Origin of the sequence: Rhodococcus sp. WB1 (genome assembly GCF_001700945.1) — a bacterium.
Lineage (GTDB): Bacteria > Actinomycetota > Actinomycetes > Mycobacteriales > Mycobacteriaceae > Rhodococcus > Rhodococcus aetherivorans.
This window is the reverse complement of record NZ_CP015529.1, coordinates 3,669,652-3,725,891: the sequence shown is the minus strand read 5'-3', so window position 1 is coordinate 3,725,891 and position 56,240 is coordinate 3,669,652. Positions and strand designations below refer to the sequence as shown.

Sequence of the window (56,240 nt, the reverse complement as noted above, 5' to 3'; positions counted from 1 at the left end):
CCGGTCTGCGGAGCGAATCCGATTCTCCGGCCGTTTCAGCCGCGCAATCGGAGGGTGACCGCGCGGGGTTCGGTGAAGAATTCGCGCGAGTACTGGCCGCCTTCGCGGCCGAGGCCGCTGGCGCCTTCGCCGCCGAACGGCAGGCGCAGGTCGCGTTCGAAGAACGTGTTGATCCACACGGTGCCGGCCTTCCAGCGGGCGGCCATCCGGTGGGCCCGGTCCAGGTTCTGGGTGAACAGCATCCCGGCCAGGCCGTAGGGGGAGTCGTTGGCGATGCGCAGGGCCTCCTGTTCGGTGTCGAAGCCGAGGACGGTCTCGACCGGACCGAAGATCTCCTCGCGTGCGGTGCGGGAGTCGTTGCTCAGCCCGGTGATCACGGTGGGCGGGTAGTAGAAGCCGCCGGCGCGGGCCTGGTCGGTGAGGCGGGCGCCGCCGGTGACGACCTTGCCGCCTTCCTCCTGGGCGAGTTCGACGTAGCCGTGCACCTTGTCGAGGTGGCGTTGCTCGATGAGCGGGCCCAGGAAGTTCGACGGGTCCTTCGGGTCGCCGACGGTGAGCGTGTTCGCCTGCTCGGTGAACCGGGCCAGGAACTCGTCCATGATGCTGTTGTGCACCAGCAGCCGGGACCCGGCCAGGCACACCTGTCCGTTGCCGCCGAAGATCGCGCGGATCGCCATCGGCACGGCGACGTCGAGGTCGGCGTCGGCGAAGACGATGTTCGCGGACTTGCCGCCCATCTCCGCCGAGACCGGGGTGTGGTTGACTGCCGCGGCCTGCAGGATCTTCACGCCCGTCGCGCTCGAGCCGGTGAAGGTGATCCGATCCACCCGCGGATCCGAGGTCAGCGGCCCGGCGACGGCCTCACCGCCGAACCCGTGCACGACGTTGAGCACGCCCTCGGGCAGTCCGGCCTCGAGGGCGAGTTCGGCGAAGCGGTGCGCGGTCAGCGGGGTCTGCGGCGCCGGCTTGAGCACCGCGGTGTTACCGAAGGCCAACGCGGGGGCGATCTTCCAGGTGGCCAGCATCAGGGGTGCGTTCCACGGGCTGATCGCCGAGACCACACCGGCCGGCGGGTAGAGCACGTAGGACAGCAGGTCCCCGTCGGGGTAGGCCTCGTTGGCGGCCATCGCGACGTAGTCGGCGAAGAACCGCAGATTGTGGGCCACGCGGGGGATTTCGGCGTGCAGCGACTGGTTGATGCTCTTGCCGCCGTCGCGGGTCTCGAGCAGGGCGAGTTCCTCGCGGTGGGCGTCGACCGTGTCGGCGACCGCGTGCAGGATCTTCGCGCGCTCCTTCGGGGACAGCAGCGGCCAGGGGCCGTCGTCGAAGGCGGTGCGGGCGGCGGTGATCGCCGCGGCACCGTCCTCGGCGGTGCCCGCGGGCACGACCCCGAGCAGCGCCCCGTCGTGGGGGTCGCGGGACTCGAAGGTGGCCCCGTCCGACGCCGGCTTCCATTCGCCGCCGATCAGGTGCCGGACCTGCGTCACCGACGGCGTGTTCTGGGTCTGTGTCATGGCAGTCTCCCCGGGTCAGACGCCGGCTCGGGCCGGCAGTTCGTAGGTGCGGCCGGCCAGTTCGGAGGCGACATCGACGATCATGTCCTCCTGCCCGCCGATGACGCCGCGGCGGCCGAGCTCGAGCAGGATCTCGCGGGTGGAGAGGCCGAACTTCTTCGCAGCCCGCTTGGTCGGGTGGAAGAACGTCGAGTACACCCCGGCGTAGCCGAGGATCAGGGCGGTCTCGTCGACGATCTGCGGTTCGGTCATCAGCGGGGCGACGACGTGCTCGGCGGTGTCGATCAGCGGGAACAGCTCGACCCCGGTGTCCCAGCCGGCCCGCTCGAACGCGGCGGCGAGCACCTCGGTCTGGGCGTTGCCGGCGCTGGCGCCGAGCCCGCGCAGCGACCCGTCGATGAACGTCGCCCCGTGCTCGGCCGCGGTGAGCGCGTTGGCGATGCCGACCCCGAGATTGTTGTGAGCGTGGAAACCGATGTCGGCGGAGATCGCCTGCCGCAGGGCCGCGACGCGGTCGCCGGCGTGCCGGGGCACCATCGCGCCGGCGGAGTCGACGACGTAGACGACGTCGGCGCCGTAGGAGTCGAGCTTGGCGGCCTGCTCGGCGAGCGGTTCGGGCTCGAGCTTGTGGCTCATCATCAGGAACGTCATCACGTTCAGGCCCTTGTCCTTGGCCCACTCGACGGGCTGCTGGGCGCAGTCGGCCTCGGTGCAGTGCACCGCGACGCGCACGGTCTTGATGCCGGCGTCGATCGCGCCCTGCAGTTCGGCGAGGGTGGCGATGCCCGGGACGTACAGCACCGCGATGTCCGCATCGTCGACGGCGTCGACGGCGGCACGCACGTACTCGGGGTCGGTGGCGGCGGCGAAGCCGTACTGGATCGAGGAGGCACCGAGGCCGATGCCGTGGGCCACCTCGATGGTGGGGATCCCGGCCCGGTCGAGGCCGCGGGCGATGTCGGCGACGTTGCCGGGGGTGAACCGGTGCGAGACCGACGACATGCCGTCGCGCAGGGTGGTGTCGACGAGGGTGACCTTGCGGCGCCCGCCGGGAGTGCCGGGGGTGTGGGTGGTGTCGGTGGTGCTCACTGGGCTGCTCCCTGGACGAGGCTGCGCTGCGCCATGACGTCGGCGACCTGCACGGCGGCGGCGGTGATGATGTCGAGATTTCCGGCGTAGGTGGGCAGGAAGTCGCCGGCGCCGACGACCTCGAGCATGACCGTGACCAGGTCGCCGTCCACATCGACCAGACGCAACGTGTAGCCGGGGACGTACTGCTGCACCTTGGCGACCATCTCGACCACGGCGCGTTCGATCGCGTCCGGGTCGGGGTGGCGGACCTTGGCGTAGACGGTGTCGCGCATGTTCATCGGCGGCTCGGCCGGGTTGATCACCGAGATCGCCTTGGCGCGGTCCGCGCCGGCGACCTGCGCGAGTGCCCGGCCGGTCTTCTCGCTGAATTCGCTGAGGTTCTGGCGGGTGCCCGGGCCGGCGCTGTGCGAGGCGATCGCGGCGACGATCTCCCCGTAGTAGGCGTCCGCGGCCTGGTTGATCGCGTACAGGATCGGGATCGTGGCCTGACCGGCACAGCTGACCATGTTCACGTTCGGTGCGTCGAGGTGTTCGGTGAGATTGACCGCGGGCACGACGTACGGGCCCACCGAGGCGGGCGTCAGGTCGATCGCGGTGATGCCGGCCGCGGCGTACCGGGGTGCGGCCGCGGCGTGCACCCTCGCCGAGGTGGCCTCGAACACCACGTCCGGCAGCTCGGGCCGGGCCAGGAGCCACTCGAGCCCCTCCGCGGACGCCTCGAGGCCCTCCTGCCGGGCCCGCTCGAGTCCCTCGCTGGCCGGATCGATGCCGACCATGTACACCGGCTCGACATGCTCGGACCGCAACAGCTTGTACATCAGGTCCGTCCCGATGTTCCCGGATCCGACGATCGCGGCTTTCAATCGACTCATCTGTGGGCCTTCCCTCCAGTGTCGGGGTGATGCTGCCGACGCTAGGGGCGATCCCCTGGTAGACGGCGGGTGATCCGGCGGTACCGGACACGCCCGGCCGTGATCCGATCGGTGTTCGGCTATCCCGAACAGCGCTGACGGAAGCGCCGGCACCCCCGCAAGCTCGTGACATCCACCACAACCGGAGCAGCAAGCCCGGCCAGCGGAGATCAGGAGTAGCCATGACCGACCCCACTGCCCGTTTCGACATCGCGCACCTCGCCCGTGCCGAACTGTTCACCCCCAGGCCGCAGGAAACCCTCGACTTCTTCACGAAGTTCCTCGGCATGTACGTCACGCATCGGGAGGGGCAGTCCGTCTACCTGCGTGGGTACGAAGACCCGTACCAGTGGAGCCTGAAGGTCACCGAGGCGCCGGAAGCCGGCATGGGCCACGCCGCGCTGCGCGCCAGTTCGCCGGAGGCGCTCGAGCGCCGCGTGGCGTCGCTGAAGCAGGGCAACGTCGAGGGTACGTGGAGCGAGGACCAGTTCGGCTACGGCAAGACCTTCGAGTTCCAGTCCCCGGACGGTCACAACCTGCAGTTGCTGTGGGAGGTGGAGAAGTACGTCGCCCCGCAGGAACTGCAGAGCAAGATCCTCTCGCGGCCGTCGAAGAAGCCGCTGTCGGGGATTCCGGTCAAGCGGATCGACCACCTCAACCTGATGGCCTCGGATGTCACCCCGCTCAAGGACTCGTTCGAGCGGCACCTCGGATTCCGCACCACCGAACGCGTCGTGGACGGCAACGTCGAGATCGGCGCCTGGATGAGCTCGAACCTGCTCGGCCACGAGGTCGCCTGCATGCGGGACATGACCGGCGGCCGCGGCAAGCTCCACCACCTCGCGTTCTACTACGGCACCGGCCAGCACCTTGCCGATGCGGTCGAGATGTTCCGCGACTACGACATCCAGATCGAGGCCGGCCCCGACAAGCACGGGATCACCCAGGGGCAGTTCCTCTACGTGTTCGAGCCGGGCGGCAACCGCATCGAACTGTTCGGCGAGGCCGGTTACCTGCACCTGGATCCGGACGCCGAGACCAAGACCTGGCAGATGTCCGATATCGACACCGGTCTCGCGGTCGGCGGCGCGAAGCTGCCGTGGGAGACGTACTTCACCTACGGCACCCCGAATCCGCTCGCACTCGATCAGCACATCGAGAAGTTCTCGCACTTCGGTCCCGGTGCTCCCGTCGACGACCCGGAGGTGAGTGCCGCGGAACGCGCGGTTCCGGACGAAATCGACCATTCCCGAGCGGTTTCGGGATCCCCGGTCTGAGCCCTGGCCTTCTGCGGGTGCGCACCTCCCGCGCCGGTCTCCGGCGTGCCGCGACGAGAGGTGCGCACCCGCGTGTCAGCCGGCGTCCGGGAACGTCACCTCGAGCGCCGCGAGCTGCCCGGGATCCGACACCACCTCGATCTCGACGATCGCGTCGTCTTCGATCGTGAAGGCGAACACCGTGCGCGGACGGCCGCCCGGCGCCCATGCGGCACCGGGCATTCCGTCGACGAGCACCGTCCGGGCGGCCTGGGCGCGGCCGTCGAAAACCTTTGCGACGCTGTGGGGTCCGTGAAGCTCGTGCGCGAGCGCCGGTGCGCCGTGAGCCGCGCCGGCACGGGCCGTCGCCACGGCGACGTCGTCCGCGCGAAGGACCACGTCCGGATCGAGCAGGGCCAGCAGGTCGTCGAACCGTCCCTCCCGCGACGCGGCGAGGAACGCGTCGACGAGGCGACGGCGGCGCATCAGGTCGGCCCGTGGGGCGGTCGCGCCCTGGATGCGCCGCCGCGCGCGGCTCGCGAGCTGGCGGGTGGCGGCGGGGGAGCGCTCCACGATCGGGGCGATCTCGTCGAACGGGACGGCGAACAGGTCGTGCAGCACGAACGCGAGGCGTTCGGCCGGGGCGAGGGTGTCGAGCACGACGAGCATGGCCACACCGACCGAATCGGCCAGCAGTGCAGCGCTTTCCGGAACGTCGCGCGGGTCCGTCGACCCAGGTTCGGGACGGTCGGGCTGATCGAGGGGGACCTCCCGGCGCGAGCCCCGGGAGCGCAGCATGTCCAGGCACACCCGGCTCACCACCGTCGTCAGCCAGCCTCCCAGGTTGGCGACCTCGTCGGTGCCGGAGCGGTGCAGGCGCAGCCAGGCCTCCTGCACGGCGTCGTCGGCCTCGCTCGCCGAGCCGAGCATGCGGAAGGCCACCGCCCGGAGATGGTCCCGATGTGCCTCGAACTGTTCGGCGGGGAAGGCGCCGCCGGGGTGGGCCGAAAAGTATCCGTCGCTCATGTCGTCACATTCTGTCGTCGGGATCCGTCATGGCTGTGACGAACGCACGACCCCGGATGTGACAAGGAGACGATCATGAAGGCTCGAATGACGAATCCCGCGCTCGTTCTGCCCGACGCGGTGACGGCGTTGCAGGCACTGGGGAACGCCGCCGACGGTGGCGGGCTGCCGGCGCGCACCACCCACCTCGTGCATCTGCGGGCGAGCCAGATCAACGGATGCAGCGTCTGTGTGGACATGCACCCGCGGCTGGCGAAGAAGGACGGGGAGACCGACAAGCGGCTGTTCGCGGTGGCGGCGTGGCGCGAGGCGCCGTACTTCACCGATGCCGAGCGGGCGGCCCTGGCGCTGACGGAGGCGGTGACCCGGCTCGCGGACCGGCCCGACCCGGTGCCCGACGACGTCTGGGACGAGGCCGCCCGCCACTACGACGAGCCGCAACTGGCGGCGCTGATCTTGCAGATCTCGCTGATCAACGTGTGGAACCGGCTCAACGCGACGGTCAAGCAGGTGGCCGGCGCGCAGTGGTGACGACCGCGACGTTGCCCCCCGCCGTATTTTCTGGAATCATTCCAGATAATGCGTCGGAGGGTCGTCGCCCGCGTGGTGACGGCCCCGAACGAAAAGGAGTGCGCTCATGTTCGCCGCCGGCTCCGGTGCCGTCACGCTTCCGTCGATGGTCCTCGGAGGACTGCGGCCGCTCTACCGGCAGATGGCACGCGCCAACGTGCGCACCGTGGGCTTCGTGCACACCGTGGGCGCGAACCGGTTCGAGGTCCGGCTGACCGCGGCGGTGGGTGGACCGACGCTCGACATCCGTTCGCGGGACCGGACGATCGCGTTCACGGTGCCGCTCACGGCGCAGTTCCGGGCGCAGCCGGAACTCGATCCGGGCAGCTACCGGACGCTGTGCGCGATGCTGACGCCGGACGCCGCTCCGGCGGCCGGCACCGTCGTCCGCTTTCTGCAGGGCCTCGTCGCGCAGGCGCCCGCCGTGCTCTCCCGCACGGACACCCCCGCGGCCTGAGGGAGCCCGCCGCGACGGGGTTCGGCTGCCGAGACGGTGCCCGGGGGGCATGATCGGATCGGGACCGAACCGTGGTCCGGAGGAGGGTGACGATGGCGGAGGAAGGCGAGACCCGTCGATTCGGACTGCTCGGGTCCGCGATGGAGGAGTTGCTGGAGAGGACCCGCGCCGTGGCGGACGCGGTCGGGTCGATCGGGAGCGACGCCCTCGGCGCGATTCCCGAGCCCCTGTCCGCGCCCGCGAACCGGATGCTCGGCTCTCTTCGGCAGGTGATGGAGCTCGTGCCACCCGTCCTCACCGAGTTCGACGCACTCGTCGAGCAGCTGCACGCGCAGCGAAAATCGGTGCAGGCGCTGCAGGCACAACTGTCGGCGTTCGACCGTCAGTTGGAGGTGGTCGAAAAGTCGCTGGCGCCGTTGCAGGGTCTGGCCCATCAGTGGTCCCGTCTGCAGCAGTCGCTGCTCGACTACCCCGCCACCGGCGAACCGAAGAAGTCCGGCCCGTCGGAGGCCTGATCGACCGGATGCGTCGGCTCGTCCGGCGCCGCAGCATCCCGGTGCGTCCTTCGGGCTGCTGGGACAGCCCAAAGGACGCACCGGCGGCGCAGCCGCCTACAGGCCGGGGCGCTTGCCGATCGTCAGGGTGACCTCGCCGGTGCCGGCGAAGAAATCGTTGCCCTTGTCGTCCACGACGATGAACGCCGGGAAGTCCTCGACCTCGATCTTCCACACCGCTTCCATACCCAGTTCCGGGTATTCGAGAACCTCGACCTTCTTGATGCAGTCGAGTGCGAGGCGCGCGGCCGGCCCGCCGATGGAGCCGAGGTAGAAGCCGCCGTGGTTCTTGCAGGCGTCGGTGACCTGCTGCGAGCGGTTGCCCTTGGCGAGCATGACCATCGAGCCGCCCGCGGCCTGGAACTGCTCGACGTAGGAGTCCATCCGGCCGGCCGTGGTGGGGCCGAACGAACCGGAGGCCATGCCGTCCGGGGTCTTGGCCGGCCCGGCGTAGTACACCGGGTGGTCCTTCAGGTACTGCGGCATTCCCTCGCCGGCGTCGAGGCGTTCCTTGATCTTCGCGTGCGCGATGTCGCGGGCGACGACGAGCGGGCCCGTGAGGGACAGCCGGGTCTTGACGGGGTGCTTGGACAGTTCGGCGAGGATCTCCGGCATCGGCCGCGTCAGGTCGATCTTCACCGCGGCACCCTTGCCGGTGCCCGACACGCCCTCGGTCTCGGCGTCGAGCTGGGCGTCGGTGATCTCGGGCAGGAAGCGGCCCGGGTTGAACTCGAGCTGTTCGAGGAACACGCCCTCCGGGGTGATCTTCGCCTTCGCCTGCCGGTCGGCGGAGCAGGACACGGCCAGCGCCACCGGCAGCGACGCGCCGTGCCGGGGCAGGCGGATGACACGCACGTCGTGGCAGAAGTACTTGCCGCCGAACTGCGCGCCGATCCCGATCTTGCGGGTCAGCTCGAGCACCTGCTCCTCGAGCTTGAGGTCGCGGAAGCCGCGGCCGGTGATCGCGCCCTCGTTCGGCAGCTCGTCCAGGTAGTGCGCCGAGGCGTACTTGGCGGTCTTGAGGGCGAACTCGGCGGAGGTGCCGCCGACGACGATCGCGAGATGGTACGGCGGGCACGCGGCGGTGCCGAGCGAGCGGATCTTGGCCTCGAGGAATCGCATCATCGAGTCCGGGTTCAGGATCGCCTTCGTCTCCTGGTACAGGTACGACTTGTTGGCCGATCCGCCGCCCTTGGCCATGAACAGGAACTTGTAGGCGTTCTCGTGGCCGGCCGCCGTGTCGGCGTAGAGCTCGATCTGCGCCGGCAGGTTCGAGCCGGTGTTCTTCTCCTCCCACATGGTGAGGGGAGCGTTCTGCGAGTACCGCAGATTGAGTCGGGTGTACGCGTCGTACACGCCGCGGGCGATGGCTTCCTCGTCGTTGCCGGGACTGAGGACGTGCTGGCCGCGCTTGCCCATGACGATCGCGGTGCCGGTGTCCTGGCACATCGGCAGCACCCCGGCGGCGGCGATGTTGGCGTTCTTCAGGAGATCGAGCGCGACGAACTTGTCGTTGTCCGACGCCTCCGGGTCGTCGAGGATGCTTGCGAGCTGCTTCAGGTGATCCGCGCGCAGGTAGTGCTGGATGTCGTGCAGCGCGGTCTCGGTGAGCAGGCGCAGCGCCTCGGGCTCGACCTGCAGGAAGGTGCGGCCGCCCGGTCCTTCGACGGTGGACACCCCCTCGGTGGTCAGCAGCCGGTACTCGGTGGGGTCTTCCCCGATCGGCAGCAGGTCCTCGTAGAGGAAGTCGGCCATTTCTTCTCCTGAACTGTCCTGGACAGCGGGGCTGATGTTCGCGACAAGGCTAGTCCGGGCGACACGGCGCCCCGACGCCGGGGCGTGTGACGCAATCCGCTCCCGCACCCGTCGTGACCTGCGTCACTATCGAATTCGGCCGTCGCTGTGGCGCCGGTCACGGCCCCGGCGGCACGCGATCCGTACACTGGTATGGATGGTTCGTACGGCACAGGAACGGGTACTCGGAGAGCATCGGGTACCCGGAGGGCACCGCTTCCGACAGACCCGAGAGCGGGAGTTCGAGAACACATTGAGTACCGAGACCGTGCCGACGACGGCACTTGCGCACCGCGGATCGCTTCGCGGCGCCCACGCCTGGCTCGACGTCGCCGTCGTGGTGGTCGTCCTCGTCGCCACCAACCTGATCGCGCACTTCACCACCGTGTGGGCCAGCATCGCGACGGTGCCCATCGCGGCCGTGGTGCTCGTCGCGCTGATGCGCCGCCGGGGCATGCGCTGGTCCGAACTCGGGCTCTCGCCGCGCCACTGGCGGTCCGGTTCGCTCTACGCGCTGGGCGCCGCGGGGATCGTGCTGGCCGTGATCGCTGTCGGCGTGGCGCTGCCCCCGACCCGGCAGTTCTTCCTGTCCGACCGCTACGCCACGATCTCCGGCGCGCTCCTCGCGTCGATGATCGTCATCCCGCTGCAGACGGTCATCCCCGAGGAACTCGCGTTCCGCGGCGTGCTGCACGGCACGCTCGAACGTGTCTCGGGTGCGCGCGGCGTGTTCGCCGCCGGCTCGCTGCTGTTCGGCCTGTGGCACATCGCCTCGTCGCTCGGGCTCACGAACGGCAACCGCGGGCTCAGCGGCGTCCTCGGCGGCGGCCTGTGGGGACAGGTGCTGGGCATCGCCGGAGCGGTCGTGGCGACCGCGGCCGCCGGATTCGTCTTCACCTGGCTGCGCCGCCGCAGCGGGAGCCTGATCGCCCCGATCGCCCTGCACTGGTCGCTCAACGGCGCCGGTGCCCTGGCCGCGGCCCTGGTCTGGCACGCCACCCTGAACTGACCGCCGGCGAACCGCCACCGCGGTACCGTGCGCTGATGGCACTCGCGGTCTGCCTGCTCTTCGACGCCGCCGCCCGGCGCGCCCTGCAACAGCTGTGGGCCCGGCTCGAAGATCTCGGTGTGCCGACGCTGCTCACCCATACCCACGGCCGGCACGTGCCGCACCTGTCGTACGCGGTGCTGCGCAGCTACGACGTCGACGACGTGACGGCCGCGCTCGAGGCGCTGCCCGACGGCGGGCCGCTGACCCTCTACTCCGACGGCCTGGGCGCCTTCCGGCGCGGACGGATCTGGCTCGCGCCCGCCCCCACCGCCGACCTCCTGCGGCGCCAGCAGCGTGTGGTCGACACCGTCACCGCCACCGGCGCGGACCTGCACAAGCACTACCGGCCGGGCGTATGGACCCCGCACCTGACCCTCAGCCCCCGCGCACGGCTGGACGACCTGCCGCGGGTGGCCGCGGCCGTCTACGACGTGCTGCCCCTCGCAACGGCCGTGTCCGGCGCGGCACTGATCGACACCACGACGGGGGAGCGCCGTCCGTTGCGGCGGGTCCCGTGACCGACGTCGCTCACTCCTCGGGGTTCTCCACCCACTTGCCGTAGGGCGGGGGGCCCTCGCCCATGATCTGCACTCCGAAGTGCGGGGCGTGCTTCCACACGTAGCCGTGCAGGGTGTGTTCCTCCGACGTCTGCGTGTTGACGAGGACGAGGTCTCCCGTCGCGCGCTCCTCGAGCGAGAACCCGCTCTCCGGGCCCTCGAGTACCCACCACTTCTTCCTGCTCATGATCGATGCCCTCCGGTGCGGGACGGGACAGGTCTCGGGCCGGACGTTACTCCCGAGCGGGCCTTCGCGGCACCGGTTCGCCGATCCGGGTCATCGGCTCCCCAGCAGACGGCGGGTGGTCTCGTCGGCGGGGTAGAACGCCTCGATCGCCAGTTCCGCGACGGTGACGTCCAGCGGCGTGCCGAACAGCGTCGTCGTGCTCAACAGCGACAGCTCGCCGTCGTCGGTGCGCAGCCGCAGCGGCACCACCAGGGCGTGGGCGCCGGCCGGGTCGAGCTCGGCGTCGTGGCCGTCGTCGCACGGGTAGGCGGCCAGTTCGGCGTGCAGCCGTCGCAGCACCGGGTCGCCCGTCGCGGCGAGCTGGTGCCGCAGACGTGTCAGCAGGTGCGCCCGCCACTGGCCGTGGTTGGCGATGCGCGGCGCCATGCCCTCCGGGTGCAGCGTCACCCGCAGCACGTTCACCGGGGGCTCGAGCAGCCGCGGCGCGCAGCCGTCGAGCAGTCCCACCACGGCGTCGTTGGCGTCGACCATCGTCCAGTGCCGGTCCACCACCAGCGCCGGATACGGCCGGTGCGACGCCAGGATCCGCTCGATCGCGTCGGCCACCGCGGCCATCGGCACGTCCCCGAGTCGGTGCTCCGGATACGCGGGGGCCAGGCCGGCCGCGAGCAGCAGCGAGTTGCGCTCCCGCAGCGGGATGTCGAGCTGATCGGCCAGGCGCAGCAGCATGGTGCGGGTCGGCCGCGACCGGCCGGTTTCGAGGAAGCTCACGTGCCGCGCCGAGACCTCCGCCCGGTTGGCGAGCGCGAGCTGGCTCAGGCCGCGACGCTCGCGCCAGTGCCGCAGCAGCACTCCGACGGGTTCCTCGTGCACGGTGGTCATGCCCGTCACCGTAGGCGCGGAGTGGGAAGGGCGGCCATTACCTGCCGGGTAATCGATTCGGGCACCGGAGCGCGGCAGTCTCGTCGGTGTGCGGCACACCGCCGCCACCGACCGACCGGGAGGACCCCATGACCGCCTACGCGATCGCCCATCTGCGTTCCGTCGACTTCGGCCCCGAGATCGTCCGTTACCTCGAGGAGATCGACGACACCTTCACGCCGTACGGGGGCAGGTTCGTCGTCCACGGCGCCGAACCCGAGGTTCACGAGGGACCGTGGCCCGGCCACGTCGTGGTCGTCGAGTTCCCCGACCTCGAGCAGGCCCGCGCCTGGTACCGGTCGCCGGCCTACCAGGCGATTCTGCCGCTGCGCACCGAGCACTCCGACAGTTCGGCGATCCTCGTCGACGGCGTGCCGCCGGGATACCGGGCGAGGGACTACCTCGCCAAGGTGGGACGCGGCTGATCCGTCCGCGGTTCAGCGCAGGATCCCGGCCGCGCGGGCCGGCGCCGCATACGCCTCGGCGAGGGTGTCCACCGTCTCGTGGGCGTTGAGCCCGCTCGGATTCGGCACCACCCACACCGGCACCCCGCCGAGCGTCTCCGCCTGCAGCCCCGCGACGGCCTTCCGGTGCCCGAACGCCGACCGGTACGCGGTGATGCCGGCGACGGCCACCACCCGCGGCCGGTGCAGCGCCACCACCTCGGCCAGCCGCACCGCCCCGGCCCGCAGTTCCTCGGCCGTGAGCTCGTCCGCGCGGGCCGTGGCGCGCGGCGCGAGATTGGTGATCCCGACGCCCCGCTCGATCAGGTGGGCCCTGTCGTCCTCGCTCATCCCCGAGGTGGGGTCGATGGGCCGGAGCAGGATGCCGGCCCGCAGCAGCGCCGGGTAGAAGCGGTTGCCGGGCCGCGCGAAGTGCGCACCCGTCGCCGCCGTCCACAGGCCCGGGTTGATGCCCACGAACAGCAGCCGGCAGTCCGGCCCGATCAAATCGGGCACCACCGCGTCACGGAAGCGTTCGAGTTCGGCGCGCGTGAATCCCACCCGCCCCACGGTAGCGAGCGGCGCCGCCGGCCCCGGCAGTGCCGGGCCCGGGGAGTGTGGCCGCCATCGCGCCCGCGCCCATCGGCTAGGGTGAAATGCGCGTCGTGGCGGGACCGGACAGCCGCGGCGAGCAGGGCCGAAACGATAGGGGAAGGTGTGCAGCGCCGGAACGTGATCGGTAACCCCGTCGGAGACTCGTCCGGCCGCGAGGTGGCGCTACCGCCGTACACGGATCTGCTGTGGCCCACCCTGCAGGCGCTGATCGGGCTCGGAGGCTCGGCCTCGATCGAGGAGCTCGAGAAGGCCGTCATCGCGCGCGAAGGTCTGTCCGAGGCCGCGCGGTCCGTACTGCACGGCGACGGGCCGGTCACCGAGATCGAGTACCGGGTCGGCTGGGCGCGCACCTACCTCAAGGGCATGGGGCTGCTCGCCAACACCCGTCGCGGCGTGTGGAGCGTCACCGACCGCGGCCGCGCGGTGCAGGAATCCGAGATCAAGCCCCTGCAGGTGGCATACACCGCGGAGAAGCGGCGCAAGCGGCTCGTGCGCAACGCGTCGTCGCGCGCGCAGGTGGTGACCCTCGCGGCCGCCCCCGAGGATCCCGAGCTGTGGCGCGAGCCCGTGCTCGCCGCCGTCGCCGAGCTCCCCGACGAGGGCTTCGAACGGCTCGCCGTCGCGGTGCTCCGCGCCGCCGGCTTCACCACCATCTCGGTGCCCCCGCACGGCGGTCACCTCGACACCGGCTCCGACAACGACGTCGACGTCGAAGGCACCGGCGTGCTGCGGGTGTCGCTGCTCGGCTTCTCGGTGTTCTTCCGGTTCCTGCGCGGCCCCGAGCGGGCGGGCGCGGACGTCGTGCGCGAGTTCCGCGCCGCGATGGCCGGTCGCGGCGAGAAGGGCCTGCTCGTCACCACCGGGACGTTCGGCGACGACGCCCGCGCCGAGGCGCATCGCCTCGGCGCGCCGCCCATCGAACTCGTCGACGGCGACGGCCTGTGCGATCTGCTCAAGGAGCACGGTCTCGGGGTCCACACCACGGTGCGCACCGTCGAGGACGTCGCCCTCGTTCCCGCCTTCTTCGCCGAGCTCGGCGGCCGGTAGCCGCGCCGCGTCCCCGTCGCGCGGGCCCCGAATCCCGATGTGCCCGCGCGGGACCCGCGAGTGTGGTGCAATACCGGAAGCTCGACACCCTGTCCGCCGTGCACGCTCGTCCAAGCGAGGTTCGATGGCCATCTCACGTCGGGAACTGTTGCGGTACGCGGCCGTCGGCTCGTGCGCGGCCTGGGTGTCGGCCGTCGCCGCCCCCGGGGTGGCGCACGGCCGGGAGGTGCTCGGCACGATCGTCGACTACTCGGCGGCCGTGCCGTCGCCGTCGTCGATCCGTGCCGCCGGGCACATCGGTGCCATCCGGTACGTCTCGGACCGCCGGCCGGGCGCCGAATGGATGCTGGCCAAGCCGCTGACGGAGTCGGAGGCCGCCGCGCTCGTCGCCGGCGACCTCGAGGTCGTGTCGTGTTATCAGTTCGGCAAGGCCGACACGGCGGACTGGCTCGGCGGATACGACGCCGGGGTCCGGCACGCGACGCGCGGCCTCGAGCTGCATCGGGCGGCCGGGGGACCGGCGGACCGGCCGATCTACGCCTCGGTCGACGACAATCCGTCCGAGCAACAGTTCGCCGACCTGATCGCGCCGTACCTGCAGGGCTGGCACGACGTGCTCGGCGCCGGGAACACCGGCGTGTACGCCAACGGGCCGACCATCTCCTGGGCCCGCGACGCCGGCCTGGGATCGTTCTACTGGCAACATGATTGGGGCACGGCTGAGGGCTACGTGCATCCCGCGGCGAACCTGCACCAGGTGGGTGGCGGGACGATCGACGGCATCGGCATCGACGTCAACAATGTATTCAGCGCCGACTACGGGCAGTGGTCGCTCACCGCCGGTTGAGCCCGCCGGGCCGCGCCCGGGGAACGGCGGCGGTCAGGGCCAGCGCGACGGCGGAGGCCGCGATCGACAGCAGGAAGGTGGCGCGGAACCCGTCGAGGGCGGGCACCGTGTAGGTGCCGACCGTCGTGGTCATCGCCGCGAGCACCACGCTCACCACCGCCGCGGACGTGGACGTCCCGATCGAACGCATCAGCGTGTTGAGACTGCTCGCGGCGGCGGTCTCGGACAGCGGCACCGCGCCCATGATGAGGGCCGGCATCGCCGCGTACGCCAGGCCGATGCCCGCCCCGATGATCATCCCCGCCACGACGATGTGCCAGATCTCGGTGTACGCGACGTAGACCAGCACGTAGCCGGCGCCCACCACCACGACCCCGCTCGCCAGGGTGACCCGTGGCCCGTGGCTGCCGGTGATCCGCGCGGAGACGGGGGACAGCGCCATCATGACGATCCCGCCCGGCGCGATGAGCACGCCGGCCGTCACCATGGACAGCCCGAATCCGTAGCCCGTCTCGGTGGGGGCCATCAGCAACTGCGGGAACGCGAGCATCTGTCCGTAGATCGCGAATCCGACGGCGACCGACGCGAGGTTGGTCAGCAGCACCGGGCGCCGCGCGGAGATCCGTAGATTCACCAGGGGTCGCGCCGTGCGCAGTTCGTAGTATCCCCACACGAGCGCCGCGCCGGCGGCGCCGGCGAACATGCCCAGGGTCAGGGGATTCGACCAGCCCCAGGTGCCGCCCTTGGTGACGGGCAGGAGCAACAGCGTCAGCGTGACCGAGAGGCCGATCGCGCCGACGACGTCGAACCGGCCGGGGTTGCGGTGGGGCGACTCCGGGATCACCTTCAGCACCATGGCGATGCCCAGCAGGCCGAAGCCGGCGGCGGCGGCGAACAACATGTGCCAGTCGGCGATCTGGGCGATGGCCGCGGCGACGGGGAATCCGACGGCGCCGCCCACCCCGAGGGTGGCGCTGATGGTCGCCATCGCCCCGGCGATCCGCCGGGGCGGCAGTTCGTCGCGCAGGATCGCGATGCCGAGCGGGATCGCGCCGGTCGCCGCGCCCTGCAGGGCGCGGCCGGCGATCATCGGGAGCAGCGACTCGGCGAGGGCGCAGACGAGGGAGCCGGCCACGACCGCGCCGAGGCTGACCAGCAGCATGCGCCGCTTGCCGAACATGTCGCCCAGCCGGCCGCTGATGGGGGTGAGGACCGCCGCGGCGAGGAGCGTGGCGGTGACCGCCCATGAGGCGTTCTCCACGGACGTGCCGAGCAGGTGCGGCAGCTGGGGGAGCAGGGGGATGACGAGGGTCTGCATCAACGCGACGACGATCCCGCACAGGGAGAGCACCGCGACGAGACCACGGGGTGCGGGGCGTTCGGCTGTGACCGGAACGGGGGTCTCGACGGCCATGCGCCTCCTCGGGTCCGGGGGCCGCGCGATACGGGCGGGCATGGACGTGATCTACGAGATGTATCAGGTTCCCCACCGGGAGGGCAGCCGCGCGCCCGCCGATCGGGACACGGGCCCGGCCGGTCAGCTCTGGCAGTGCGCGGCGGGGTCGGGTTCGGCGGCGGTGACGACGAGCGTGGGATGCGGGTTGTCGGGGGCATCGTGGACACCGCGCCACGACAGCAGCGACCAGCGGGACAGTCCCGACAGCGCCGAGCCGAGGCTGGCGAACGACAGCGACGACAGGGCCGAACCGAACGAGCCCACCGAACCGACGGACAGCACCGACCCCACGCTGCCGATCGACAGGATCGAGTACGCCGAGCCGATGGACAGGATCGAGCCCTCGGAGCGGACGGACAGGATCGACCGGTGTGAACGGCGCGAGCGCAGGGACCGGGAAGCGGTGAGCCTGGACGGTGTTTCGGCCATGACTCGGTCTACCACGCGGTTCCCGGCTCGGGAAGCGCCCGGACGACGGAGGCCGCCGGGGGATGATCCCGGCGGCCTCGGCCAAGGTGCGGATGATCGGTCAGGCGACCGTGACGAGCCCGATCGTCGGCAGGAAGGTGCACGAACGCGGGGCCGCGCCCGCGGCTTGCGTGGTGATGCCGCCGGAGATCACGGCGGCCACGTTGCCGGAGCCGGTGTCGGCGATCGCGCTGAGCGTCGTCGGCCCGTCGGGATTGATCCTGGCCTCGTTGGTCAACGTCGCGGTGCCGCTGCGGCCGTTGGAGACGTTGATCCAGCTCACCGTCAGCGGCTGCGCCTGCTGGTCGGCGAACTTGGCGGTACCCAGGGCGGTGAACACGAACCCGGCCTGGCCGGCCTTCGGGCCCGGCGGCGGGAGCGGCGCGGGGCCGGCCACGGCGAGCGCGGTGCCGATGGAGTCGCCGCCGTCGCGGATGCAGTCCTTGCCGATGCTCGGGTACAGGAACTGCGAGATCGCCACGGCGCCCGGCTCCGGAATGTCGGGTCCGCCGCCGCCGCTGCCGTCGAGGAAGGTGATCACGCGCTGGAGCAGGGCCTTGACCGAGTCCGGCAGCTGCGAGTTCGCGAGCAGTTCCTTCGCCTGGTCGAGGAGCTGATTCTTGCCGTCCGCGACGTCGGCCGGGCCGGCCGCCGCTCCGACGATGGCGGGGGCGAGGGAGGCGAGGGCCTCGACCTCTTCGGGGGCGGCTGCCTGGGTGCTGAGCATGCCCATGAGCGACTCGATCGACAGATCCGCCGGCACCTGGTAGCCGGCGAACTCGGCCGGCAGCTGGAGCACGTCGGGGATGCCCGGAACGACGGGTTGCGCGACCGCCTGCGACGGCACGGTGAGCGCCGCGGCGGCGGCGAGGGCGCAGGCGGTGAACATCCTGCGCGTTGCTCGGGTTCGAAGCACTTTTCCCCATCCTTGTCGTTGAAGCGGCTCCGGAGCGCGAGGCGCCGATGCCGCTGACGGCTCGGGGAGACACTTTATGTAGGCCCCCCGATCAGTACAAGCCGTGGCCGGTCTCACAGCCGCGCCCGTACTGGCGGGAGTCTAGCCATAACGTGTTCCGATCAGTGGTGTCCGCTCGAGACTACGTGTGACTGATGTGGTTTTTGTGAGAGTAGATGAAACTGTTACTGATGTGAGTATCGTGTTCGGCCCGCCGCCGCGGAACGGATAGTCTGCATCCGTCCCCGGCCCTTCCCCCCGGGGTGACGTGACGACGGGAGGCCGCACCGCAGTGTCCGATCCGGTTCGCCCGCATCGACTGTGGTGGTGCGCGGCCCTGCTGGCCGTCTCCGTCGGAGCCCGGCTGGCGTGGAACTTCCTCACGCCCAACGGCATGAATCTCGTGGATCTGCACGTGTACGTCGACGGTTCCGCGGCGCTGCTGCGCGGCGAACTGTACGACTTCACCTACACCCGGGACACTCCCGAGTTCTCCCTGCCCTTCACCTACCCGCCGTTCGCGGCACTGGTCTTCTTCCCGCTGCACTATCTGCCCTTCCCGGTGGTCGGGGTGGCGTGGCAGCTGCTGACCGTGGCCGCCCTGTTCGGCCTCCTGCGCATCTGCCTCGAGTTGCTGTTCGGTTCCGCGGCGCACGGCGCGCGCTGGACGGCGGTCGCGCTCGTGTGGACGGCGGTGGGCATCTGGACGGAGCCCATCCGCACGACCCTCGACTACGGACAGGTCAACGTGTTCCTGGCCTTCGGCGTGATGGTCGCGGTCCGCAGCAACCGCTGGTGGCTCTCGGGCGGACTGGTCGGATTGCTCGCCGGCATCAAGCTGACCCCGGCGATCGCCGGCATGTACTTCGTGGCGCGTCGCCGCTGGGCGGCGGCGTTCTTCTCCGCGGCGACCTTCGCCGCCACCGTCGCCGTCAGCTGGCTGCTCCTCGGCGACCAGGCGCGGACCTACTTCACCACGTTGTTCGGCGACGCCGACCGGATCGGGCCGGTGGGGTCGGTCTGGAACCAGTCGCTGCGCGGAGCGCTGAGCCGCATCGTGGGACACGACGTGGGCACCGGGCCGCTGTGGCTGGCGGCTGTCGCGGCCTCGGCGGCGCTCGCCGTCGCGGCCTGGCGTGCCCTCGGCCCGGACGACCGGCTCGGCACGATCGTCGTCGTCGAACTGTTCGGGCTGCTGGTGTCGCCGATCTCCTGGATGCACCACTGGGTGTGGGTGCTGCCGATGCTGCTGTGGCTGGTCTACGGGCCGCTCGCCGGCCGCCTCGGCACCCGTGTGCTCGCCGGGTTCTGGGCGGTGCTGACCGTCGTCGGGGTGCCGTGGCTCCTCGGCCTGGCGCAGGACTCGATGTGGGACATCTCCCGCCCCGCCCTGCTGGCCTGGGCGGGCGCGTGCAACGTGGTGGGGGTGCTGGCGGTGTACGCGTGGATCGTCTACACCGGGCGCCCGGCTGCGGCCCCGCCCGTCAGCCGCGGGCCAGCGCGTCGATCTTCCGGGCCAGCTCCACGTCCGACCCGGTGATCCCGCCGGCGGAATGGGTGGACAGCGAGTAGGTCACCTTCCGCCAGCGGATGTCGATGTCGGGGTGGTGGTTCGCCGCCTCGGCGGCCTCGGCCACCCTGTCCACCAGCGCGACGGCCGCGGGGAACGAGGAGGACTCGACGGTCCGCACGATCGCGTTCCCGTCCCGTCGCCACTCGGGCAGCTGGGCGAGGGCGGCATCGATGTCGGCGTCGGAGAGCAACTCGGCCATGCCCCATTCTGGGACGATGCCGCACATGAGTGCAACGACGGGCCGGGCGGACGAGGTAGTGGCCGGGGCGATCTTCCGCGACGGCCGGCTGTTGCTGGCCCAGCGCATCGGGCCGCCGGAGCTCGCGGGGCTGTGGGAGCTGCCGGGCGGCAAGGCCGAGCCGGGGGAGTCCGCCGAGGCGGCGCTGCGCCGGGAGCTGCGCGAGGAACTGGGCGTGGAGGTCGCCGGTGCGCAGCGGGTCGGGGTCGGGGTGCCGCTGGACGGCGGCCGGGTGCTGCGTGCCTACCGGGTGGAGCTGCTCTCCGGGGAACCGCGGCCGCTCGAACACGCGGCGCTGTGCTGGGTGGACGCCGACGAGCTGGAGCAGATCGACCTGGTGCCGAACGACCGGCTGTGGCTGCCGGAGCTGCGCGCGCACCTCGGGCGCTGACGGGGCGGCCGGTCAGGCGGCGCGGGCCTTCTTCAGGCGCTTCGCGAGTTCCTTCCCGCCGAGGCCCTCGTGCTCGAGCCTCTTCATCCGCATGATCACCACGGGGCAGCGCACACAGCGGGTCTTCTTGCGGCAGCACTTCTTCTTGGGCTCGAGCTGCGCGACCCTGCTCGCCTTCACCTTGCCCATCCGTGTCGCCGGCCTTTCGTCGGTGGGTCCCGGACCACAGCACTGGGCCCCTGGTCACATCAATTGGAAGGTTAGCATGCCCTAACAAAGGCGGAGGCGCCCGGCGAGCCGGTTTCGGCGGCCCGCAGCCGCCGGCGGGTTCGCCGAACAGTGCGCCGGGACGTGGCGAACGTCACGCTCCGGCCCGCGAACTGGTGAATCAGCCGTCGGCGGGCGCGAGGTACCACGTCCGGCCTGTACTGTATTGGAGGCCGCAGTGCCTGTGCGGGCCGTTCGCGGCCGCGAACGGGTGACTCGCATTCGCGACGCGGCCACCGCAAGAACGCCGTACGGGCGAGGTGCCGTCTGGGTCCAGTGCCGTGTGGCCGGACAACAGCCAGGAGAGCCATCGCGTGAGCACCGCCAGTTTCCGCAACGTCGCCATCGTCGCGCACGTCGACCACGGAAAGACCACCCTCGTCGACGCCATGCTGCGCCAGTCGGGCGCCTTCGCCGAGCGCGCGGAACTCGTCGACCGGGTCATGGACTCCGGTGACCTCGAGCGCGAGAAGGGCATCACCATTCTCGCGAAGAACACCGCCGTGCACCGGTACAACGGCGACGGCACCGTCACCGTCATCAACGTGATCGACACCCCCGGTCACGCCGACTTCGGTGGCGAGGTCGAGCGCGGCCTGTCCATGGTCGACGGCGTCGTCCTGCTCGTCGACGCATCCGAGGGCCCGCTGCCGCAGACCCGCTTCGTGCTGCGCAAGGCGCTCTCCGCGTCGCTGCCGGTGCTGCTGGTGGTCAACAAGACCGACCGCCCCGACGCCCGCATCGCCGAGGTCGTCGAGGAGACCCACGACCTGCTGCTCGACCTCGCCTCCGACCTCGACGACGAGGCCTCCGAGGCCGCCGAGCAGCTGCTGGACCTGCCGGTCCTGTACGCCTCCGGGCGCGAGGGCAAGGCGTCGACGGAACAGCCCGAGAACGGACAGGCGCCCTCCGCCGAGAACCTCGACGCGCTGTTCGACGTCCTCATGAAGTACATCCCCGCCCCCAAGGGCGATCCGGCCGCACCGCTGCAGGCCCACGTCACCAACCTCGACGCCTCCGAGTTCCTCGGCCGCCTGGCGCTGCTGCGCATCCACAACGGCGAGCTGCGCAAGGGCCAGACCGTCGCGTGGATGCACGCCGACGGCGTGAAGAACGTGAAGATCACCGAGCTGCTCCAGACCATCGGTGTCGAGCGCCGGCCCGGTGACGTCGCCGTCGCCGGCGACATCGTCGCCGTCGCCGGTATCCCGGACATCATGATCGGCGACACCCTTGCCGACGTGGACAACCCGGTCGCCCTGCCGCGCATCACGGTCGACGAGCCGGCCATCTCGGTGGTCATCGGCACCAACACGTCGCCGCTCGTCGGCCGCGTGCAGGGCCACAAGCTGACCGCGCGCATGGTCAAGTCCCGTCTCGACTCGGAGCTGGTCGGCAACGTGTCGCTGCGCGTGCTCGACATCGGCCGCCCCGACGCCTGGGAGGTGCAGGGCCGCGGCGAGCTGGCGCTGGCCATCCTCGTCGAGCAGATGCGCCGCGAGGGCTTCGAGCTCACCGTCGGCAAGCCGCAGGTGGTCACCCGGCAGGTCGACGGCAAGGTGCACGAGCCCTACGAGGAACTCACCATCGACAGCCCCGAGGAACACCTCGGCGCGATCACCCAGCTGCTCGCGGCCCGCAAGGGCAAGATGGTGCAGATGTCCAACCACGCCGCCGGATGGGTGCGCATGGAGTTCATCGTCCCGTCGCGCGGCCTCATCGGGTTCCGCACCGACTTCCTCACCGAGACCCGTGGCACGGGCATCGCCAACGCCGTTTTCCACGGCTACGCCCCGTGGGCCGGGGAGATCCGCGCGCGGCACACCGGCTCGCTGGTCTCCGACCGCTCGGGCTCGGTCACGCCGTTCGCCATGATCCAGCTCGGCGACCGCGGCACCTTCTTCGTGGAGCCGGGCAGCGACACCTACGAGGGCCATGTCGTGGGCATCAACCCGCGCGCCGAGGATCTCGACATCAACGTCACCCGCGAGAAGAAGCTCACCAACATGCGCTCCTCCACGGCCGACGTGATGGAGACCCTCGCGAAGCCGATCACCCTGAGCCTCGAGGAGGCCATGGAGTTCTGTGCGTCCGACGAGTGCGTCGAGGTCACCCCGGAGATCCTCCGCGTCCGCAAGGTGCACCTGTCGGCCACCGACCGGGCCCGCGCCCGCTCGCGGGAGAAGGCTCGCAACAAGTAGTCGCGGCAGTGGTGGTCCCGGCGCAGCCGGGACCACCGCCGCATCCCGGAGGGAAGGGAGGCCGGATGCGCAGGATCGCCGGGATCACCGCGGTCGCCGCGGTGCTGGGGTTGACGGCGTGCACCGCCGATCCGCCGCCGCCGATCGAGCAGACCGAGCCCACCCGGATCCCCACCCCGGTTCCCCAGCTCAACACCGTCGTGGTGGCCGTCGACGACGTGGGCGCCGGGCTCAACCCGCACCTGCTCGCCGACCAGTCGCCCGTCGGCAACACCGTCGCCGGGATGGTGCTGCCGAGCGCGTTCCGGCCCGTGCCCGACCCCGCGCGGCCCGGCGCCTCCGCCTGGGTGCTCGACGAGTCCGTCCTCGCATCGGCCGAGGTCACCTCGCAGGCCCCGTTCACCATCACCTATCAGGTGCGCGACGAGGCGCAGTGGTCCGACAGCGCGCCCATCGCCGCCGAGGACTTCCGGTACCTGTGGCAGCAGATGATCACCCAGCCCGGTGTGGTCGATCCCGCCGGATACCGCCTCATCGAGGACGTCGGATCCTCCGGCGGCGGCAAGACCGTCACCGTCACGCTGCGCGAGCCCTACCCGGCGTGGCGGGAACTGTTCATCCACCTGCTGCCGGCTCACCTCGTCAAGGACACTCCGGGCGGTTTCACCACGAGCCTCGCCGAATCGATCCCGGTGTCCGGCGGGCAGTTCCATGTCAAGTCCGTCGACCGCGGCCGCGGCGAGATCCTGCTCGAACGCAACGATCGCTTCTGGGGCACGCCGGCCCGGCCCGACCGGATCCTGTTGCGCCGCGGCGGAACCGACGCGCAGCTCGCCGAGTCCATTCGCACCGGCGACGCGCAGGTCGCGCAGATGCACGGTGGGGGATCCGCGCTGCTCGCCCAGCTCGGCGCGATCCCGCAGGTGCGCACCGGCACCCAGCTGCAGCCCCGCGTCCTCGAGCTGACCCTCAACGGCCGCACGACCGAGTTCGCCGATCCGCGCGTGCGCCGGGCCGTCCTCGGGCTTCTCGACCCGGACCTGCTGGCCACCGTCGCGGCCGGCACGGAATCGGCCGTCGTCGCGGCCCGCGCGCAGGTGCTCGCCCCGTCCGATCCCGGCTATTCGCCGACGATGCCGCCGCGGCCCGGCCGCGAGGAGTCCCTCGCGCTCCTCGCCGGGGCCGGGTATGTACCGGCCGGCCCGGCGACGATCGACGCAACCGGCACCCCGGCGCCCGAGACCGCGACCACGGGTCTGCTCGCCCAGGGCGGCGTGCCGCTCACCCTCGTGCTGGGCGTGCCGGAGAACTCGCCGGTGGCCGACGCCGTCGCCCGCACCGCCGCGGACCAGCTGCGTGGGGCCGGCGTCGCCGCCACCGTGACGACGTTGCCGCCGGACGAGCTCTACGGCGACGCCCTCGTCGAGGGGACCGTGCATGCGGTGGTCGGCTGGACGCGCGCCGGAGGCGACCCCGCCACCGCTGCGCTGTCCCGATTCGGTTGCCCCCCAGTGCTTCCCGAGCAGGGCCCCGGCTCCGTCGAGCCGGCTCCCGCACCCACCCCGACGCCGGAGCCCGCCCCCGGCGGTGACGCCGAGTCCGTTCCGGACGGTGACGCCGAGTCCGTTCCGGACGGTGACGCCGGGCCGGTTCCCGACGGTGACGCCGGGCCGGTTCCCGACGACGAGATCGAGGCCGCCGAGGCGCAACTCGCCGCACCGAGCAACGTGTCCGGGGTGTGCGACCCCACCCTCGACCCGGAACTCGCCGGGGCCCTGCGCGGCGCCGGCGACGTGCCCGCCGTCCTGGCCGGGGCGCAGCCGAAGCTGTGGGACCTCGCCGTCACCCTGCCGATCGTGCAGGACCGCACCGTGATCGCCGCGGGACCCGGCGTCGAGGGCGTGACGCTGGCCGGCTCGATCCCTGCCGGTTCCCTGTCCGACGCGCAGAACTGGTGGAGGACCACACCGTGACCGATCGGAACGCCCCCGCGCCGAAACGCCTGCTGCTGGTGCACGCCCATCCCGACGACGAATCCATCACCACGGGCGGCACCATCGCCCGCTACGCCGCCGAGGGCGCCGAGGTCACCGTCGTGACGTGCACCCTCGGGGAGGAGGGCGAGGTCGTCGGCGACGAATGGGCGCAGCTCACCGCCGACCGGGCCGATCAGCTCGGTGGCTATCGCATCCACGAGCTCGGCCGGGCGCTGGCCGCCCTCGGCGTGCCCGCGCCCCGCTTCCTCGGCGGCGCCGGGCATTGGCGCGACTCCGGGATGGCCGGCACCCCGTCGGCCGCGAACCCGCGGGCCTGGGTGAACGCCGACCGCGACGAGGCGGTGGCCGCACTCGTCGCGGTGATCCGGGAACTGCGCCCGCACGTGGTGGTCACCTACGACCCCGTGGGCGGTTACGGCCACCCCGACCACATCCGGGTGCATTACGTCGTGACCGCAGCGGTCGAGGCTGCGGGGACCGGCGCCTACCCGCACGCCGGCGCACCGTGGGATCCGGCGAAGCTGTACTGGACCGTCACCGAGGCGAGCGCCCTGCATCGCGGCATCGCGGAGATGACCGGCCTGCCCGACGGGTGGCAGCGTCCCGGCCCCGACGACCTGCCGTGCGTGCCCGACGAACAGGTCACCACCGTGGTCGACGTCGCCGGCGTGCTCGACGCCAAGCGGGCGGCCCTGGCGGCGCACGCGACCCAGGTCGTCGTCGCGCCCGGCGGAGCACAGTTCGCCCTGTCCAACCTCGTCGCGCAGCCCGTGCTGGAGCAGGAGCACTACGTGCTCGTCCGGGGCGACCGCGGCGACGTCGACGGCTCCGGCCGGGAGCGTGACCTCTTCGCCGGGCTGAGTTAGTGTGACCACGAGCACCGGACAGGTGATCGTGGTCACACGAGAGGGTCCTGATGTACAACTGGTCCGTCCAGAACCAGATCGTCGCATTCGTCGATTCGCTGCGTCCCTACGCGGACCAGATCAACGCCGCCTACTACCAGGCGCTCTACGGATTCGCGGACCAGGCCAGCCACGTGCTGACGCTCATGGGCTACCCGCCGGTGCCGTGATCGGCCGGGACCCGGTGACCACCCACCCGCGCCGGTGGCGCACTATCGAACGATGACGGTCGATCCCGCCACCACAGCCACCGAAGCTCCCGCCCCGCCGGCGCCGAAGCCGCGGCCGGGCATCGTCGCGCTGCTGACCTTCGACGGCTTCCTCTGCGCGCTGCTGTCCGTGTTCTTCCTCGGCCTGTACATCGGCACGGTGCCGTTCCCGATCACGATCGTGCTGGCCGGCGCGGCGAACATGCTCCTGGTGATGGCGATGCGTGCCGAGACCGGGTCCGCCTCGCGCGCGGCGTGGCCGCTGCTGGCGTGGATCGTCGGCTTCGTGGTGTGCCTGGCCGGCGGTCCCGGCGGCGATCAGCTCCTCGTCGCCGACTGGCGGACCCTGCTGCTGCCGGTCGGTGCGCTCGCCCCCGCAGGGTTGCACCTGTTCGTCGCCCGCATGGCCGCGCTCACGAGCGCAGTCCGGCAGCCCGCGCCGCGTCCGTGAGCACGGCGGTGAGCATGGCCGGGGTGAGCCGGCCGGTGAACGTGTTCTGCTGGCTCACGTGATAGCAACCGAACACGTGTAGCGGCCTGCGGTCCGCAGCGTCGCCGCGCGGCCGCAGTTCCACCGCCGTGCCGTGCCCGAATCCGGGGCGGGGACGCGGCACGGCCCAGCCGGCGTCGTCGAGCACCGGGAGCAGCGCCCGCCATCCGAAGCCGCCGAGCACCACGACCGAGCGCAACGTCGGCGCCAGCAGCTGTAGCTCCGCGTCGAGCCAGGTGCGGCACGTGTCCCGCTCCTGCGGCGTCGGCCGGTTGGCCGGCGGCGCGCAGTGCACCGGCGACGTGACGCGGGTGCCGAACAGTTCGAGGCCGTCGCCGCGGTGCGTCGCGGTGGGCTGCGACGCCAGGCCCGCCGCGTGCAGCGCGGCGTACAGGAAGTCGCCCGAGCGGTCGCCGGTGAACATCCGGCCGGTCCGGTTGCCGCCGTGCGCGGCCGGGGCCAGGCCCACGATCAGCAGGGACGCATCCGCCGGTCCGAACCCGGGCACGGGACGCGCCCAGTACTCCTCGTCGCGGTATGCGGCACGCTTCTCGCGGCCCACCTGCTCCCGCCACGCGACCAGTCGCGGGCAAGCCCGGCACTCGATCAGGCGCGCGTCGAGCGCGGCCAGGTCCGGGGGCCGATCGATCGGGTTCATCGGCGCACCCATCCGTCGCCGGCCCCGGGAGTGACCGCCTCGACCAGCGCCCACGCCTGCTCCGCGGGGAGGTCCACCACCGCGTAGCGGCCCGTACCGGCCGGGGTCGCGGCGACGACCGTCGCCACCCCGGCGCGGCGCTGGAAGAACGTCTGCCGCACCGTCCAGCCGATGATGCCGTCCGCCTCGAGCGAGACGCGGCGCCGATCCAGCGACCCGCCGCGGGTGATCAGCCACGCCGTCGCGTCCTGCGGCCCCGCCCCCAGCACGGCATGCCCCAGGCTGCGGTAGCGATCCCACGCCAGCCCCACCGCCGCCACCGTGACGGCCGCGACCGCCGGACCCCATGCCGCCACCGGGACCGTGCGGCCGGTGACCGCGACCGCCGTCGCACCGGCGGCGACGGCCAGCGCCACGGGACTCAGCGCCCGGGTGAACCGTCGCCGCCGCGCCGCCGGCCCGTGCGGCCGCAGCGGGGCGTCGAGCTGCCGCGTGTCGCGCAGTACCGCTGCCGCGACCCGTCGCGCCTCGGCGGAGGGCGCGGGCGGCAGCAGCAGCGACGACTCGCCGTGCTCGGCGGCGACGCCGGTCATCACCGCGTCCAGGCGGGCCCCGCCGGCCAGGCGCAGCGCAAGCGGCTCGCGAAGGCTCACGCCGCGCAGGCGGCGCCGGTCCAGGGTGGTGTGCCGGTGCCGCAGCAGGCCGTGCCCGACCCGCAGCATCCGCCCGTCGTCGGTGACCGACAGGTCCGCGTACAGCAGCACGTACCGCACGCACGCCGCCAGGCTCGCCACCACGCCCAGGACGAGCAGGCCGAGCACGGCGGCGACGAACGGGCCGGCGGCCTCGATCGACGACAGCCCGCGCTCGACGGTGGCCGACTCGCCGAGCCGCTCGGCGATCCCGTACTGGAAGGCCAGTCCCACCACCGCCGCGACGGTGACCAGCCCCGTGGTCGAGAACGGGGCGTAGCGCACCCAGCCCGGCTGGAACCGGGCGATCGCGGTTTCGGCCGGGGCGGCCGCCCCGGCCGCCTCGTCCGGCGCTCCCGGGTGCGTGCTGAGCAGGGCGGCGCGCAGCGCCGGCACGGCACCGACCGCCAGGCCGTTCAGCTCGAACCGGTTGCGGTCGCGTCCGGCGCCGGTCCGCTGGCCGGTCCCGATCCGCACCACCGCCAGCCCGAACAGCCGGTGCAGCAGGCGCTGTTCGACGTCCACGGACCGGATGCGGCTGCGCGGCACCGACAGCAGCTGGCGCTGCAGCAGGCCCCGGCGCAGCTCCACGTGCACCGGTCCGATCCGGTAGGTCGTGGTGAACCAGCGCAGCATGCCGATCACCACCAGCAGCGCGGCCACCGCCAGGCCCCAGCCGTGATTGCCGCTGCTGCTGCCGAGCAGCACCGACGCCACCAGCACCGGCAGCAGCCGCAGTACCTCCTCGACGGGGTGGATCAGCAGCATCCGCGGATCCAGCCGCAACCACGGCTGCTCGGCCTCGGCGGCGAGGGCGGGGGCGTCCTCCCGCTCCGGCGGCACGGGTACGTCGCTCACGTGGCATCGGCCTGGCTGCTGCCGGCGATCGCGGTGAGCCGGGCGGCGGTGGCGTCGGCGACCCCGACGTCGAGAGCGGTGATCTCCACGGCGCCCGCGGACGAGGCGGTGGTGACGGTGACGGTGGCGAGGCCGAGCCATCGTTCGATCGGGCCGCGCTCCGTGTCGACCGTCTGGATCCGGGAGATCGGCGCGATCCGGCGTTCCTGGGTGAGCCACCCCGAGCGCGTGTACACGGCGGTGTCGGTGATCTCCCAGCGGTGCACCCGGTACCGCCACAGCGGCATCACGGCCACGTGCGCGACGGCGAGAACCGCGGTGGCGACGCCGGCGGCGACGTGCCAACCCGGGTGCCGGCCGGAGTCGACTATCGCCCACACCACCTGCGCGGCCACGACCGGCACCCACAGCAGTGCGGCGCTCACCGCCCACAGCAGCCGCGCCCTCGGGCTGGGGCGCCACGCCGGATCGGCCATCGTCACCGGCGGCGGGGCGGCCCTGCCGGCTGCCGGGGGCGGCGGGGGGTCGTCCCGGTTCACGCGGTTCTCCTCGTCGGTGGTGTCCAGTCGGTTCCAGGCTAAGCTGATCGGGCGAGCAAACCCGGCAATGCCGCGACCGGGTTCGGAGTCGACACGAGGAGGAGGACCGCCGTGACCGAATCATCGGAGACCACCGAATACACGGAACTGCCCGAGGCCGATCGGATCGAGCAGGAGATGCCGGCCGAGGACGAACCGGCCGACGACGAGGTGACCTCGGTGCCGCTCGAGGTGGAGCCCGCGGACGTTCTCGAGCAGAGCCGGGTCGTCCCGGGAGACGAGGACTATCCCCGCGAGTGAGTTCGCCGGGGACGTGCCCCCGAGGTGGCATGGGTACGGCGGGTGGCGCATGATCGGCGAATGACCGATTCGACCCACGACGGTGCCACGCCCGCGATGTTGCCCCTGCCCTCGGTCCGCGCCGGCGCGGCCGGGCCCGCGTCGTCCGCGGCGGATCCTGTGCGGGTTTCGCCGTCGGGCATGCGGCGGGCGTTGCGGCGCGCGCGGGACGGGGCGACGCTCAACGTCGACGAGGCCGCGATCCTGCTCGCCGCCCGGGGATCGGATCTCGAGGACCTGTGTGCCTCGGCCGCCCGGGTGCGCGACGCCGGTCTGCTCGCGGCGGGCCGGCCGGGCACGGTCACCTATTCCCGCAAGGTGTTCGTCCCCATCACCCGGCTGTGCCGGGACCGCTGCCACTACTGCACGTTCGTGACCGTGCCGGGCAAGCTGCGCGCCGCCGGGCAGGGGATGTATCTCGAGCCCGACGAGATCCTGGACATCGCCCGGCGTGGAGCCGAACTGGGTTGCAAGGAAGCGCTTTTCACGCTCGGTGACCGGCCCGAGGAGCGCTGGCCGGAGGCGCGGCAGTGGCTCGACGAGCGGGGCTACGACTCGACCCTCGACTACGTGCGCGCGATGGCGATCCGGGTACTCGAGGAGACCGGGCTGCTGCCGCACCTGAACCCCGGGGTGATGAGCTGGGCCGAGATGTCCCGTCTCAAGCCGGTGGCCCCGTCGATGGGCATGATGCTCGAGACCACGTCGACCCGGTTGTTCACCGAGCAGGGGGAGTGCCACTACGGCAGCCCCGACAAGGACCCGGCGGTGCGGCTGCGGGTGCTCACCGACGCGGGCCGGCTGTCGGTGCCGTTCACGACCGGCATCCTCGTCGGCATCGGCGAGACGCTCACCGAGCGCGCCGAATCCATCGCGGCAATCCGCAAGCAGCACAAGGCGTTCGGACATATCCAGGAAGTGATCGTGCAGAACTTCCGGGCGAAGGACGACACCGCGATGCGCGACGTGGACGACGCCGGACTCGACGAGTTCCGGGCCGCGATCGCCGTGGCCCGGCTCGTGCTCGGCCCGTCCATGCGCATCCAGGCGCCGCCGAACCTCGTCGCCGCCGACGAGTGCCGCGCGCTGCTCGCCGCGGGCGTCGACGACTGGGGCGGGGTCTCACCGCTGACCCCGGACCACGTCAACCCGGAACGGCCGTGGCCGAACCTGGACGCGCTCGCACGGATCAGCGCCGACGCCGGGTTCACCCTCACCGAGCGGATCGCGGCCCAGCCGCAGTACGTGCTGGCCGGGCAGCCGTGGATCGACCCGCGGATCGCCGCCCACGTGCGCGCGCTGGCGGACCCGGCGACCGGTCTGGCCCGGGACGTGACCCCGCAGGGGCAGCCGTGGCAGGAGCCCGACCTCGATTGGGAGTCCAGCGGCCGCGTGGATCTGAACTCCGAGATCGACGTGACCGGGCGCAACACCGAGTACCGCTCCGACCTCGGCAGCGCGTTCGGCGACTGGGACACCGTGCGCGAGCAGGTCCTCGCACTCGGCGCGAATGCCCCGGTGCGGTTGGACGGGGACGTGCTCTCGGCGCTGCGCGCCGCGGAGAAGGACCCCGCCGGTTGTACCGACGCCCAGTACGTCGCCCTCGCGCACGCCGACGGGCCCGGCCTCGAGGCGGTCGTCGCCCTGGCCGACCAGCTGCGCCGGGACACGGTCGGCGACGACGTCACGTACGTGATCAACCGGAACATCAACTTCACCAACATCTGCTACACCGGCTGCCGGTTCTGCGCGTTCGCGCAGCGCAAGGGCGACGCCGACGCGTTCACCCTGTCCACCGCGGAGGTCGCGGACCGGGCGTGGGAGGCGCACGTCGCCGGTGCCACCGAGGTGTGTATGCAGGGCGGCATCGACCCGGAACTGCCCGTCACCGGCTACGCCGACCTGGTCCGCGCGGTCAAGGAGCGGGTGCCGTCGATGCACGTGCACGCCTTCTCCCCGATGGAGATCGCCAACGGCGTCTCCCGCAGCGGCGTGTCCGTCCGCGACTGGCTGACCGAGTTGCGTGAGGCCGGCCTCGACACGATCCCCGGCACCGCCGCGGAGATCCTCGACGACGAGGTCCGCTGGGTGCTCACCAAGGGCAAGCTGCCCACCGCGGAGTGGATCGAGGTGGTCACCACCGCACACGAGGTGGGGCTGCGGTCCAGCTCGACGATGATGTACGGCCACGTCGACCAGCCGCACCACTGGGTGGGGCACCTGAACGTGCTGCGTGGGATCCAGGACCGCACCGGCGGCTTCACGGAGTTCGTGCTGCTGCCGTTCGTGCACCAGTCGTCGCCGCTGTACCTGGCCGGCGCGTCGCGGCCCGGTCCGACGTTGCGCGACAACCGCGCCGCGCACGCGCTGGCGCGGATCATGCTGCACGGCCGGATCGACAACATCCAGACCAGCTGGGTCAAGCTCGGTGTCGCCGGCACGCAGGCGATGCTGCAGGGCGGCGCCAACGACCTCGGCGGCACCCTGATGGAGGAGACGATCTCCCGGATGGCGGGTTCCCAGCACGGCTCGGAGAAGACCGTGGCGGAACTCGTGGCGATCGCCGAGGGCATCGGTCGCCCGGCCCGTCAGCGGAGCACCGCCTACGCGCCGCTCGCTGTCGACGGGGGCGCCCTCAGCGGGGCCGGCCGGTGAGCCCCAGGCTGGGCGACGGGGTCGTCGTGGCGGCCCTGGACGCGACCGCCGCGGGCGTCGGGCCGCTGTTCGACCTGGCGTACCTCGACCCGTTCGGTCTCAAGGCCCGCACGTTCGTGCCCACGGTGCGGGAGCGGACCCCGGTCGAGCAGGTGCTCGACGCGGCCGCGGCCGTGCTCGACGCCGGTCGCGTGCCGGGCACGGCGGCGTGGGCGGCCGCGTCGGAACAGGAGCGGGTGAACTGGTGGGTCGGCGGGCTCGGCTCGGTCTCGACGCTGCCCGTCGCGTTCCCCGGCATGCTCGGGGTGGTGGGCCGGATGCTGCCGCTGCAGGACGCGCTCGGCTTCGTGAACCAGGCGGTCGTGCTGCTCGCCGTCGCCCGGGAACGCGGAATCCACGACCGCGACCGCCAGGTGCGGATGCTCGCGGCCGTGCTGTGCCGCCGCGACCTCCTCGGCACGGGCGAAACCGGGACACCGCTGTCGTGGGTGCGGCGTCCGGTGCGGTCGACGATCGACCTGGTCCGCGCGGTGAACGCGGAACTCGCGCGGCGTCCGCAGCCGTCGGGCGCGTGGCGCGCGCTCGGCGTGCTGCCGCTGGTGGGGGCACTGGCCGGATACGTCGGCGAGCGGTCCGCCCTGTCCCGGGCCGCCGCGGACGGGCAGCAGTGGCTGGGCGCCCAGCCGGGGCCCATCTAGTCAGGGCACCCTAACTCGGAGGGGTGTCCCCGCGGCGGGGGATACTGGACGTCGACGGACGCGGAGCGCGCCCCGATTCGGCGTGACCGTGCAGGTGGGCGGGCGACCAGAGAGGCAGGGAGAACACCAGTGACGTACACGATTGCGGAACCGTGCGTGGACGTGTTGGACAAGGCGTGCATCGAGGAATGCCCGGTCGACTGCATCTACGAGGGCGGTCGCATGCTGTACATCCATCCGGACGAGTGCGTGGACTGCGGTGCCTGCGAGCCGGTGTGCCCCGTCGAGGCGATCTTCTACGAGGACGACGTGCCGGACGAGTGGAGCGCGTACGTCAAGGCCAACGTCGACTTCTTCGACGATCTCGGATCCCCGGGTGGCGCCGCCAAGCTCGGCAAGGTCGACTACGACCCGCCGTTCGTCAAGGCCCTGCCGCCCATGGGCGAGGAATAGTGATCGGCGGTACCGTGACGCGCACTCGTCGTTCGGTGGCCGCGAGCCTGCCGGACTTTCCGTGGGACTCGCTGACCGGCGCGAAGGAGAAGGCGGCCGCGCACCCCGGCGGCATCGTCAATCTCTCGGTCGGCACCCCCGTCGACCCCGTCGCCCCGGTCATCCGTGAGGCGCTGCTCGCCGTCGCGGAGGAATCCGGGTATCCGACCACCCACGGCACGGAAGCGCTGCGCGCTGCCGCGGTCGGGGCGCTGGCCCGACGCTACGGCGTCACCGGCATCGACGCGTCCGCGATCCTGCCGGCCATCGGCACCAAGGAGATGATCGCGTGGCTGCCGAGCCTCCTCGGCCTCGGCGGCAGCGACCTGGTGGTGATCCCCGAGCTGGCGTACCCGACGTACGAGGTGGGAGCGCTGCTCGCCGGCACGCGGATCATTCGTGCCGACGGCCTCAACCGCCTGGGACCCGAGGGCGCGGCGCTGGTGTTCGTGAACTCGCCGTCGAACCCGACGGGCAAGGTGCTCGGCCTCGAACACCTGCGCAAGGTGGTGGACTGGGCGCGCAGCCGGGACGCGATCGTCGTCTCCGACGAGTGCTACCTGGGCCTGACCTGGGAGGGTGAGGCACTGTCCATCCTGCACCCGAGCGTGTGCGACGGCGACCACACGAACCTGCTCGCGGTGCACTCGCTGTCGAAGACGTCGAACCTGGCCAGCTACCGCGCCGGCTTCGTCACCGGCGACGCCGAACTCGTCGCGGACCTGCTCGAGGTGCGTAAGCACGCCGGCATGATGGTGCCGCTGCCGATCCAGTCGGCGATGACCGTCGCGCTGAACGACGACGAACACGAGAACGCGCAGCGCGAGCTGTACCGCAAGCGCCGCGAGGTGCTGCTCGCAGCCGTCCGCGGTGCCGGGTTCACGGTGGATCACTCCGAAGCCGGCCTGTACCTGTGGGCGAGCCGCGGCGAGGAGTGCCGCGCGACGGTGGACTGGTTCGCCGAACGCGGGATCCTCGTGGCCCCGGGCGAGTTCTACGGTCCCGGCGGCGTCCAGCACGTGCGGATCGCGCTGACGGCCTCGGACGAGAGGATCGCGGCCGCCGCGCAGCGGCTGATGTGATGCGCGCGCACCGGCTGATGTGATGTGCGCGCACCGGCTGACGTGATGCGCGCGCGGCGGCGCGCGGCGGAAGCGACGCTGCCCGAGCAGGATTGCCGTATGCGACGCCGTGTTCGGCGCTACCCTGGGCCCAGGGAGGCCCCATGGACGCCGTCACTGCAGTTCCTGCGCCGGCCAACGAGCCGGTCCACACCTACGCTCCCGGCAGCCCGGAGCGGGAGCGTCTGACCGCCAAGCTGAAGGAGCTGGCGGCCGAACCGGTGGACGTCTCGCACGTCATCGGCGGCGAGCACGTGCACGGTGAGGGCGATCGCTTCGACATCGTGCAGCCCCACAACCATCACGCGGTGCTCGGCACCCTGCGCAACGCCACCCCGGCGGAGGCGACGGCGGCCGTCGAGGCGGCGACGGCCGCGGCCCCCGCGTGGCGGGAGATGTCGTTCGACGCCCGCGCGGCCGTGCTGCTGCGGGCCGCCGACCTGCTGGCCGGGCCGTGGCGGGAGACGATCGCGGCCGCCACCATGCTGGGCCAGTCCAAGTCGGTGCAGCAGGCGGAGATCGACGCGCCGTGCGAACTGGTCGACTTCTGGCGATTCAACGTGCACTTCGCCCGGGCGCTGCTCGCCGACCAGCCGTATTCGTCGCCGGGTGTGTGGAACCGGATGGACTACCGGCCGCTCGAGGGGTTCGTGTACGCGATCACCCCGTTCAACTTCACGGCGATCGCCGGGAACCTGCCCACCGCTCCGGCGCTGCTGGGCAACACCGTGGTGTGGAAGCCCGCACCGACGCAGTCCCTGTCGGCGTACTGGACGATGCGCCTGCTCGAGGCGGCGGGGATGCCGCCGGGCGTGATCAATCTGATCACCGGGGACGGCCGGGTCGCGTCGGAGGTGCTCCTGCGCGATCCGCGGCTGGCCGGTATCCACTTCACCGGGTCGACCCGGACGTTCCAGCACCTGTGGCGGGAGGTCGGGGCCAACATCGACGGCTACCGCACGTATCCGCGGCTGGTGGGGGAGACCGGCGGCAAGGACTTCGTCCTCGCGCACCCGTCGGCCGATCCGGGCGTGCTGTCCACGGCCCTGATCCGGGGGGCCTTCGAATATCAGGGGCAGAAGTGCTCGGCGGCGTCGCGGGCGTTCCTGCCCCGCTCCCTGTGGCGGCGCATGCGCACCGAGTTCCTCGACGAGGTCGAGAGCCTGACCTACGGCGACGTGACCGACCTGTCGAACTTCGGCGGCGCCCTGATCGACCGGACCGCCTACGAGAAGGTCGTCGGCGCCCTCGAGCGGGCCCGCGACCGCGAGTCGATCGAGATCGCCGTCGGCGGCGGGTACGACCAGTGGGTCGGCTGGTTCGTGCGGCCCACCGTCCTGCTCACCGACGATCCGGGTGACGAGTCGATGTGCACGGAGTACTTCGGTCCGGTGCTGAGTGTGCACGTCTACGACGACGCGGAGCCGGACGCGTGGCGGCGGGTGCTCGACCTCGTCGACCGCGGCGCCCCCTACGCGCTCACCGGCTCGGTGATCGCCGAGGACCGCGCGGCCGTCGAGGAGGCCACCGCCGCGCTGCGGTTCGCGGCCGGCAACTTCTACGTCAACGACAAACCCACGGGCGCGGTGGTGGGGCAGCAACCCTTCGGCGGCGGCCGGGCGTCCGGCACCGACGACAAGGCGGGCTCGCCGCTGAACCTGCTGCGCTGGGTGTCGGCGCGGACGATCAAGGAGACGTTCGTGCCACCGACGGACTACCGGTACCCGCACATGAAGGGCGGGTGAGGTCCGTGGTCGCCTCGGAACCGCTGCCGTCGCCGCCCGTGACGTCGCGGGCGCTGCCGCGGCTGGCGTCGAACCCGCTGCGGCCGGTGATCCTCGCGGCCGCGAAGTCGCCCCGCGTCCGGGCGCTGGTCACCACGGCGCCGCCGACACGCCGGCTCGTCGACCGGTTCGTCGCCGGGGACACCCGCCCCGACGCGCTGGCGGCCACGAAGGCCCTGCTCGGCACCGGACGGGCGGTGAGCATCGACCACCTCGGGGAGGACACCACCGATCTCGCGCAGGCCCGGGCGATCGTCGCCGAATACGAGGCGCTGATCGCCGACCTGGCTCCGCTGGTCGAGCGCGATGCGCCGATGCCGGCGGTGGAGGTGTCGGTCAAGCTCACCGCGCTCGGCCTGGCCCTCGGCGCCGAGGGCCCCGGCATCGCGCTCGGGCACGCCCGGCAGATCTGCGCGGCCGCCGCCGCGGCGGGGGTGTGGGTCACCGTCGACGCCGAGGACCACACCACCACCGACGCCACCCTGTCGATCGTGCGGCGGCTGCGCGAGGACTTCCCCTGGGTCGGTGCCGTGCTGCAGGCCTACCTGCGCCGCACCGAGGCGGACTGCCGCGACCTGTCCGGCCCGGGCTCGCGGGTGCGGCTGTGCAAGGGCGCCTACCGCGAACCGGCGTCGGTGGCGTACCAGGATTCCGCCGAGGTGGACGCCTCGTACCTGCGGTGCCTGCGGGTGCTCATGGCCGGGCAGGGCTATCCGATGGTGGCCTCGCACGACCCGGCGATCGTGGCGGCCGTGGGCCCGCTCGCCGCCGAGCACGCCCGCGGCCCGGACGGATTCGAGCATCAGATGCTGTACGGGATCCGCGACCTCGAACAGCGCCGGCTCGCCGGCGCCGGGCTACGCATGCGGGTGTACGTCCCCTACGGGGCCCAGTGGTACGGGTACCTGATGCGGCGGCTCGCGGAGCGGCCGTCGAACCTGCGGTTCTTCCTGCGCTCGGTGGTGTCACGGGATTGAACGTCCGGCGCCGGGGGAGCGGACCCGCCGTCGACGGAACCGGACGCCGGGTACGTCCGCAGGTACATTGACGCCCGTGAGCACCTCGGAGGCCGACCCCGGTTCGGTGCTCCTGCTCGCCCTCGTCGCGGCCCTCGCGGTGCTGCTCGCGCAGCGTCGGTGCGCGCCGCCGGGGCGGCTGGTGTGGTGGCCCCCGCCGGGTCAGCTGCTGTGGCCGCCGCCGGTGACCGCGCTCGTGCTGTGGCTCGTAGTCGCGGTCCCGTCGCTGCTGCGCCTGGCCGTGCCGTCGCTGCTCGGGACGTTCGGCCGCGACCCGCTGCGGATCCGCGCCGAGGACGAATGGTGGCGGGTCCTGACCTCGGTGCTCGTGCAGGACGGCGGCGTGTTCGTCACCCTGGTGAATCTGCTCCTCCTCGCCGTCGTCGCGACCGTCGCGGTGCGGGTGTGGGGCCCGGGCCGGGCGGTCGGGTTGTTCGCGGTGAGCCAGCTGCTGTTCGGGCTGTTCACCGCGTTCGTGTCGCCGTCGACCGGTGCCGGCAGCTCGGGCGCGTCGTTCGCGGTCGCGGGGTCGATCGCGGGCCTGTGGCTGGCGGTCGGCGCTCGCGGGGCCGTGCTCGCGGCCGCCGTCGGCATCGGCCTCGCCGGCGCGGTGCTGGTGGTGGCCGGTGACGGGCACGGCGTGGCCGTCCTCGTCGGTGTGCTGCTCGGCGCGGTGCTCGGGACGGTGGCGCCGCCGCGCCGCGCCGCCCTCGCGGCGGCTGTGCGATCCTGACCGACGTGTCTTCGCTGCTTCGTTCCCTCAACCCCCTGGCCGTCGCGCGCGGCGACGACCTGCCCGACGCGGTCCGCATCGACGGGCACACGCTCTCGCGCAGCGACATCCTCGGCGCGGCCGGTGCCCTGGCCCGCCGCATCGGCGGAGCCGAACGTCTCGCGGTGCTCGCCGCGCCGACGGCGACGACGGTGATCGCGGTGGTGGGCTGCCTGCTCGCCGGGGTCACCGTCGTCCCGGTGCCACCGGACTCCGGCCCCGCGGAACGGGAGCACATCCTGCGCGACTCCGGAGCTCAGGCGTGGCTCGGCGACGTGCCGGACGAACCCGGCCTGCCGGTGGTGCCGGTGCGGCTGCACGCCCGCGACTGGCACAGTCACCCGGAACCCGATCCGTCCCGCACGGCGTTCGTGCTCTACACCTCCGGCACCACCGGCGCGCCCAAGGGCGTGCTGCTGAGCCGCCGCGCGATCGCGGCCGGGATCGACGCGCTGGCCGAGGCGTGGGACTGGACCGAACGCGACACGCTGGTGCACGGGCTGCCCTTGTTCCACGTGCACGGCCTGATCCTCGGCGTGCTCGGTCCGCTGCGCGTCGGCAGCCGGCTGATCCACACCGGCAGGCCCACCCCGGAGGCGTACGCGCAGGCGCACGGCACCCTGTACTTCGGGGTGCCGACGGTGTGGTCCCGCGTCGTGGAGGACGAGGAATCCGCGAAGGCCCTGAGCGGTGCGCGGCTGCTCGTGTCCGGCAGCGCGCCGCTGCCCGTCCCGGTGTTCGAGCGCCTGCGCGAGCTGACCGGGCTGACCCCGATCGAGCGGTACGGGATGAGCGAGACGATGCTGACGCTCAGCACCCGGGTCGACGGGGAGCGCCGGCCCGGATGGGTGGGTACTCCGGTGCGCGGGGTCGAAACCCGGCTGCGCGACGAGCACGGCAACGACGTCCCCCACGACGGGGAGAGCATCGGCGGGCTGCAGGTGCGCGGGCCGATGCTGTTCGACGGCTACCTGAACCGTCCCGACGCGACGGCCGCGGCGTGGACCCCGGACGGGTGGTTCGTCACCGGCGACGTCGCGGCGATCGATCCGGGCGGGTTCCACCGCATCGTCGGTCGCGAGTCGACGGACCTGATCAAGTCCGGCGGCTTCCGGGTCGGGGCCGGCGAGATCGAGACCGTGCTGCTCGGCGATCCGTCCGTGCGGGAGGTCGCGGTGGTGGGCGTCCCCGACGACGACCTGGGCCAGCGCATCGTCGCCTTCGTGGTGCCCGCCCCGGACGGCCCGGCCGTCGACCCGGGCGCGCTGATCGAGCTCGTGGCCCGTCAGCTCTCCGTGCACAAGCGGCCGCGGGAGGTGCGGGTGGTGGACACCCTCCCGCGCAACGCGATGGGCAAGGTCCAGAAGAAGCAGCTGCTGACCTGAGTCTCGGCCCGTCGGGGCCGCCGGGTGTGAGCCAGGTCTCTGCGGGCCCTTGTCCGATTCGCCCGGGCCACGTACCTTCCTACGGCAGAGTAAGTTCGTCTCTTTCCGGAGTCATGGGGGGTTCCGCGGAATGTCGGTGTCCGAATACGGTTCGCGGTCCGGGGTGGCGTTCGTCGTCGACGGAAGGCCCGCCTCGGTCCCGCTGCGGGACCTGCGCGCCGTCGCCCGCAAGCTGGTCGCGCACTTCGCGGACAACGTCGCGCCGTGTTCGCTGCAACCGGGCGAAGCCCTGCGCGGCGACGTCACCGAGATCACCGTCCGGTGCCTGCGCCTGGCGATCCAGGTGCTCGACACGGGGGAGCTGCCGACCGACGCCGACCTGTCGGAGCTGCGCAGCAGCGCCGCCCAGTGGGCGCGCGCCGGGTTCCGTCTGGAATACATGCTGCGCATCTACCACGAGGGCATCCGGCTGGGCTGGGAACTTGTCACCGCCCGGGCCCGCGAGGGCGACGTCGAGTCGGTCGCCGCGGCGTCGCGGCTGTGGATGGCGCTGCTCGAACGCGTCACCGTCGCCGCGACCACCGGGTTCGTCGCCGAACTCGAGGCGATGCGCCGCAACCGCGACGTCGCGGCCCAGGAGCTCGTGACGGCCCTGCTCGGCGGGCAGGACGCCGCCGCCGTCGCGCGCCGGTCCGGGCTCGAGCTGGCCGAGCGGTACACGGTGCTGGGAGTGCGGCTGGGCCGGCACCCGGACGAGCGCAATCCGCACGTGCGGCCGGAGGTCGTCGCGCGGCGTACCCTGCGGCGGCTCGAGACCGAGCTGGACCGGGTGTGCGACGGCCGGCAGCTGACCATGCTCGGACCCGAGGGCGGCACCGTGCTGCTCGGCGACACCCCGGCCGAGCACATCCGCACCGCGCTCTACGAGCGGGTCGCGCGTGCCGCGGGGGTGCCGCTGACGGTCTCGCTCGTCGAGTCCGACGTCCCGGGCATCCCCGCCGCGGCGCACCAGGCGCACGAGCTGCTCGAACTGGTCGGCCATCTGCGCCGGCCCGCCGGCGTGTACCGGATGCAGGACCTCGCGTTCGAGTATCAGCTCACCCGGCCCGGGCCGGCCCGCGAGCACCTCGTGCGGGTGCTCGAACCGCTCGCCGACGCGCCCGAGCTGGTCGAGACCCTCGAGACCCACATCGCCCACGAACTGAGCCGCCAGCGCACCGCGAGGAGCCTGCACGTGCACGCCAACACCGTCGACTACCGGCTCAAGCGGGTCGCGCAGCTCACCGGGTTCGATCCCACCGTCCCCTCCGGGCTGCGCCACCTGCACGCCGCGCTCGTCGCGCGGCGCCTCCAGAGCGGAGCGGCAGCCGGCGGCTCACCTTCCGACGGCACGTGAGACCGGACCGTTACGATGTGGCGCAGATCATGACGACGGTGTGTGCGGCGCGGCCCGGCACCGGCAGGGGAGGACCACATGGCAGGAGGCCGCCACAGCGTGCGGACGTCACGTGACGGCCGATCGACCCGGGTTGTCGCAGTCGTCGGAGCGGTGGTGGTGGTAGTGCTCGCGGCGGCCGGAGTCGGCGTCGTCCGCGCCCTGACCGGCGGATGCGACACCGTCGAGCAGTACAGCCTCGCCGTCGCTCCGAGCATCGAACCGGCCGTGAGTTCCGTCCTCTCGGAAAACGCGGACACCCACTGCTACGAGTTCACGGTCGACACCGCCGAACCGGGGGACGTCGCCGGGCTGCTCGGCAAGGGGATCGACGCGCCCGACCTGTGGATTCCCGATGCCCGGTGGTGGGCGAGTCGTGCGGCACCGACCGCCGCCGGGCCGGTACAGATGATCGCCGGGGCGGTCGCGAGCACCCCCGCGGTGCTGGTCGGGCCCCCAGGGGCGGTTCCGGAGGTGTCCAGCTGGCGCGCCGCCCTCGCGATCCCGGATCTGGTGCTGGGCAACCCGCTGCGGACCGGTGTCGCCGCCGCCCCGATCCGGGCGGCCCTGGCCGAGACCCAGGACGACCCCGTCGCCGTCGGCACGGTGCGCACCGCCATGGTGCCCCTGGCCCAGAAGGAGAGCATCCGCACCGAGGAGGCGCCCAGCGGCGCCGACCTGCTGGCGACGATCGGCGCCGACGGCATCGGCGTCGCCACCGAGCAGCAGGTGCTGGCCTTCACGACGGCGAACGAGTCGGCCCTCGAGGCGCGGGTACCGGACAACGGCAGCATCCTGCTGGAATATCCGGTGGTGGTGACGTCGCCGGTGCCCGACCGGCACCATCGCGCGACGGACGCCGCACGGGTACTGATCGAGGTGCTGGGCACGGAGAAGGCCCTCGACGTGTTCCACGACCACGGGTTCCGCGGGCCCGACGGCGAGCCGTTGCCCGACGGCCGCGGCATCGGGGGCGTGCCGCTGTTGTCACTGCGGGACGAGGCGATGGCGGAGGAGGCGCTCGGCGCCTGGTCGCTGATGGCGTTGCCGATCCGCACGCTCGTCGCGATCGACGTGTCCGGTTCGATGCGGTTTCCCGCCGGCGACGGCACCCGGATGGACCTGACGGTGCGGGCCGCCCTCGCGGGCAATGCGATGTTCCCCGACAGCGTCTCCGCCGGGCTGTGGGCGTTCTCGCAGGACCTCGGCGGTGACGGCCAGGACTATCTCGAGCTGGTGCCGATCCGGCGGTACGACACCGACGTGGACGGGCGCACCCAGCGTGAGGTGATGGCGGCCCAGGCGGAGAAGGTGCCCGGTCTGGTCGGGGGTGGCACCGGCCTGTACGACACGACTCTCGCGGCGTTCCGCGCCGTGCAGCAGAGTTACGACCCGCGCGCGGTCAACAGCGTCATCGTCCTCACCGACGGAGCGAACGAGGATCCGGACAGCATCACCGAGGCGCAGCTCCTCGAGATCCTCGCGCGGGAGCAGGACCCGGCACGGCCGGTGATCGTCGTGACGATCGGCATCACGGAGGACGCGGATGCGCAGACCCTCGCCGAGATCTCCCGCGTGACCGGCGGCTCGAGCTACGTCGCCCGCGACCCCGCGGACATCGCGAACGTCTTCGTCAACGCCCTCGCCGACCGCGGCGAGCGCTGAGGCCGCCGGCCACCCCCGGACCTACCGCGCCTCCGGCACTACCGCGCCGCGGTGCGGGACCGGCTCCGGCGCTGCCACAGCCGGGACACCGCGGCGATGAACAGGAACAGCACCGCCGTCGAGGCCAGCTGTATCCGCGCGGCGGAGTCGAACAGCATGAGCACGATGAACGCGCCGAGCATGGCCAGGGTCAGCCAGCTCAGGTAGGGGAACGCCCACATCCGGACGGTGAGGCGGCCCTCCTGTTCGAGCGTGGGCCGCAGCCGCAGGTGCGAGACGACGATGAAGATCCAGATCGCCAGCAGGGCGGAGCCGACCGCGTTGAGCAGGATGCCGAGGATGTCCTCCGGCAGCCACCAGTTCAGCAGGACCGAAACGAATCCGAAGAACACGGACAGCAGCACGGCGTTGCGGGGAACACCTGTGCGGGAGAGCTTCGCGAGGACGGTCGGGCCGTCGCCGCCCCGGGCGAGGGAGTACGCCATGCGTGAGGTGCCGTAGACGTTGGCGTTGAACGCCGACAGCAGGGCGATCACCACGACGAGTTCCATGAAGCCCGACACGTACGGCAGGCCGGCGATGTCGAGGACGCTCACGAACGGCGAGGTCTCCCCGCTCGCCGACGTCCACGGCAGCACCAGCACCATGATCGAGATCGAGCCCAGGTAGAACAGGCTGATGCGCCACACGACGGTGCGCACCGCGGTCGCGATGGACCGCTCGGGGTCGCGCGACTCGGCCGCGGCGATGGTGACGATCTCGATGCCGCCGAACGCGAAGGCGACGGCCAGCAGGCCGGCGGCGATACCGGCGAGCCCGTTGGGGGCGAAACCGTCGCCGTCGCCGAGTAGGTGTGTCAGTCCCACCGGCTCGGTGTCCGGCAGCAAACCGAACACCAGCATCACGCCGATGACGAGGAACGCGATGATGACCGCGACCTTCAGCGCCGCGAACCAGAACTCGAACTCGCCGAAGTTGGCGACCTTCGCCAGGTTCACCACCGCGAAGAACGTGACGAACACCAGGGCCACCACCCATTGCGGCACGCCCGGCAGCCAGCTGCTCACGATCGCCGAGGCGCCGGTGATCTCGACGCCCAGCACCATGATGAGCATGAACCAGTAGAGCCAGCCCATCGTGAAGCCGGCCCATTCACCGATGCCGATGCGGGCGTAATGGGAGAAGGATCCGCTGGCCGGGAGGGCCGCTCCCATCTCCCCGAGCATGCGCATCACGAAGACGATCATGATGCCGGCCAGGACGTAGGAGACGATCACCGCGGGTCCGGCGGCGGCGATGCCGACGCCGGACCCGAGGAACAGGCCTGCGCCGATCGCGGAACCGAGTCCCATCATCGTCAGGTGCCGGACCTTGAGCCCGTGCTCGAGGTGGTCGGCTTCGGTGAGTGTGTGCTCGGTTTTCGACACGATCGGTTTCTCTGGGTCAGTCGTTGGCGTGCAGCGCCGCATTCAGTTCGACGCCGGTGCCCTTGGTGGGAACGACCTCGACGGCGCCGGTGACCGAGTTGCGGCGCAGCATCAGGTTGGAGCGGCCGTTGAGGTCCTTGGCCTTGACGACGGTGCCGTCGGGGCCGCTGACCTTGGTGCCGGCGGTGACGTACAGGCCGGCCTCGACGATGCAGTCGTCGCCGAGGGAGATGCCGACACCGGCATTGGCGCCGAGCAGGCAGCGCTTGCCGATGGCGATGACCTCCTTGCCGCCGCCGGACAGGGTGCCCATGATCGACGCGCCACCACCGATGTCGGAGCCGTCGTCGACGACGACGCCCGCGGAGATGCGGCCCTCGACCATCGAGTTGCCGAGCGTGCCCGCGTTGAAGTTCACGAAGCCCTCGTGCATGACGGTGGTGCCGGCGGCCAGGTGCGCGCCGAGGCGGACACGGTCGGCATCGGCGATGCGCACCCCGGACGGCACGACGTAGTCGACCATGCGGGGGAACTTGTCGACGCCGTACACGGTCACGGGGCCACGGATGCGCAGGCGCGAGCGCACCAGTTCGAAGTTGTCGACGGCGCACGGGCCGTAATTGGTCCACACGACGTTGGCGAGCAGACCGAACACGCCGTCGAGGTTGGCGCCGTGCGGCCGGACGAGGCGGTGCGACAGCAGGTGCAGCCGCAGGTAGGCGTCGTGCGCGTCGGCCGGCGGCTGGGACAGGTCGGCGATCGTCGTGCGGACCGCGACCTGGTTGACCTCGCGCGCCTCGTCGGCGCCGACGAGCAGCGCGAAGTCCGACGGGATGTCCGTGCCCTCGAGCCGGGACGTGCCCGTCTCGCTGTATTCGCCCAGCGTGGGGGCCGGGTACCAGGTGTCGAGAACGGTGCCGTCCGCCGCGATGTTGGCGATGCCTACTGCTGATGCTCCCTGTGCACTCACGGTCGTGAAGCGTACGCGAGGCGTCGTCGTTCGCACCGGCGGCCTGGGAAATCGCTCCACGTATTGTTCTTGCATGTCTGCACCGCGCCTGGACCTGCACGCCGATCCGATCGAGCTGACCGCTGCGCTGGTCGACATCCCCAGTGTCTCGCAGGACGAGGCGGTGATCGCCGACTCCGTCGAACAGGCGCTGCGCGAGCAGACCACCGGTTTCGAGATCGTCCGCAGCGGCAACGCGGTCCTCGCGCGGACCCGGCTCGGCCGGCCGAGCCGGGTGCTGCTGGCCGGGCATCTCGACACCGTGCCCATCGCGGACAACGTGCCGTCGCGGCGCGACGGGGAGTTGCTGTACGGCTGCGGCACGGCCGACATGAAGTCGGGCGACGCGGTGTTCCTGCACCTGGCCGCCACCATCGCGGACCCGGCGCACGATCTGACGCTGGTCTTCTACGACTGCGAGGAGATCGCCGCGGCCTACAACGGTCTCGGCCGCATCGAGCGGGACCTGCGGGACTGGCTGGACGCGGACGTGGCGATCCTCGGCGAGCCGACGGCCGGGCAGATCGAGGCGGGCTGCCAGGGCACCCTGCGGGTGCGGATCTCGGCGACCGGGGTGCGCGCGCATTCGGCGCGGTCCTGGCTGGGTGACAATGCGATCCACCGGCTGGCCCCGGTGCTGGAGCGGCTCGCGGCCTACGAACCGCGATCGGTGGACATCGACGGCTGCGTCTACCGCGAGGGTCTGTCCGCGGTACGGATCGCCGGCGGCGTCGCCGGCAACGTGGTGCCCGACGCCGCGGACCTCGACGTCAACTTCCGGTTCGCGCCCGACCGCACCGTCGAGCAGGCTCTCGCGCACGTGCGGGAGGTGCTCGATGGTCTCGACGTCACCCTCGAGCTCACCGACAGCTCGCCCGGCGCGCTGCCCGGCCTGGCCCACCCCGCCGCCGCGGACCTCGTCGCCGCGGCCGGCGGCCGGTTCCGGGCCAAGTACGGATGGACGGACGTCGCGCGCTTCGCGACGCTGGGGATCCCGGCGGTCAACTACGGTCCCGGCGATCCGAACCTCGCGCACAAGCGCGACGAGCACGTGCCCGTGAAGCAGATCACGGAGGTCGCCGGCACGCTGCGGAGGTATCTGGCCGCCTGACGCACGATGCGGGGCATCGGCCGGGGCGGCCCGGCGGCATCCCCTAATCTGGGCGCATGGCGCGCGACACCGACCCCGGATCCCGCGACCGTGCGAGTGCCGATGTGGTGCACCGCGGTCCCGTCCAGTTGCGCCGGGACCGGGCGACCGAGACCACGACGATGGACCAGCGACTGCTGGACCGGAGGGGCCCCTCCGACTGGGTGCACACCGATCCGTGGCGGGTGCTGCGCATCCAGAGCGAGTTCGTGGAGGGTTTCGGTGCGCTGGCGGAGGTGCCGCGCGCGGTGGCGGTCTTCGGCTCTGCCCGCACCCCCGTCGACCACCCCGAGTACGTCACCGGCCGTGCCCTCGGGGCCGCGTTGGCCGCGGCGGGCTATGCGGTTGTCACCGGCGGTGGGCCGGGGGCGATGGAGGCGGCCAACCGCGGCGCGAGCGAGTCGGGCGGGTTCTCCGTCGGACTGGGTATCGAGCTGCCGTTCGAGCAGGCGCTCAACGAATGGGTCGACCTCGGACTGAACTTCCGCTACTTCTTCGCCCGCAAGACGATGTTCGTGAAGTACTCCCAGGCCTTCGTCTGCCTGCCCGGCGGTTTCGGCACGCTCGACGAGCTGTTCGAGGCGCTCACGCTGGTCCAGACCCACAAGATCACCCGGTTCCCCATCGTGCTGCTGGGCACCCACTACTGGGCGGGGCTGCTCGAATGGATCCGGCACGCGATGGTCGGCGAGGGCCGGATCTCACCGAGCGACCTCGATCTGCTGTACCTGACCGACAGCGTGGAGGAGGCGGTGCAGATCGTCGTCGACGCCCATCGCGGGCAGGACGAGTCGGCGCTGTACGGAGGGGGCGGGGCGTGGTGAGCGGTTTCCATCCGTTCGAGGGCATCGGCGGCGAGCGCACCGTCGAGGCGCGGGCGGTGTGCGTGTACTGCGCCTCCGGGCCGGTCGACGAGTCCTACCTCGAGCTCGCGGCGGCGGTGGGGACCGCCATCGGACGGCGCGGCTGGCAGCTCGTCTCCGGAGGCGGCAACGTGTCGATGATGGGTGCGCTCGCCCAGGCGACGCGCGCCGCCGGCGGGCACACCGTCGGTGTGATCCCCAAGGCGCTGGTGCACCGCGAGGTCGCCGACGTCGACGCCGACGAGCTGATCGTCACGGACACGATGCGCCAGCGGAAGCAGGCGATGGAGGAGCGCGCCGACGCGTTCGTCACGCTGCCCGGCGGGATCGGCACCCTCGAGGAATTGTTCGAGACGTGGACGGCCGGCTATCTGGGCATGCACGCCAAGCCGGTGGTGCTGCTCGACCCGGTGGGGCACTACCGGGGGCTGCTCGACTGGCTCGAGGCGATGGTGCCGGCCGGCTTCGTCAACCGCCACGCGCTCGACGGCCTGCAGGTCACCGGCGACATCGACGACGCCCTCGACCGCTGCGCCGGGTGAGGGGCTTCCGCTTCGCGCCGAGGTTGCTTACTCTGCAGTAAGTTCCTGTCCGCCAGTAACCGAGGATGCCATGACCGAGTCCGGCTCGACGATCTCCCTGGTGGGTCTCGCCACCCAGCTTCCGCGAATGCTGCCCGACGCACCGAGCCTGCTACGCGGCGCGCGGGGTCTCATCCGGCGGCCGGACGCGCGCGAGACGATCGGGTCGGTGTTCCAGCGCCTCGCGGAGCGGAACCCGGACCGGCCGTTCCTGCGATTCGAGGGCGACGCCCTCAGCTACGGCGACGCCAACGCCCAGGTCAACCGCTACGCCGCCGTGCTCACCGCGCAGGGTGTGCGCACCGGCGACGTCGTCGGCGTGCTGATGAAGAACCGTCCGGAGGCGTTGCTCGTCGCGCTCGCCACGGTCAAGCTCGGTGCCGCGGCCGGCATGCTCAATCACCATCAGCGCGGCGAGGTGCTCGCGCACAGCCTCGGCCTGCTCGACAGCCGGGTGCTCGTGGTCGGGGAGGAATGCGAGGAGGCCCTGGAGTCCCTCGACGGGGCGCCGCCGGCCGGAAAGGTGCTGCGCGTCGGCGAACTCGACGACCTCGCCGTCGCCGCCGACTCCGCGAACCCCGCCGTCACCGACCGCCTGCAGGCGAAGGAGACCGCCTTCTTCATCTTCACCTCGGGCACCACCGGCATGCCCAAGGCCAGCCGGATGACCCATTTCCGGTGGCTGAAGTCCATGTCGGGCCTGGGCAGCCTGGGCGTCCGGCTGCGCCGCGACGACACCCTGTACTGCTGCCTGCCGCTGTATCACAACAACGCCCTCACCGTGTCGCTGTCGTCGGTGCTCGCCGCCGGCGCCACCTTCGCGCTCGGCCGCAAGTTCTCCGCCACCGGATTCTGGGCCGACGCGAAGCGCAACGGCGCGACGGCGTTCGTCTACATCGGGGAGATCTGCCGCTACCTGCTCAACCAGCCACCGTCGCCGGACGACCGCGACAACGGCATCCGGTTGATGGTGGGCAACGGACTGCGGTCCGAGATCTGGACCGAGTTCACCCAGCGGTTCGGCATCGCCCGCGTCGCCGAGTTCTACGGCGCCAGCGAGTGCAACATCGCGTTCGTCAACGCGCTCAACCAGCCGCGCACCGCGGGTGTCTGCCCGCTTCCGTACGCAGTGGTCGACTACGACCACGAGACCGGCAAGGCGCTCCGCGGACCGGACGGCCGGCTGCGCCGGGTCGGCCGCGGCGAGGTGGGCCTGTTGCTGGCGAAGGTCACCGACCGTGCCCCGTTCGACGGCTACACCGATCCCGAGGCGAGCGAGTCCAAACTCGTGCGCGACGGCTTCGAGGACGGCGACACCTGGTTCGACACCGGCGACCTCGTCCGCAGCCAGGGCTTCATGCACGTCGCGTTCGTCGACCGCCTCGGCGACACCTTCCGGTGGAAGGGCGAGAACGTCGCCACCACCGAGGTCGAGGCGGCCGTGTCGGCGAACGAGTCGATCTCGCAGGCAGTGGTCTACGGGGTCGAGATCCCCGGCACCGACGGCCGGGCCGGCATGGCCGCGATCACGCTCCACGACGGGGCCGAGTTCGACGGCACCGCGCTCGCGGCGCAGCTGTACCGGGCGCTGCCGTCGTACGCGGTGCCGCTCTTCGTCCGTGTCGTCGGCGAACTCGAGCACACCTCGACGTTCAAGAGCCGCAAGGTGGACCTGCGCAAGCAGGGCTACGCCGACACAGGCGACGACCCCGTCTACGTGCTCACCGGGCCGGAGGAGGGCTACCGGCCCGCGTACGACGGCTACGTCGAGGCCGTCGCCGGGGGCGAGCTGCCGGCGGGCTGACTCCCGCTGGGCCGGTTCCTGCCCGGGCCCGCCCGCGGGTGCGTGCCAGGATGGAAATCATGACCGCCTCCGTCACCGTCTCGCCGACCCTCTGCGGCCGCCCGGTCGCCACCGACCGGGCCCTGGTGATGGCGATCGTCAATCGCACTCCGGACTCGTTCTACGACCGGGGCGCGACCTTCACCGACGACGCTGCGATGGCGGCCGTGGATCGGGCCGTGGCCGAGGGCGCGGACCTCGTCGACATCGGCGGCGTGAAGGCCGGCCCCGGCGAGGTGGTCGACGCGGCGGAGGAGACCCGGCGGGTGGTGCCGTTCGTCGCGGCGATCCGGGCCCGCCACCCCGGGCTGCTCATCAGCGTCGACACCTGGCGCAGCGACGTCGCGCGGCGCGCGGTGGCGGAGGGGGCGGATCTGATCAACGACACGTGGGCGGGTGCCGATCCGGAACTGGTGACCGTCGCGGCCGAACTCGGCGCGGGCATCGTCTGCTCGCACACCGGAGGTGCGGTCCCGCGCACCCGGCCGCACCGCGTGCGCTACACCGACGTCGTCGCCGAGGTGACGCGCGAGATCGTCGCCGCGGCCGAGCGGGCCGCGAAGGCCGGGGTGCCCGGCGACGCCATCCTCATCGATCCGACCCACGATTTCGGCAAGAACACCTTCCACGGCCTCGAGTTGTTGCGGCACGTGGACGTTCTCGTAAATACCGGGTGGCCCGTGCTCATGGCGCTGAGCAACAAGGACTTCATCGGGGAGACTCTGGGGGTGGAACTCGCCGACCGGTTGGAGGGCACATTGGCAGCGACAGCACTTGCGGCCGCGGCAGGCGCGCGGATGTTTCGGGTGCACGAGGTGGCGGCGACCCGTCGCGTGGTCGACATGGTGGCGGCCGTCGTCGGAACGCGCCCCCCGGCGCGCACCGTCAGGGGGCTGGCATGAGCACCGCGATGACCCGGCCGTGGGCCGAGGCGAACAGCTGGGACGAGCCCGGATGGAGCATCGCCGAACTCGAACGCGCGAAGCGGGGCCGAACCGTGTCGGTGGTGCTGCCCGCGCTCAACGAGGAGACGACCGTCGCGGGGGTGGTGGACACCATCCATCCGCTGCTCGGCGGGCTGGTCGACGAGCTGATCGTGCTGGACTCGGGGTCCACCGACCGCACGGCGGAGCGGGCCCGCAGCGCCGGCGCCCGCGTCCTCTCCCGGGAAGAGGCGGTGCCGGGCCTCGCCCCGGTGCCGGGCAAGGGGGAGGTGCTGTGGCGCTCCGTCGCGGCCACCACGGGTGATCTCATCGCGTTCGTGGATTCGGACCTGCTCGACCCCGATCCGGCGTTCGTCCCCAAGCTGCTCGGACCGCTGCTCACCGGCGACGGAATCCACCTGGTCAAGGGCTATTACCGCCGCCCGCTCCGGGTCAGCGGCGCCGAGGAGGCCAACGGCGGGGGGCGGGTCACGGAACTGGTGGCGCGGCCGCTGCTCGCGGCGCTGCGGCCGGAGCTGACGTGCGTGCTGCAGCCGCTGGGCGGCGAGTACGCCGGTACCCGGGAACTGCTGTCGGCGGTGCCGTTCGCGCCCGGCTACGGCGTCGAGATCGGGCTGCTGCTCGACACCTACGACCGGCTCGGGATCGGCGCGATCGCCCAGGTCAACCTCGGCGTGCGCAAGCACCGGAACCGGCCGCTCGGGGAGCTGGGGGTGATGAGCCGGCAGATCGTCGGCACCATGCTCGCTCGCTGTGGGATCCCCGACTCGGGGGCGGGCCTGACCCAGTTCCTGGTGGACGGCGACGCGTTCGTCCCCGTCACCACGGAGGTCAGCCTCGCGGACCGGCCCCCGGCCGCCACCGTGGCCTGACGCCCCGGGCGCCCTGTCGGTGGCCCGTGCCAAGATCGGTACATGCTGACGGTTCTGCTCTACCTGCTCGTCATGGTGGTCGTCGGCGCGGTGCTGTTCCTCGTGGCGAGCGCGGTGTTCGGCCGCGGGGAGACCCTGGCGCCGATCCCGCCGGGCACCACCGCCACGGCCCTGCCGGTCACCGACGTGACCGGCGCGGACGTCCGGGATCTGCGTTTCCAGCAGGTGCTGCGGGGCTACAAGACCGCCGAGGTGGACTGGGCGCTCGACCGGCTCTCGCACGAGATCGACGACCTGCGGGCCAGGCTCGCCGCGTACGAGGACGCCGAGCGGGGCACGCCCGGTGGCGACGCCGCGGTGGGGCAGGCCGACGCATCCGTTGCGGCAGAGGCCGCAGGGGACCGCTCGGACAGGGGGGAGTAGCGATGGACGAGGACCGGGTGCGCTGTCCGTGGGCGGTGGATCCGCCGGGGTCCACGCTGTACCGGGACTACCACGACGAGGAGTGGGGCCGCGAGCTGCACGGGCGCGACGAGCTGTTCGAGCGCCTTGCCCTCGAGGCGTTCCAGTCGGGGCTGTCGTGGCTGACGATCCTGCGCAAGCGGGAGGCGTTCCGGTCGGCGTTCGCGGGGTTCGACGTCGAGGTGGTCGCCCGCTACACGGACGACGACGTCGCTCGCCTGCTCGGCGACGCCGGCATCGTCCGGAACCGGCGCAAGGTCGAGGCGGTGGTCGCCAACGCCCGGGCGGTGCTCGACCTGGAGGGCACGGACCTCGACGCGCTGCTGTGGTCGTTCGCGCCGGCGCGGCGCGCCCGGCGGTTCCGCTCCGTGGCGGAGGTGCCGGCGGTGACACCGGAGTCGACGGCGATGGCCCGCGAACTGAAGCGGCGCGGCTTCGCGTTCGTCGGTCCTACCACGGCGTATGCGCTCATGCAGGCCACCGGCATGGTCGACGATCACCTCGCCGACTGCTGGGTCGAGACGGACGTTCGACCAGTTTCCGGCCACATTAGGGCATAGTCAGCTACCCGGCGGTCGGCCGGATAGGGAAGAATGATGTGGCGAGCCTCGTCGAATTCCGACGAGGCCCCCACGGTAACCCACGCGCGCAAGAGTCGAGCGCAGATTTGGAGGGAGCAGAGGATGGCGGCCATGAAGCCCCGGACCGGGGACGGTCCCCTCGAAGCAACCAAAGAGGGACGAGGAATCGTCATGAGGGTTCCACTCGAGGGTGGCGGACGTCTGGTCGTCGAACTCACGCCGGAGGAAGCTGCAGCGCTCGGCGAAGAGCTCAAGGGCGTCACCAGCTAGGTGTCGGCACCCGGCGACGATTCGCCGGGTTCTCCGGGCCCCGCGCTCCACGGTGCGCGGGGCCCGTTGCTGTTCGTACTCCGGTGCTCTTCGTTTCTCGGAAGGACTGCCCGTGCTCGACGCGGTGACCGATCTGCTCGCCTGCCCGCAGTGCGAGCGCGGACTCGATCTCGACGACGGCGTGCTGCTGTGCGAGGCCGGGCACAGCTTCGATGTCGCCCGCCAGGGGTATGTCAGCCTCCTCACCGGGGCCGCGACGCGGTTCACCGGCGACACCGCGGAGATGATCGCCGCGCGGGCGGACTTCCTCGAGGCGGGACACTACGATCCGCTGCGCGACGCCGTCGCCCGCGCCTGTGCCGAGCGTCCCGGCGGCGACGGCACCGCCCGCGTCCTCGAGGTGGGCGCCGGCACCGGGCGGTATCTCGCGGCGGTGCTCGACGCGCTGCCGGGCAGCCGCGGCGTCGGGCTCGACGTGTCCAAGCCCGCGGTCCGGCGCATCGCCCGCAGCCATCCCCGCGTCGGGGCCGTGCTCGCCGACGTGTGGCGGCAGTGGCCGATCCGCAGCGGCGTCCTCAGCCACGTGCTGTCCGTCTTCGCGCCGCGCAACGCCGCCGAGACGCACCGGGTCCTCGCGCCGGGCGGCGTGCTCGTCGTCGCGGCCCCCACCCCGTCGCACCTGCGCGAGCTGGTGGCCCTGCCCGGCATGGTCCAGGTGGACGAGCGCAAGACCGAGCGGCTCGGGGCGGCCCTGTCCGGCGCGTTCGAGCGGGTCGACCGCGCCGACGTGCAGTACACCCTGGAGCTCGACCGTCCGGCACTCGGACAGCTGGCCGGCATGGGGCCCTCGGGGCACCACCTGACCGCCGAGCGGCTGGCGGAGCTGGTCTCGGGGCTGCCGGAGCCGTTCCCGGTGACCGCCTCGGTGACCGTCACCGTGTGGGAACGGCGCGCGACGCACTGAGCCGGGACGCTCAGTGCCGCGCGGCGGCGACCTCCTGGTACACCGCGAGGGTCTGCCGCGCGATCTGCGCCCAGGAGAACTCCGCGATGGCCCGCACCCGTCCGGCCCGGCCCATCTCCGCAGCCAGGGCGGCGTCGCCGGCGACCTCGTTGATCGCCGCGGCCAGCGCCTGCTCGTACGCCCGCGGCTCGTAGGAGTTGTAGTGCACGAGCCGGCCGGTGACCCCGTCCTCGACGACCTCGGGGATGCCACCGACGTCCGACGCGACGACAGCGGTCTCGCAGGCCATCGCCTCGAGGTTCACGATACCCAGTGGCTCGTACACCGATGGGCACACGAAAACTGATGCCGCGGAAAGGATCTCACGGACCGAGTCGGTGGGGAGCATCTCGCGGACCCAGAAGACGTTGCCGCGCCGGCGCTCGAGTTCGGCCACCGCCTGCTCGGTCTCGGCGGCGATCTCCGGGGTGTCCGGCGCGCCGGCGCACAGCACCAGCTGAATCCCGGGGTCCACGTCGTGGGCGGCGGCGATGAGGTGCCCGACGCCCTTCTGGCGCGTGATGCGCCCGACGAACGCGACGATCGGCCGATCGGGGTCCACCCCGATCTTCTCCAGGGCGGACGGCTCGCCCGGCTCGGCCGGCCCCGGGTGCCACACCCCGGTGTCGATGCCGTTGCGCACCACGTGCACACGGGCCGGGTCGACGAACGGATATGCGTCCAGCACGTCGAGGCGCATCCCAGCGCTGACCGCGATGACCGCGTCCGCGTGCTCGACCGCGTTGCGTTCGGACCACGAGGAGACGCGGTAGCCGCCGCCCAGCTGCTCGGCCTTCCACGGCCGGCGCGGTTCGAGCGAATGTGCCGTCAGCACGTGCGGCACGTCGTACAGCTCGGCGGCGAGATGCCCCGCGAGGCCGGTGTACCAGGTGTGGGAGTGGACGACGCCGGCACCGCTCGCGGCGTGCGCCATCCGCAGCTCGGCGGACAGCGTCGTCAGCGCCGGGTTGGCGCCCGCCAGTTCGGGGTCGGGTCCGTGGACGAAGGCGCCCTCGCGGGGCGCCCCCATGCAGTGCACGTCGACTTCGCACAGCCGGCGCAACTGCGCAACCAATTCGGTGACGTGCACGCCGGCACCACCGTAGACCTCCGGCGGGTACTCCCGCGTCATCATTGCCACCCGCACCGGATCAAACTATCCGGCGCGTGACGTTCCGGCCACCGATGGGCCTCTTCGCTGGCGGCGGAGGGGGGTGGCGGATAGGTTGACTGTGTGAGGAGCCAGCCCCATGTGCTTGGAATCGTGCTCGCCGGCGGCGAGGGCAAACGCCTGTACCCGCTGACGGCGGACCGCGCGAAACCGGCGGTACCGTTCGGCGGTGCCTACCGACTGATCGACTTCGTGCTGAGCAACCTGGTCAACGCCGGGTTCCTGCGGATCTGCGTGCTGACCCAGTACAAGTCCCATTCGCTGGACCGGCACATCTCCCAGACCTGGCGCCTGTCGGGCTTCACCGGCGAGTACATCACCCCGGTGCCGGCGCAGCAGCGGCTCGGGCCGCGCTGGTACACCGGCAGCGCCGACGCCATCCTCCAGTCGCTCAACCTCGTCTACGACGAGGATCCGGAGTACATCGTGGTGTTCGGCGCCGACCACGTCTACCGGATGGACCCGGAGCAGATGGTGAGCCAGCACATCGAGTCCGGCGCGGGCGTGACCGTCGCCGGCATCCGGGTACCCCGCAGCGAGGCGTTCGCGTTCGGTTGCATCGACACCGACGAGCAGGGCCGCATCACCCAGTTCCTCGAAAAGCCCGCGCACCCGCCCGGCACCCCGGACGATCCCAACGTCACCTTCGCCTCGATGGGCAACTACGTCTTCACCACCAAGGTGCTGGTGGAGGCGTTGCGGGCGGACTCCGAGAACCCGGACTCGGACCACGACATGGGCGGCGACATCATCCCCGCCCTCGTCGCGCAGGGCGCCGCGCACGTCTACGACTTCAACGACAACGTCGTGCCGGGCGCCACCGAACGCGACCGTGGCTACTGGCGCGACGTCGGCACCCTCGACGCGTTCTACGACGCGCACATGGACCTGGTGTCGGTGCACCCGATCTTCAACCTCTACAACCGGCGCTGGCCGATCCGCGGCGCCTCCGAGATGTGGCCCCCGGCGAAATTCGTCCAGGGCGGTCTCGCGCAGGAGTCGATCGTCGGATCGGGCAGCATCCTGTCGGCCGCCACCGTCCGCAACTCGGTGCTCAGCTCCAACGTCATGATCGAGGACGGCGCCACCGTCGAGGGCAGTGTCCTGATGCCGGGCGTGCGCATCGGCAAGGGCGCGGTCGTGCGGCGCGCGATCCTCGACAAGAACGTCGTCGTCGGCGACGGCGAGATCATCGGCGTGGACCTCGAACGCGACCGGCAGCGCTTCGCCGTCAGCAGCGGCGGCGTCGTCGCCATCGGCAAGGGCGTGTGGATCTGATCGGGGCGTGCGCCGGGGCCTAGAGCTTGGCGGCGCAGAGCAGCCCGTCGCCCACCGGCAGCAGCACCGGTGCGAGACGCTCGTCGGTCACCACGGCCCGCGTCGCCTCTCGGACGGCGAGGACGGCGGAGTCACGCTCGCCCGGGTCGGCGACCCGGCCGCAGAGCAGCGCGTTGTGCAACACGATGACCCCGCCCGGTCGCAACAGCCGCACGCCCTCGCGGACGTAGTGCGGATGATCGGCGGGGGTGGCGTCGACGAAGACCAGGTCGTAGGCCGAGTCGGCCAGCCGTGGCAGCACGTCCAGCGCGCGCCCGTTGATCAGCCGGGTGCGGGAGGCCGTGACGCCGGCCTCCCGGAACGCGGTCTTGGCGGCACGCTGATGCTCGGGCTCGCTGTCGATGGTGGTGAGGACGCCGTCCTCGCGCAGGCCCCGCAGCAGCCAGAGTCCGCTGACGCCGGCGCCGGTGCCGACCTCGACGACCGTCCGTGCGTCGAGCATGCGGGTGAACATCGTCAGGGCCGCGCCCACTGCTGCCGGGATCGGATCTGCGCCGAGATCGAGGGCACGCTCACGCGCCAGGGCGAGGTTCTCGTCCTCGGTGACGTTCTCGACGTGGGCCAGGATCCGTTCGGCATTCGTGTGCACCCCAGTGAGGTTATCGTCGCCGGGGGCCGGTCGCAG

General features: G+C 71.9%; 58 protein-coding genes. 38 read left to right on the top strand and 20 right to left on the bottom strand.

Annotated elements, in window-relative coordinates; translation table 11 throughout:
* Positions 1–35 precede the first annotated feature (35 nt).
* From A4U64_RS16420 to A4U64_RS16410, 3 genes are all read right to left on the bottom strand, one after another.
* The gene (locus tag A4U64_RS16420) at positions 36–1,514 is read right to left on the bottom strand and encodes an aldehyde dehydrogenase (protein ID WP_043799230.1); all 1,479 of its coding nucleotides are present in this window, start codon (positions 1,512–1,514) and stop codon (positions 36–38) included.
* Between the two features lie 15 nt (positions 1,515–1,529).
* On the bottom strand, positions 1,530–2,516 hold the full coding sequence (gene dmpG / locus A4U64_RS16415) for a 4-hydroxy-2-oxovalerate aldolase (protein ID WP_202916484.1): 987 nt from the start codon (positions 2,514–2,516) through the stop codon (positions 1,530–1,532).
* Between the two features lie 83 nt (positions 2,517–2,599).
* Complete coding sequence (locus tag A4U64_RS16410; RefSeq protein WP_065922835.1) at positions 2,600–3,478, bottom strand: acetaldehyde dehydrogenase (acetylating); 879 nt, start codon at positions 3,476–3,478, stop codon at positions 2,600–2,602.
* Positions 3,479–3,699: 221 nt separating this feature from the next.
* Between A4U64_RS16410 and A4U64_RS16405 the strand changes: the two genes are divergently transcribed.
* Complete coding sequence (locus A4U64_RS16405) at positions 3,700–4,794, top strand: VOC family protein (RefSeq protein WP_006933903.1); 1,095 nt, start codon at positions 3,700–3,702, stop codon at positions 4,792–4,794.
* A 75-nt stretch (positions 4,795–4,869) separates the two neighbouring features.
* Here A4U64_RS16405 and A4U64_RS16400 read toward each other — a convergent pair whose 3' ends face one another.
* Complete coding sequence (locus A4U64_RS16400) at positions 4,870–5,799, bottom strand: sigma-70 family RNA polymerase sigma factor (RefSeq protein ID WP_065922834.1); 930 nt, start codon at positions 5,797–5,799, stop codon at positions 4,870–4,872.
* 75 nt (positions 5,800–5,874) lie between these two features.
* Here A4U64_RS16400 and A4U64_RS16395 point away from each other — a divergent pair, with 75 nt between their 5' ends.
* From A4U64_RS16395 to A4U64_RS16385, 3 genes are all read left to right on the top strand, one after another.
* Positions 5,875–6,330: a carboxymuconolactone decarboxylase family protein gene (locus A4U64_RS16395; RefSeq protein WP_029542316.1), complete on the top strand. Its 456-nt coding sequence runs from the start codon at positions 5,875–5,877 to the stop codon at positions 6,328–6,330.
* Positions 6,331–6,436: 106 nt separating this feature from the next.
* Positions 6,437–6,826 (top strand): hypothetical protein, encoded by a 390-nt coding sequence (locus A4U64_RS16390; protein ID WP_065922833.1) that lies wholly within the window; start codon positions 6,437–6,439, stop codon positions 6,824–6,826.
* A gap of 92 nt (positions 6,827–6,918) precedes the next feature.
* On the top strand, positions 6,919–7,341 hold the full coding sequence (locus A4U64_RS16385) for a hypothetical protein (RefSeq protein WP_029542318.1): 423 nt from the start codon (positions 6,919–6,921) through the stop codon (positions 7,339–7,341).
* 96 nt (positions 7,342–7,437) lie between these two features.
* Here A4U64_RS16385 and A4U64_RS16380 read toward each other — a convergent pair whose 3' ends face one another.
* Positions 7,438–9,135, bottom strand: coding sequence for a fumarate hydratase (locus A4U64_RS16380; protein WP_006933912.1), 1,698 nt, complete (start codon positions 9,133–9,135; stop codon positions 7,438–7,440).
* A gap of 292 nt (positions 9,136–9,427) precedes the next feature.
* On the opposite strand from A4U64_RS16380, the gene A4U64_RS16375 reads away from it, so the two are divergent.
* Together A4U64_RS16375 and A4U64_RS16370 are read left to right on the top strand one after the other, a co-directional pair.
* Positions 9,428–10,183 carry a CPBP family intramembrane glutamic endopeptidase gene (locus A4U64_RS16375; protein ID WP_044475769.1) on the top strand — a complete coding sequence of 252 codons (756 nt, stop codon included), beginning with the start codon at positions 9,428–9,430 and terminating at the stop codon, positions 10,181–10,183.
* 35 nt (positions 10,184–10,218) lie between these two features.
* The gene (locus A4U64_RS16370) at positions 10,219–10,743 is read left to right on the top strand and encodes a 2'-5' RNA ligase family protein (RefSeq protein ID WP_006933916.1); all 525 of its coding nucleotides are present in this window, start codon (positions 10,219–10,221) and stop codon (positions 10,741–10,743) included.
* Positions 10,744–10,753: 10 nt separating this feature from the next.
* Here the strand turns inward: A4U64_RS16370 and A4U64_RS16365 are convergent, their stop codons facing one another.
* Both A4U64_RS16365 and A4U64_RS16360 read right to left on the bottom strand, forming a co-directional pair.
* Entirely contained in the window at positions 10,754–10,969 is a 216-nt protein-coding gene (locus A4U64_RS16365; protein WP_006933918.1) for a hypothetical protein, read from the bottom strand.
* Positions 10,970–11,059: 90 nt separating this feature from the next.
* A complete protein-coding gene (locus A4U64_RS16360; protein WP_006933920.1) occupies positions 11,060–11,851 on the bottom strand; it encodes a helix-turn-helix domain-containing protein in 792 nt (263 codons plus the stop codon).
* 128 nt (positions 11,852–11,979) lie between these two features.
* On the opposite strand from A4U64_RS16360, the gene A4U64_RS16355 reads away from it, so the two are divergent.
* Positions 11,980–12,315, top strand: coding sequence for a DUF1330 domain-containing protein (locus A4U64_RS16355; RefSeq protein ID WP_029542324.1), 336 nt, complete (start codon positions 11,980–11,982; stop codon positions 12,313–12,315).
* Positions 12,316–12,327: 12 nt separating this feature from the next.
* Here the strand turns inward: A4U64_RS16355 and A4U64_RS16350 are convergent, their stop codons facing one another.
* A complete protein-coding gene (locus A4U64_RS16350; RefSeq protein ID WP_065922832.1) occupies positions 12,328–12,894 on the bottom strand; it encodes a mismatch-specific DNA-glycosylase in 567 nt (188 codons plus the stop codon).
* A gap of 156 nt (positions 12,895–13,050) precedes the next feature.
* Between A4U64_RS16350 and A4U64_RS16345 the strand changes: the two genes are divergently transcribed.
* Entirely contained in the window at positions 13,051–13,995 is a 945-nt protein-coding gene (locus tag A4U64_RS16345) for a winged helix-turn-helix domain-containing protein (protein ID WP_006933925.1), read from the top strand.
* Positions 13,996–14,119: 124 nt separating this feature from the next.
* On the top strand, positions 14,120–14,842 hold the full coding sequence (locus A4U64_RS16340) for a DUF1906 domain-containing protein (RefSeq protein ID WP_065922831.1): 723 nt from the start codon (positions 14,120–14,122) through the stop codon (positions 14,840–14,842).
* On the opposite strand, the gene A4U64_RS16335 is transcribed toward A4U64_RS16340, so the two are convergent.
* The 3 genes from A4U64_RS16335 to A4U64_RS16325 all read right to left on the bottom strand — a co-directional run bounded on the left by A4U64_RS16335 (position 14,829) and on the right by A4U64_RS16325 (position 17,682).
* Entirely contained in the window at positions 14,829–16,256 is a 1,428-nt protein-coding gene (locus tag A4U64_RS16335) for an MFS transporter (RefSeq protein WP_006933931.1), read from the bottom strand. The genes A4U64_RS16340 and A4U64_RS16335 overlap by 14 nt on opposite strands.
* A 123-nt stretch (positions 16,257–16,379) precedes the next feature.
* Positions 16,380–16,727 (bottom strand): hypothetical protein, encoded by a 348-nt coding sequence (locus A4U64_RS16330; RefSeq protein ID WP_044475770.1) that lies wholly within the window; start codon positions 16,725–16,727, stop codon positions 16,380–16,382.
* Between the two features lie 100 nt (positions 16,728–16,827).
* Complete coding sequence (locus tag A4U64_RS16325) at positions 16,828–17,682, bottom strand: Rv1157c family protein (protein WP_006933936.1); 855 nt, start codon at positions 17,680–17,682, stop codon at positions 16,828–16,830.
* A gap of 331 nt (positions 17,683–18,013) precedes the next feature.
* On the opposite strand from A4U64_RS16325, the gene A4U64_RS16320 reads away from it, so the two are divergent.
* Positions 18,014–19,261: a mannosyltransferase gene (locus tag A4U64_RS16320; RefSeq protein WP_037200676.1), complete on the top strand. Its 1,248-nt coding sequence runs from the start codon at positions 18,014–18,016 to the stop codon at positions 19,259–19,261.
* On the opposite strand, the gene A4U64_RS16315 is transcribed toward A4U64_RS16320, so the two are convergent.
* Entirely contained in the window at positions 19,206–19,493 is a 288-nt protein-coding gene (locus tag A4U64_RS16315; protein ID WP_029542335.1) for a 4a-hydroxytetrahydrobiopterin dehydratase, read from the bottom strand. The genes A4U64_RS16320 and A4U64_RS16315 overlap by 56 nt on opposite strands.
* 25 nt (positions 19,494–19,518) lie before the next feature.
* Here A4U64_RS16315 and A4U64_RS16310 point away from each other — a divergent pair, with 25 nt between their 5' ends.
* A complete protein-coding gene (locus tag A4U64_RS16310) occupies positions 19,519–19,923 on the top strand; it encodes a (deoxy)nucleoside triphosphate pyrophosphohydrolase (RefSeq protein WP_029542337.1) in 405 nt (134 codons plus the stop codon).
* A 12-nt stretch (positions 19,924–19,935) separates the two neighbouring features.
* On the opposite strand, the gene A4U64_RS28560 is transcribed toward A4U64_RS16310, so the two are convergent.
* Positions 19,936–20,103 (bottom strand): hypothetical protein, encoded by a 168-nt coding sequence (locus tag A4U64_RS28560; RefSeq protein ID WP_006933942.1) that lies wholly within the window; start codon positions 20,101–20,103, stop codon positions 19,936–19,938.
* Between the two features lie 401 nt (positions 20,104–20,504).
* On the opposite strand from A4U64_RS28560, the gene typA reads away from it, so the two are divergent.
* The 5 genes from typA (at position 20,505) to A4U64_RS16290 (ending at position 25,953) form a co-directional block, all read left to right on the top strand.
* Positions 20,505–22,391 (top strand): translational GTPase TypA, encoded by a 1,887-nt coding sequence (gene typA, locus A4U64_RS16305; protein WP_006933946.1) that lies wholly within the window; start codon positions 20,505–20,507, stop codon positions 22,389–22,391.
* 65 nt (positions 22,392–22,456) lie between these two features.
* Positions 22,457–24,364: an ABC transporter family substrate-binding protein gene (locus A4U64_RS16300; RefSeq protein WP_065922830.1), complete on the top strand. Its 1,908-nt coding sequence runs from the start codon at positions 22,457–22,459 to the stop codon at positions 24,362–24,364.
* Positions 24,361–25,254, top strand: coding sequence for an N-acetyl-1-D-myo-inositol-2-amino-2-deoxy-alpha-D-glucopyranoside deacetylase (gene mshB / locus A4U64_RS16295; protein ID WP_084648721.1), 894 nt, complete (start codon positions 24,361–24,363; stop codon positions 25,252–25,254). The genes A4U64_RS16300 and mshB overlap by 4 nt, the downstream gene beginning before the upstream one ends.
* Before the next feature lie 50 nt (positions 25,255–25,304).
* Positions 25,305–25,463 carry a hypothetical protein gene (locus tag A4U64_RS28555; RefSeq protein WP_006933951.1) on the top strand — a complete coding sequence of 53 codons (159 nt, stop codon included), beginning with the start codon at positions 25,305–25,307 and terminating at the stop codon, positions 25,461–25,463.
* Positions 25,464–25,515: 52 nt separating this feature from the next.
* Positions 25,516–25,953 (top strand): hypothetical protein, encoded by a 438-nt coding sequence (locus tag A4U64_RS16290; protein WP_006933953.1) that lies wholly within the window; start codon positions 25,516–25,518, stop codon positions 25,951–25,953.
* Here the strand turns inward: A4U64_RS16290 and A4U64_RS16285 are convergent.
* Genes A4U64_RS16285 through A4U64_RS16275 form a run of 3 tightly spaced genes read right to left on the bottom strand, consistent with a single transcriptional unit; the run spans position 25,916 to position 28,676 of the window.
* Positions 25,916–26,650 carry a uracil-DNA glycosylase gene (locus A4U64_RS16285; protein WP_006933956.1) on the bottom strand — a complete coding sequence of 245 codons (735 nt, stop codon included), beginning with the start codon at positions 26,648–26,650 and terminating at the stop codon, positions 25,916–25,918. The two genes, A4U64_RS16290 and A4U64_RS16285, sit on opposite strands and share 38 nt — an antisense overlap.
* Complete coding sequence (locus A4U64_RS16280; RefSeq protein ID WP_065922829.1) at positions 26,647–28,200, bottom strand: PH domain-containing protein; 1,554 nt, start codon at positions 28,198–28,200, stop codon at positions 26,647–26,649. The genes A4U64_RS16285 and A4U64_RS16280 overlap by 4 nt, the downstream gene beginning before the upstream one ends.
* A complete protein-coding gene (locus A4U64_RS16275; protein WP_044475775.1) occupies positions 28,197–28,676 on the bottom strand; it encodes a PH domain-containing protein in 480 nt (159 codons plus the stop codon). Before A4U64_RS16275 ends, A4U64_RS16280 begins: the two co-directional genes overlap by 4 nt.
* Before the next feature lie 174 nt (positions 28,677–28,850).
* Here A4U64_RS16275 and A4U64_RS16270 point away from each other — a divergent pair, with 174 nt between their 5' ends.
* The 11 genes from A4U64_RS16270 to A4U64_RS16220 all read left to right on the top strand — a co-directional run bounded on the left by A4U64_RS16270 (position 28,851) and on the right by A4U64_RS16220 (position 42,101).
* Positions 28,851–29,039 carry a hypothetical protein gene (locus A4U64_RS16270; RefSeq protein ID WP_006933961.1) on the top strand — a complete coding sequence of 63 codons (189 nt, stop codon included), beginning with the start codon at positions 28,851–28,853 and terminating at the stop codon, positions 29,037–29,039.
* Between the two features lie 60 nt (positions 29,040–29,099).
* On the top strand, positions 29,100–31,733 hold the full coding sequence (locus A4U64_RS16265) for a bifunctional FO biosynthesis protein CofGH (RefSeq protein WP_029542348.1): 2,634 nt from the start codon (positions 29,100–29,102) through the stop codon (positions 31,731–31,733).
* Positions 31,730–32,431, top strand: coding sequence for a hypothetical protein (locus A4U64_RS16260; protein ID WP_044475772.1), 702 nt, complete (start codon positions 31,730–31,732; stop codon positions 32,429–32,431). Before A4U64_RS16265 ends, A4U64_RS16260 begins: the two co-directional genes overlap by 4 nt.
* Before the next feature lie 129 nt (positions 32,432–32,560).
* On the top strand, positions 32,561–32,884 hold the full coding sequence (fdxA, locus tag A4U64_RS16255; protein WP_006933964.1) for a ferredoxin: 324 nt from the start codon (positions 32,561–32,563) through the stop codon (positions 32,882–32,884).
* A complete protein-coding gene (dapC, locus tag A4U64_RS16250) occupies positions 32,884–34,005 on the top strand; it encodes a succinyldiaminopimelate transaminase (protein WP_376744876.1) in 1,122 nt (373 codons plus the stop codon). The genes fdxA and dapC overlap by 1 nt, the downstream gene beginning before the upstream one ends.
* A gap of 143 nt (positions 34,006–34,148) precedes the next feature.
* Positions 34,149–35,789, top strand: coding sequence for an L-glutamate gamma-semialdehyde dehydrogenase (pruA, locus tag A4U64_RS16245; RefSeq protein ID WP_006933968.1), 1,641 nt, complete (start codon positions 34,149–34,151; stop codon positions 35,787–35,789).
* On the top strand, positions 35,786–36,805 hold the full coding sequence (locus tag A4U64_RS16240; protein WP_006933970.1) for a proline dehydrogenase family protein: 1,020 nt from the start codon (positions 35,786–35,788) through the stop codon (positions 36,803–36,805). The genes pruA and A4U64_RS16240 overlap by 4 nt, the downstream gene beginning before the upstream one ends.
* 76 nt (positions 36,806–36,881) lie before the next feature.
* Positions 36,882–37,577: a hypothetical protein gene (locus A4U64_RS16235; protein ID WP_006933977.1), complete on the top strand. Its 696-nt coding sequence runs from the start codon at positions 36,882–36,884 to the stop codon at positions 37,575–37,577.
* Positions 37,578–37,582: 5 nt separating this feature from the next.
* The gene (locus tag A4U64_RS16230; RefSeq protein ID WP_006933979.1) at positions 37,583–39,001 is read left to right on the top strand and encodes an acyl-CoA synthetase; all 1,419 of its coding nucleotides are present in this window, start codon (positions 37,583–37,585) and stop codon (positions 38,999–39,001) included.
* A gap of 130 nt (positions 39,002–39,131) precedes the next feature.
* Positions 39,132–40,397 carry a PucR family transcriptional regulator gene (locus tag A4U64_RS16225; RefSeq protein ID WP_006933981.1) on the top strand — a complete coding sequence of 422 codons (1,266 nt, stop codon included), beginning with the start codon at positions 39,132–39,134 and terminating at the stop codon, positions 40,395–40,397.
* Positions 40,398–40,550: 153 nt separating this feature from the next.
* Complete coding sequence (locus A4U64_RS16220) at positions 40,551–42,101, top strand: substrate-binding domain-containing protein (protein WP_080688523.1); 1,551 nt, start codon at positions 40,551–40,553, stop codon at positions 42,099–42,101.
* A 38-nt stretch (positions 42,102–42,139) separates the two neighbouring features.
* Here the strand turns inward: A4U64_RS16220 and A4U64_RS16215 are convergent, their stop codons facing one another.
* Positions 42,140–43,528 carry an amino acid permease gene (locus A4U64_RS16215; protein ID WP_065922828.1) on the bottom strand — a complete coding sequence of 463 codons (1,389 nt, stop codon included), beginning with the start codon at positions 43,526–43,528 and terminating at the stop codon, positions 42,140–42,142.
* Between the two features lie 16 nt (positions 43,529–43,544).
* Positions 43,545–44,498, bottom strand: coding sequence for a 2,3,4,5-tetrahydropyridine-2,6-dicarboxylate N-succinyltransferase (dapD, locus tag A4U64_RS16210; protein ID WP_029542360.1), 954 nt, complete (start codon positions 44,496–44,498; stop codon positions 43,545–43,547).
* 73 nt (positions 44,499–44,571) lie between these two features.
* Here dapD and dapE point away from each other — a divergent pair, with 73 nt between their 5' ends.
* From dapE to A4U64_RS16165, 10 genes are all read left to right on the top strand, one after another.
* Positions 44,572–45,648 carry a succinyl-diaminopimelate desuccinylase gene (gene dapE / locus A4U64_RS16205; protein WP_043799253.1) on the top strand — a complete coding sequence of 359 codons (1,077 nt, stop codon included), beginning with the start codon at positions 44,572–44,574 and terminating at the stop codon, positions 45,646–45,648.
* Between the two features lie 56 nt (positions 45,649–45,704).
* A complete protein-coding gene (locus A4U64_RS16200; protein ID WP_006933996.1) occupies positions 45,705–46,511 on the top strand; it encodes a TIGR00730 family Rossman fold protein in 807 nt (268 codons plus the stop codon).
* Entirely contained in the window at positions 46,505–47,092 is a 588-nt protein-coding gene (locus tag A4U64_RS16195) for a TIGR00730 family Rossman fold protein (protein ID WP_051446043.1), read from the top strand. The genes A4U64_RS16200 and A4U64_RS16195 overlap by 7 nt, the downstream gene beginning before the upstream one ends.
* Positions 47,093–47,162: 70 nt before the next feature.
* Positions 47,163–48,935, top strand: coding sequence for a long-chain-acyl-CoA synthetase (locus A4U64_RS16190; RefSeq protein WP_006938811.1), 1,773 nt, complete (start codon positions 47,163–47,165; stop codon positions 48,933–48,935).
* A 59-nt stretch (positions 48,936–48,994) separates the two neighbouring features.
* On the top strand, positions 48,995–49,876 hold the full coding sequence (gene folP / locus A4U64_RS16185) for a dihydropteroate synthase (protein ID WP_029542462.1): 882 nt from the start codon (positions 48,995–48,997) through the stop codon (positions 49,874–49,876).
* Entirely contained in the window at positions 49,873–50,790 is a 918-nt protein-coding gene (locus A4U64_RS16180) for a glucosyl-3-phosphoglycerate synthase (protein ID WP_029542464.1), read from the top strand. Before folP ends, A4U64_RS16180 begins: the two co-directional genes overlap by 4 nt.
* Positions 50,791–50,832: 42 nt before the next feature.
* A complete protein-coding gene (locus A4U64_RS16175) occupies positions 50,833–51,213 on the top strand; it encodes a DivIVA domain-containing protein (protein ID WP_006938805.1) in 381 nt (126 codons plus the stop codon).
* A gap of 2 nt (positions 51,214–51,215) precedes the next feature.
* On the top strand, positions 51,216–51,812 hold the full coding sequence (locus A4U64_RS16170) for a DNA-3-methyladenine glycosylase I (RefSeq protein WP_006938803.1): 597 nt from the start codon (positions 51,216–51,218) through the stop codon (positions 51,810–51,812).
* A gap of 123 nt (positions 51,813–51,935) precedes the next feature.
* Positions 51,936–52,103 (top strand): DUF3117 domain-containing protein, encoded by a 168-nt coding sequence (locus A4U64_RS27805; protein ID WP_003936084.1) that lies wholly within the window; start codon positions 51,936–51,938, stop codon positions 52,101–52,103.
* 112 nt (positions 52,104–52,215) lie between these two features.
* Positions 52,216–53,067 (top strand): putative RNA methyltransferase, encoded by an 852-nt coding sequence (locus tag A4U64_RS16165; protein ID WP_006938800.1) that lies wholly within the window; start codon positions 52,216–52,218, stop codon positions 53,065–53,067.
* Between the two features lie 10 nt (positions 53,068–53,077).
* Here A4U64_RS16165 and glgA read toward each other — a convergent pair whose 3' ends face one another.
* Positions 53,078–54,253, bottom strand: a complete 1,176-nt coding sequence (glgA, locus tag A4U64_RS16160) for a glycogen synthase (RefSeq protein ID WP_029542466.1) — start codon at positions 54,251–54,253, stop codon at positions 53,078–53,080.
* Between the two features lie 87 nt (positions 54,254–54,340).
* Here glgA and glgC point away from each other — a divergent pair, with 87 nt between their 5' ends.
* Complete coding sequence (gene glgC, locus A4U64_RS16155) at positions 54,341–55,555, top strand: glucose-1-phosphate adenylyltransferase (protein ID WP_037200697.1); 1,215 nt, start codon at positions 54,341–54,343, stop codon at positions 55,553–55,555.
* Between the two features lie 19 nt (positions 55,556–55,574).
* On the opposite strand, the gene A4U64_RS16150 is transcribed toward glgC, so the two are convergent.
* The gene (locus A4U64_RS16150; RefSeq protein WP_065922827.1) at positions 55,575–56,204 is read right to left on the bottom strand and encodes an O-methyltransferase; all 630 of its coding nucleotides are present in this window, start codon (positions 56,202–56,204) and stop codon (positions 55,575–55,577) included.
* Positions 56,205–56,240: the final 36 nt, after the last annotated feature.

Coding starts and splice junctions, on each gene's coding strand:
- A4U64_RS16420 (WP_043799230.1), bottom strand. CDS start 1,514: ATGACACAGACCCAGAACACGCCGTCGGTGACGCAGGTCCGGCACCTG.
- dmpG (WP_202916484.1), bottom strand. CDS start 2,516: ATGTCGTCGGTCTCGCACCGGTTCACCCCCGGCAACGTCGCCGACATC.
- A4U64_RS16410 (WP_065922835.1), bottom strand. CDS start 3,478: ATGAGTCGATTGAAAGCCGCGATCGTCGGATCCGGGAACATCGGGACG.
- A4U64_RS16405 (WP_006933903.1), top strand. CDS start 3,700: ATGACCGACCCCACTGCCCGTTTCGACATCGCGCACCTCGCCCGTGCC.
- A4U64_RS16400 (WP_065922834.1), bottom strand. CDS start 5,799: ATGAGCGACGGATACTTTTCGGCCCACCCCGGCGGCGCCTTCCCCGCC.
- A4U64_RS16395 (WP_029542316.1), top strand. CDS start 5,875: ATGAAGGCTCGAATGACGAATCCCGCGCTCGTTCTGCCCGACGCGGTG.
- A4U64_RS16390 (WP_065922833.1), top strand. CDS start 6,437: ATGTTCGCCGCCGGCTCCGGTGCCGTCACGCTTCCGTCGATGGTCCTC.
- A4U64_RS16385 (WP_029542318.1), top strand. CDS start 6,919: ATGGCGGAGGAAGGCGAGACCCGTCGATTCGGACTGCTCGGGTCCGCG.
- A4U64_RS16380 (WP_006933912.1), bottom strand. CDS start 9,135: ATGGCCGACTTCCTCTACGAGGACCTGCTGCCGATCGGGGAAGACCCC.
- A4U64_RS16370 (WP_006933916.1), top strand. CDS start 10,219: ATGGCACTCGCGGTCTGCCTGCTCTTCGACGCCGCCGCCCGGCGCGCC.
- A4U64_RS16365 (WP_006933918.1), bottom strand. CDS start 10,969: ATGAGCAGGAAGAAGTGGTGGGTACTCGAGGGCCCGGAGAGCGGGTTC.
- A4U64_RS16360 (WP_006933920.1), bottom strand. CDS start 11,851: ATGACCACCGTGCACGAGGAACCCGTCGGAGTGCTGCTGCGGCACTGG.
- A4U64_RS16355 (WP_029542324.1), top strand. CDS start 11,980: ATGACCGCCTACGCGATCGCCCATCTGCGTTCCGTCGACTTCGGCCCC.
- A4U64_RS16340 (WP_065922831.1), top strand. CDS start 14,120: ATGGCCATCTCACGTCGGGAACTGTTGCGGTACGCGGCCGTCGGCTCG.
- A4U64_RS16335 (WP_006933931.1), bottom strand. CDS start 16,256: ATGGCCGTCGAGACCCCCGTTCCGGTCACAGCCGAACGCCCCGCACCC.
- A4U64_RS16330 (WP_044475770.1), bottom strand. CDS start 16,727: ATGGCCGAAACACCGTCCAGGCTCACCGCTTCCCGGTCCCTGCGCTCG.
- A4U64_RS16315 (WP_029542335.1), bottom strand. CDS start 19,493: ATGGCCGAGTTGCTCTCCGACGCCGACATCGATGCCGCCCTCGCCCAG.
- A4U64_RS16310 (WP_029542337.1), top strand. CDS start 19,519: ATGAGTGCAACGACGGGCCGGGCGGACGAGGTAGTGGCCGGGGCGATC.
- A4U64_RS16300 (WP_065922830.1), top strand. CDS start 22,457: ATGCGCAGGATCGCCGGGATCACCGCGGTCGCCGCGGTGCTGGGGTTG.
- A4U64_RS28555 (WP_006933951.1), top strand. CDS start 25,305: ATGTACAACTGGTCCGTCCAGAACCAGATCGTCGCATTCGTCGATTCG.
- A4U64_RS16290 (WP_006933953.1), top strand. CDS start 25,516: ATGACGGTCGATCCCGCCACCACAGCCACCGAAGCTCCCGCCCCGCCG.
- A4U64_RS16285 (WP_006933956.1), bottom strand. CDS start 26,650: ATGAACCCGATCGATCGGCCCCCGGACCTGGCCGCGCTCGACGCGCGC.
- A4U64_RS16275 (WP_044475775.1), bottom strand. CDS start 28,676: ATGGCCGATCCGGCGTGGCGCCCCAGCCCGAGGGCGCGGCTGCTGTGG.
- A4U64_RS16265 (WP_029542348.1), top strand. CDS start 29,100: ATGACCGATTCGACCCACGACGGTGCCACGCCCGCGATGTTGCCCCTG.
- pruA (WP_006933968.1), top strand. CDS start 34,149: ATGGACGCCGTCACTGCAGTTCCTGCGCCGGCCAACGAGCCGGTCCAC.
- A4U64_RS16225 (WP_006933981.1), top strand. CDS start 39,132: ATGTCGGTGTCCGAATACGGTTCGCGGTCCGGGGTGGCGTTCGTCGTC.
- dapE (WP_043799253.1), top strand. CDS start 44,572: ATGTCTGCACCGCGCCTGGACCTGCACGCCGATCCGATCGAGCTGACC.
- A4U64_RS16200 (WP_006933996.1), top strand. CDS start 45,705: ATGGCGCGCGACACCGACCCCGGATCCCGCGACCGTGCGAGTGCCGAT.
- A4U64_RS16190 (WP_006938811.1), top strand. CDS start 47,163: ATGACCGAGTCCGGCTCGACGATCTCCCTGGTGGGTCTCGCCACCCAG.
- folP (WP_029542462.1), top strand. CDS start 48,995: ATGACCGCCTCCGTCACCGTCTCGCCGACCCTCTGCGGCCGCCCGGTC.
- A4U64_RS16180 (WP_029542464.1), top strand. CDS start 49,873: ATGAGCACCGCGATGACCCGGCCGTGGGCCGAGGCGAACAGCTGGGAC.
- A4U64_RS16175 (WP_006938805.1), top strand. CDS start 50,833: ATGCTGACGGTTCTGCTCTACCTGCTCGTCATGGTGGTCGTCGGCGCG.
- A4U64_RS16170 (WP_006938803.1), top strand. CDS start 51,216: ATGGACGAGGACCGGGTGCGCTGTCCGTGGGCGGTGGATCCGCCGGGG.
- A4U64_RS27805 (WP_003936084.1), top strand. CDS start 51,936: ATGGCGGCCATGAAGCCCCGGACCGGGGACGGTCCCCTCGAAGCAACC.